At 60.4% G+C, this 56,125-nt stretch carries 42 protein-coding genes; 22 read left to right on the forward strand and 20 right to left on the reverse strand.

Annotated features, from left to right (window positions below):
- Positions 1 to 2,048 (forward strand): DNA polymerase I (gene polA / locus KDL09_RS15090; RefSeq protein WP_294386694.1); only part of this gene is annotated, 2,048 nt, incomplete at its 5' end.
- A 17-nt stretch (positions 2,049 to 2,065) separates the two neighbouring features.
- On the opposite strand, the gene KDL09_RS15095 is transcribed toward polA, so the two are convergent.
- The 7 genes from KDL09_RS15095 to cphA (KDL09_RS15125) form a co-directional block, all read right to left on the reverse strand.
- Positions 2,066 to 2,884 (reverse strand): hypothetical protein, encoded by an 819-nt coding sequence (locus KDL09_RS15095; RefSeq protein ID WP_294386695.1) that lies wholly within the window; start codon positions 2,882 to 2,884, stop codon positions 2,066 to 2,068.
- A gap of 114 nt (positions 2,885 to 2,998) precedes the next feature.
- Positions 2,999 to 3,985 (reverse strand): ABC transporter permease, encoded by a 987-nt coding sequence (locus KDL09_RS15100; protein ID WP_294386698.1) that lies wholly within the window; start codon positions 3,983 to 3,985, stop codon positions 2,999 to 3,001.
- The gene (locus tag KDL09_RS15105) at positions 3,978 to 4,898 is read right to left on the reverse strand and encodes an ABC transporter permease (RefSeq protein WP_294386701.1); all 921 of its coding nucleotides are present in this window, start codon (positions 4,896 to 4,898) and stop codon (positions 3,978 to 3,980) included. The genes KDL09_RS15100 and KDL09_RS15105 overlap by 8 nt, the downstream gene beginning before the upstream one ends.
- Before the next feature lie 21 nt (positions 4,899 to 4,919).
- Positions 4,920 to 5,777 (reverse strand): class I SAM-dependent methyltransferase, encoded by an 858-nt coding sequence (locus KDL09_RS15110; RefSeq protein ID WP_294386704.1) that lies wholly within the window; start codon positions 5,775 to 5,777, stop codon positions 4,920 to 4,922.
- Positions 5,778 to 5,851: 74 nt separating this feature from the next.
- Complete coding sequence (locus KDL09_RS15115) at positions 5,852 to 6,853, reverse strand: NAD(P)H-dependent glycerol-3-phosphate dehydrogenase (protein WP_294386707.1); 1,002 nt, start codon at positions 6,851 to 6,853, stop codon at positions 5,852 to 5,854.
- A complete protein-coding gene (gene plsY / locus KDL09_RS15120; protein ID WP_294386710.1) occupies positions 6,850 to 7,500 on the reverse strand; it encodes a glycerol-3-phosphate 1-O-acyltransferase PlsY in 651 nt (216 codons plus the stop codon). The genes KDL09_RS15115 and plsY overlap by 4 nt, the downstream gene beginning before the upstream one ends.
- Before the next feature lie 76 nt (positions 7,501 to 7,576).
- Positions 7,577 to 10,183: a cyanophycin synthetase gene (cphA, locus tag KDL09_RS15125; RefSeq protein ID WP_294386713.1), complete on the reverse strand. Its 2,607-nt coding sequence runs from the start codon at positions 10,181 to 10,183 to the stop codon at positions 7,577 to 7,579.
- A gap of 163 nt (positions 10,184 to 10,346) precedes the next feature.
- Here cphA (KDL09_RS15125) and KDL09_RS15130 point away from each other — a divergent pair, with 163 nt between their 5' ends.
- Genes KDL09_RS15130 through KDL09_RS15145 form a run of 4 tightly spaced genes read left to right on the forward strand, consistent with a single transcriptional unit; the run spans position 10,347 to position 15,155 of the window.
- Positions 10,347 to 12,527 (forward strand): ABC transporter ATP-binding protein, encoded by a 2,181-nt coding sequence (locus tag KDL09_RS15130; RefSeq protein ID WP_294386715.1) that lies wholly within the window; start codon positions 10,347 to 10,349, stop codon positions 12,525 to 12,527.
- Positions 12,524 to 12,976 carry a DUF1854 domain-containing protein gene (locus tag KDL09_RS15135; RefSeq protein ID WP_294386718.1) on the forward strand — a complete coding sequence of 151 codons (453 nt, stop codon included), beginning with the start codon at positions 12,524 to 12,526 and terminating at the stop codon, positions 12,974 to 12,976. The genes KDL09_RS15130 and KDL09_RS15135 overlap by 4 nt, the downstream gene beginning before the upstream one ends.
- Positions 12,976 to 14,133 carry a hypothetical protein gene (locus KDL09_RS15140; protein WP_294386720.1) on the forward strand — a complete coding sequence of 386 codons (1,158 nt, stop codon included), beginning with the start codon at positions 12,976 to 12,978 and terminating at the stop codon, positions 14,131 to 14,133. The genes KDL09_RS15135 and KDL09_RS15140 overlap by 1 nt, the downstream gene beginning before the upstream one ends.
- 20 nt (positions 14,134 to 14,153) lie before the next feature.
- Positions 14,154 to 15,155, forward strand: coding sequence for an acyltransferase (locus KDL09_RS15145; RefSeq protein WP_294386724.1), 1,002 nt, complete (start codon positions 14,154 to 14,156; stop codon positions 15,153 to 15,155).
- Here KDL09_RS15145 and KDL09_RS15150 read toward each other — a convergent pair.
- Positions 15,124 to 16,230: a hypothetical protein gene (locus KDL09_RS15150; RefSeq protein WP_294386727.1), complete on the reverse strand. Its 1,107-nt coding sequence runs from the start codon at positions 16,228 to 16,230 to the stop codon at positions 15,124 to 15,126. The two genes, KDL09_RS15145 and KDL09_RS15150, sit on opposite strands and share 32 nt — an antisense overlap.
- A 36-nt stretch (positions 16,231 to 16,266) precedes the next feature.
- A complete protein-coding gene (gene cphA, locus KDL09_RS15155) occupies positions 16,267 to 18,423 on the reverse strand; it encodes a cyanophycin synthetase (protein ID WP_294386731.1) in 2,157 nt (718 codons plus the stop codon).
- Positions 18,424 to 18,581: 158 nt separating this feature from the next.
- Between cphA (KDL09_RS15155) and KDL09_RS15160 the strand changes: the two genes are divergently transcribed.
- Genes KDL09_RS15160 through KDL09_RS15170 form a run of 3 tightly spaced genes read left to right on the forward strand, consistent with a single transcriptional unit; the run spans position 18,582 to position 21,176 of the window.
- On the forward strand, positions 18,582 to 19,406 hold the full coding sequence (locus KDL09_RS15160) for an MBL fold metallo-hydrolase (RefSeq protein ID WP_294386734.1): 825 nt from the start codon (positions 18,582 to 18,584) through the stop codon (positions 19,404 to 19,406).
- Positions 19,407 to 19,429: 23 nt separating this feature from the next.
- A complete protein-coding gene (locus KDL09_RS15165) occupies positions 19,430 to 20,314 on the forward strand; it encodes an NAD(P)-dependent oxidoreductase (RefSeq protein WP_294386737.1) in 885 nt (294 codons plus the stop codon).
- A 37-nt stretch (positions 20,315 to 20,351) separates the two neighbouring features.
- Positions 20,352 to 21,176, forward strand: a complete 825-nt coding sequence (locus KDL09_RS15170) for an MBL fold metallo-hydrolase (protein ID WP_294386742.1) — start codon at positions 20,352 to 20,354, stop codon at positions 21,174 to 21,176.
- Positions 21,177 to 21,189: 13 nt separating this feature from the next.
- On the opposite strand, the gene KDL09_RS15175 is transcribed toward KDL09_RS15170, so the two are convergent.
- From KDL09_RS15175 to KDL09_RS15195, 5 genes are all read right to left on the reverse strand, one after another.
- Positions 21,190 to 23,841: a carboxypeptidase regulatory-like domain-containing protein gene (locus tag KDL09_RS15175; protein WP_294386745.1), complete on the reverse strand. Its 2,652-nt coding sequence runs from the start codon at positions 23,839 to 23,841 to the stop codon at positions 21,190 to 21,192.
- 5 nt (positions 23,842 to 23,846) lie between these two features.
- On the reverse strand, positions 23,847 to 26,762 hold the full coding sequence (locus KDL09_RS15180; RefSeq protein ID WP_294386747.1) for a hypothetical protein: 2,916 nt from the start codon (positions 26,760 to 26,762) through the stop codon (positions 23,847 to 23,849).
- A 101-nt stretch (positions 26,763 to 26,863) separates the two neighbouring features.
- Entirely contained in the window at positions 26,864 to 28,255 is a 1,392-nt protein-coding gene (locus KDL09_RS15185) for a DUF1501 domain-containing protein (protein WP_294386752.1), read from the reverse strand.
- A 5-nt stretch (positions 28,256 to 28,260) separates the two neighbouring features.
- Positions 28,261 to 30,633 (reverse strand): PSD1 and planctomycete cytochrome C domain-containing protein, encoded by a 2,373-nt coding sequence (locus KDL09_RS15190; RefSeq protein WP_294386754.1) that lies wholly within the window; start codon positions 30,631 to 30,633, stop codon positions 28,261 to 28,263.
- Between the two features lie 44 nt (positions 30,634 to 30,677).
- Positions 30,678 to 31,931, reverse strand: a complete 1,254-nt coding sequence (locus tag KDL09_RS15195) for a polysaccharide pyruvyl transferase family protein (RefSeq protein ID WP_294386757.1) — start codon at positions 31,929 to 31,931, stop codon at positions 30,678 to 30,680.
- Between the two features lie 132 nt (positions 31,932 to 32,063).
- On the opposite strand from KDL09_RS15195, the gene KDL09_RS15200 reads away from it, so the two are divergent.
- Entirely contained in the window at positions 32,064 to 32,525 is a 462-nt protein-coding gene (locus tag KDL09_RS15200; protein WP_294386758.1) for a c-type cytochrome domain-containing protein, read from the forward strand.
- On the opposite strand, the gene KDL09_RS15205 is transcribed toward KDL09_RS15200, so the two are convergent.
- Genes KDL09_RS15205 through KDL09_RS15215 form a run of 3 tightly spaced genes read right to left on the reverse strand, consistent with a single transcriptional unit; the run spans position 32,526 to position 36,835 of the window.
- Entirely contained in the window at positions 32,526 to 33,968 is a 1,443-nt protein-coding gene (locus KDL09_RS15205; protein WP_294386760.1) for an amidohydrolase family protein, read from the reverse strand.
- Between the two features lie 38 nt (positions 33,969 to 34,006).
- Complete coding sequence (locus KDL09_RS15210; protein ID WP_294386762.1) at positions 34,007 to 35,377, reverse strand: DUF1501 domain-containing protein; 1,371 nt, start codon at positions 35,375 to 35,377, stop codon at positions 34,007 to 34,009.
- 60 nt (positions 35,378 to 35,437) lie between these two features.
- Positions 35,438 to 36,835, reverse strand: a complete 1,398-nt coding sequence (locus KDL09_RS15215; protein ID WP_294386764.1) for a DUF1501 domain-containing protein — start codon at positions 36,833 to 36,835, stop codon at positions 35,438 to 35,440.
- 197 nt (positions 36,836 to 37,032) lie between these two features.
- Here KDL09_RS15215 and KDL09_RS15220 point away from each other — a divergent pair, with 197 nt between their 5' ends.
- Positions 37,033 to 38,169 (forward strand): hypothetical protein, encoded by a 1,137-nt coding sequence (locus KDL09_RS15220; RefSeq protein ID WP_294386767.1) that lies wholly within the window; start codon positions 37,033 to 37,035, stop codon positions 38,167 to 38,169.
- A gap of 21 nt (positions 38,170 to 38,190) precedes the next feature.
- Here the strand turns inward: KDL09_RS15220 and folP are convergent, their stop codons facing one another.
- A complete protein-coding gene (gene folP, locus KDL09_RS15225) occupies positions 38,191 to 39,030 on the reverse strand; it encodes a dihydropteroate synthase (RefSeq protein ID WP_294386771.1) in 840 nt (279 codons plus the stop codon).
- A gap of 147 nt (positions 39,031 to 39,177) precedes the next feature.
- Here folP and KDL09_RS15230 point away from each other — a divergent pair, with 147 nt between their 5' ends.
- The 7 genes from KDL09_RS15230 (at position 39,178) to KDL09_RS15260 (ending at position 45,116) form a co-directional block, all read left to right on the forward strand.
- Positions 39,178 to 40,596 (forward strand): hypothetical protein, encoded by a 1,419-nt coding sequence (locus KDL09_RS15230; protein ID WP_294386774.1) that lies wholly within the window; start codon positions 39,178 to 39,180, stop codon positions 40,594 to 40,596.
- Positions 40,596 to 40,871, forward strand: coding sequence for an acylphosphatase (locus KDL09_RS15235; RefSeq protein WP_294386776.1), 276 nt, complete (start codon positions 40,596 to 40,598; stop codon positions 40,869 to 40,871). The genes KDL09_RS15230 and KDL09_RS15235 overlap by 1 nt, the downstream gene beginning before the upstream one ends.
- A gap of 10 nt (positions 40,872 to 40,881) precedes the next feature.
- On the forward strand, positions 40,882 to 41,745 hold the full coding sequence (locus tag KDL09_RS15240; RefSeq protein ID WP_294386779.1) for an ABC transporter ATP-binding protein: 864 nt from the start codon (positions 40,882 to 40,884) through the stop codon (positions 41,743 to 41,745).
- Entirely contained in the window at positions 41,742 to 42,668 is a 927-nt protein-coding gene (locus KDL09_RS15245) for an ABC transporter permease subunit (RefSeq protein WP_294386784.1), read from the forward strand. Before KDL09_RS15240 ends, KDL09_RS15245 begins: the two co-directional genes overlap by 4 nt.
- Before the next feature lie 23 nt (positions 42,669 to 42,691).
- Positions 42,692 to 43,456: a hypothetical protein gene (locus KDL09_RS15250; protein WP_294386788.1), complete on the forward strand. Its 765-nt coding sequence runs from the start codon at positions 42,692 to 42,694 to the stop codon at positions 43,454 to 43,456.
- Between the two features lie 66 nt (positions 43,457 to 43,522).
- The gene (locus KDL09_RS15255) at positions 43,523 to 44,140 is read left to right on the forward strand and encodes a redox-sensing transcriptional repressor Rex (protein WP_294386791.1); all 618 of its coding nucleotides are present in this window, start codon (positions 43,523 to 43,525) and stop codon (positions 44,138 to 44,140) included.
- 88 nt (positions 44,141 to 44,228) lie between these two features.
- Positions 44,229 to 45,116: a PQQ-binding-like beta-propeller repeat protein gene (locus KDL09_RS15260; protein ID WP_294386794.1), complete on the forward strand. Its 888-nt coding sequence runs from the start codon at positions 44,229 to 44,231 to the stop codon at positions 45,114 to 45,116.
- A 7-nt stretch (positions 45,117 to 45,123) separates the two neighbouring features.
- Here the strand turns inward: KDL09_RS15260 and proS are convergent, their stop codons facing one another.
- Positions 45,124 to 46,638, reverse strand: coding sequence for a proline--tRNA ligase (gene proS / locus KDL09_RS15265; protein ID WP_294386797.1), 1,515 nt, complete (start codon positions 46,636 to 46,638; stop codon positions 45,124 to 45,126).
- A 138-nt stretch (positions 46,639 to 46,776) separates the two neighbouring features.
- Between proS and KDL09_RS15270 the strand changes: the two genes are divergently transcribed.
- The 4 genes from KDL09_RS15270 to carA all read left to right on the forward strand — a co-directional run bounded on the left by KDL09_RS15270 (position 46,777) and on the right by carA (position 54,664).
- A complete protein-coding gene (locus tag KDL09_RS15270; RefSeq protein ID WP_294386798.1) occupies positions 46,777 to 47,949 on the forward strand; it encodes a PQQ-dependent sugar dehydrogenase in 1,173 nt (390 codons plus the stop codon).
- A 152-nt stretch (positions 47,950 to 48,101) separates the two neighbouring features.
- Positions 48,102 to 51,734, forward strand: coding sequence for a c-type cytochrome domain-containing protein (locus KDL09_RS15275; RefSeq protein ID WP_294386803.1), 3,633 nt, complete (start codon positions 48,102 to 48,104; stop codon positions 51,732 to 51,734).
- 121 nt (positions 51,735 to 51,855) lie between these two features.
- Positions 51,856 to 53,427 (forward strand): class I tRNA ligase family protein, encoded by a 1,572-nt coding sequence (locus KDL09_RS15280; protein WP_294386805.1) that lies wholly within the window; start codon positions 51,856 to 51,858, stop codon positions 53,425 to 53,427.
- A 70-nt stretch (positions 53,428 to 53,497) separates the two neighbouring features.
- Positions 53,498 to 54,664: a glutamine-hydrolyzing carbamoyl-phosphate synthase small subunit gene (gene carA / locus KDL09_RS15285; protein WP_294386807.1), complete on the forward strand. Its 1,167-nt coding sequence runs from the start codon at positions 53,498 to 53,500 to the stop codon at positions 54,662 to 54,664.
- A 65-nt stretch (positions 54,665 to 54,729) separates the two neighbouring features.
- On the opposite strand, the gene KDL09_RS15290 is transcribed toward carA, so the two are convergent.
- On the reverse strand, positions 54,730 to 55,527 hold the full coding sequence (locus KDL09_RS15290; protein ID WP_294386810.1) for a thymidylate synthase: 798 nt from the start codon (positions 55,525 to 55,527) through the stop codon (positions 54,730 to 54,732).
- Positions 55,528 to 55,605: 78 nt separating this feature from the next.
- Between KDL09_RS15290 and KDL09_RS15295 the strand changes: the two genes are divergently transcribed.
- Entirely contained in the window at positions 55,606 to 56,010 is a 405-nt protein-coding gene (locus KDL09_RS15295; protein WP_294386813.1) for a peptide chain release factor-like protein, read from the forward strand.
- Positions 56,011 to 56,125 lie beyond the last annotated feature (115 nt).

A 56,125-nucleotide genomic window follows, 5' to 3' on the forward strand; every position in this document is an offset into this window, starting at 1 on the left:
CCCAGGTCGCGGATCTGGTCATCCGGCCTCACAATGACGACGCGCTGAAAGCCTTCTTCACCGAGTTTGAGTTCAACGCGCTGGGCCGCCGCCTTTTCGGCGATGACTTCAAGGCTGGTCGAGGCCGCAAAGCGGAACAACAGACGGCCAGCCAGGCATCCGAGGCTCCGCCTGTGGCTGAAGACCTCTTCACGGCCCCCGTCGCGGCAAAACTCACAACCATCGCCGACACCCCTCACGTCTATCACCTCGTGCAGAGCGCCGAGGAGCGCCGGAACCTTATCGGCGAGCTTGGCAAGCTGAAATCCTTCTGCTTCGATTTGGAAACGACTGGGCTTGATCCGCGTGACACGCAGATCGTTGGCATCGCGCTCTCATGGCAGGCCCATGAGGGCTGGTTCGTTCACTTTCCACGGGAGAAGGCCGCCGCGAAGTCGGTGCTCGAAGAATTCCGAGACGTGTTCACCCGCGACGGCATCGAAAAGATCGGCCACAACCTCAAATTCGACCTCAGCGTGCTTCTCGCGCATGGCGTCGAGGTCGCAGGCCCTTACTTCGACACCATGATCGCGCACGCTCTGATCGAGCCTGAGCAGCGCCATGGCATGGACTTCCTCTCGGAGACCTACCTCCACTACACGCCGGTGCCGATTACCAGCCTCATTGGCACCGAAAAGGACGATCTGTTCAGCCAGGCCACCATGGCTGACGTTGCCGCCGAGGACGCCCGGAAGGTCGCCGACTACGCCGCCGAGGATGCTGATGTGACGTGGCAGCTCGCCACAAAGCTGCGCCCCGAACTGGCGCCTCACGGCCAGACGCGTGTGTTTAACACCGTCGAGTCACCGCTGCTTCCCGTGCTCACGAAGATGGAGAACTTCGGTGTGAAGATCGATGTGCAGGCGCTGCGCGAATATGGCATCGAACTGGAAAAGAAGGCGCAGGAGCTGCAGAAGCGTATCCACGAGGTCGCGGGCGGCCCCTTTAACCTCAACAGCCCGAAGCAGATGGGCGAGGTGCTGTTTGACCGCCTTAAGCTCCTCGACAAGCCGAAGAAGACCGCCACCGGCCAGTATCAGACAAACGAGCAGGTGCTCCAATCGCTCACCGGTCTTCATCCCATCGTGCAGGACATCCTCGACTACCGCGAGGTCACCAAGCTCAACAACACCTACGTTGAAGCGTTGCCGCATGCCGTTTCAAAAGTCACCGGTCGTGTCCACACCACGTTCCATCAGCTTATGGCCGCAACGGGTCGCATGGCTTCCAGCGATCCGAACCTGCAAAACATTCCCATCCGCTCCGACCTCGGTCGTGAGATCCGCAAGGCCTTCGTCCCCGGCTTCGACGACTGGGTGTTGATGAGCGCCGACTACTCGCAGATCGAACTCCGTGTCATGGCCGCCCTGAGCGGCGACAAGGCCATGATCGAGGCTTTCGCGCAGGGCATCGACATTCATCAGGCCACTGCGGCGCGCGTTTATGGCGTCGAACTCGACGGCGTGCTCCCCGAAATGCGCCGCACCGCCAAGATGGTCAACTTCGGCATCATCTACGGCATTTCCGCCTTCGGCTTGAGCCAGCGACTCGGCATTCCGCGCGGCGAGGCCGCCACAATCATCGAGAACTACTTCAAGCAGTTCCCCGGCATCAAACGCTTCATGGAAAAGATCGTCGAAGACGCCAAACAATGCGGCTACGTCGAAACTCTCACCGGCCGCCGTCGCAACATACGCGACCTCACCAGCGCCAACGCCACCGTCCGCGGCCAGGCCGAACGTGTCGCGATGAACACGCCGATCCAGGGCACCGCCGCCGACATGATCAAGCTCGCCATGATCCACGTCGACGCCGCGCTGACCAAAGCCGGTCTCAAGACGCGCATGCTGCTGCAGGTGCACGACGAACTCCTCTTCGAGATGCCCGAAAGCGAGGTCGAGCAGGCCCGTGCGATCATTCTCGATGCGATGAAGAATGCGCTCCCCTTAGAAGGCGTCCCGGTCGAAGTCGAGGCAGGCACCGGCACGAACTGGCTGCAGGCGCATTGATCTTCTCCTGCGCTGCATTACATCGCAGGCCGCGCAGTCATTGCCCCTCCGGCAAAATCAAGTGTCAGCCGCGCACCCAGATTGGACGCATGTTTCAGCAGTGCCGCCATGGCAGCAAGGATGCCCACATACTCATAGATTTCCTCGGCCACGGCGCACAGCTCGAATCGGAGCGAGTAAAACTTCAACCCATCATATTTCAAACCACCTGCGACATACTCAAGTTTCGAACTCAGGACTTCGAGACCCACGGCTCCCATCAAATACGCAACCGATGCCACAATGAGTCCGCGTTTGAGCCAGCTTGGCAACCGCCAGATAAATGGAAGGTAGATCACTCCCAAAACAACGCATACGATGACGGCAGGCAAGACCCAAGCATTCATCATGTAACCACCTTCGAGTCCCAACATCTCGCTCAAACGGCGGGAAGGCATGTTGTGGATGCTGGCCACCTCGTCCATGCCCATCAAGAACAGGATCAGGGAAATGCCACGCCAACCGGTCTTTTGCGCCGGGATGTCATAATTGCTGATGGCGAAAGCAATGACTGCCAGGATCTCCAACAACATTGAAGAATACCAAGTGGGGATATTGGCTTCGGCATCCACGTCAATGAACACAAATCCAGGAAGGTTGGCGGTGCCTTCCTTCAAAAATAAATGCGCGAGCGCTGTGAGCACCAAAAAAACCGCAGCAACGTAGCTCGCTCTTCGAACGATGCTGTCGGACAGCTTGGTTCTTGGTGACGACTGCTCATCCACGCTATCCGGCGGTCGTGTTGCCGAGATTTCGAGCGCATTTCCGGAGGCAATGGAGTCTATTGTTGTCTTCATATTGTAAACTCAATTATTACAATTGATAATATAATTCCCGTAACAACGTGTCAACACCATCTTTTACATTTTTTGGTGACCTAGGATCAGGCACAGCCTTTCAGTTGATTAACTTCACTCCCCGCTCTTCGGATCAAACGCATCGCGCAGGCCGTCGCCGAGGAAGTTGAGGGCGAGGAGGCTGGCGGACATGAGGAGCGCGGGAAAAACGAGGAGCCACCATTTGCTTTCGAGCGGGTTGATGACCTGCGCGCCGTCCTTCAGCAGCGAGCCCCAGCTTGCAGCAGGATCTTCGATGCCAAGACCGAGGAAGCTCAGGAAGGATTCGTCGAGAATGACGGCGGGAATCGTAAGCGTGAGGTAGGTGAGGATGACCGTGCTCAGGTTTGGCAGCAGATGACGGCGCAGCACGCCCCAGCTCCCCTGCCCCATCGCCTTGGACGCCGTGACGAAGGTCATCTCACGCAGCACGAGCACCTGCCCGCGCACGATGCGCGCCATGGTGAGCCATTCAACGAGACCAAGCGAGACGATCATCACCAGCACCTTCGAGTAAGCCTTCAAACTGCTCATGTTCTCCGCGGTCCCGGACCAGTTGTTCTTTTGCGCCAGCAGGCGCCAGCCGTCGATCCATCCCTTCACGTAGTCATCAAGCGCGGCGATGAGGATCATGATGAAGAGAATGCGCGGCACGGATTGCAGCACCTCGACCGTGCGCATCATGAAGCCGTCCACCCGGCCGCCCGCATAGCCGCTGATCATGCCGTAGAGCGTGCCGATGACAAGACTGATCAGCGCGCCGACGAGGCCGACTCCGAGCGAGACGCGTGCGCCGGAAAGCAGACGGTAGAGCATGTCCTGACCGTTCACGTCCGTGCCCAGAACATGCAGAGTGTGGTCCTCCGCCGAATGCTGCAGCGGCGGCACAAACGAGGCGCTGCTGGTAATCTTCAACTCGTCAGGCAAGAGCATCGGCACCACGATGGCGATGACCGACAAGCCGGTGAGGAACCCAAGCGCAATGATTGCTGCGCGGTTGCGCTTCAGGATCTGCCAGCCGTCCGGCCGGGCGATTCGTGCTGGAGCGGCGGCATCAGGCATAAAGGCGGATGCGTTTGTCCAGCAGCGTGTAGATCACGTCCACGGCGAGATTGAAGAGCACAAGCAGGGCGCAATAAACGATGACGGCGCCGCAGAGAACGAACACGTCACGGTTCTGAATCGAGTTCACAAAGATCATGCCGGCGCCTGAAATGTTGAAGACGCTCTCGACGATCATCGAACCGGTGAGCAGATGCGCCGCCAGCGGTCCGAGGAAGGTGATCACGGGCAGGATCGCCACTTTGGCCGCGTGTCGGGCCACGGCTTGTGTTTCAGTGAGCCCTTTCGCGCGAGCGGTGCGCAGGAAGTCGCTCTTCAACACATCCAGCAGGCTGTTGCGCATCAAACGCGCGACATAGGCCACGTAGGGCGCGGCAAGACAGAGCGCCGGAAGAATCATCTGGGACACCGTTCCCCAGCCGCCCACGGGCAGCCAGCCGAGCCACAAGGCAAAGATGGCGATCAAAAACGGCCCGCTGATGAACGACGGGATCGAAATGCTCAGCAGCGCACCAAACATGGCGGTGCGATCAATCCACGAGTCCTTGCGCATGGCCGCCAGACTTCCGAACAACACTCCCGCTCCGCTTGCGATGACAAAAGCCAGTGCTCCCAGCACAAAGGAGTTGGGCAGCTTCTGCCGCAGCAGTTCCGACACGCGCCAGTCCCGGTATTTGGTGGACACGCCGAGGTCGAACTGGGCGATGGCCGAGACGTAGGCGGTGTACTGCGTCCATGTGGAGCCGTCGAGATGATAGCGGGCCAGCTTTGCCTTCATCACCTGGTCACTCACCACCTTGTCGGTGTCAAAAGGCCCGCCGGGGGTGATCCGCGCGAGCACAAAGGTGATCGAGATCACACAAAAGATCACGATCACGCTGCTGAAGACGCGGCGGAGGAGGAACGGAAGCATTACGGCAAATGTCGAATGCGATCAGGCCAGCCACCAGCAAAAACTGCCGCTGGGCACGGGCAGCACATCTTTCGCACCCCGAAGCTGCATCTCTCCGTGCTCAAGTTTGCCGCTTTTCTGGCCAAATTGCTGCAGCAGCAGATGATGCAGCGAGATTGGTGTGAGTTCCGGCGTGTGGCAGGACAGCAGCACGCCGAGCGGCTGGGAGGACATCAGTTTGCCGAGCAGGGAGAGCAGCGGCGGAAGGTCATTTTCGATTTTGAAAACCTCGCCTTTCGCTCCGCGGCCATAACTCGGCGGATCGAGGATCAGCAGGTCGTACTGCCGCTCACGCCGCAGTTCGCGTTCGAGAAACTTCGTCACATCGTCCACGATCCAGCGTACCGGCTTCTCTTCGAGGCCGTTCAACGCCGCGTTCTTGCGCGCCCAATCGACCATGCCTTTCGAGGCATCGACATGGCAGACCTCCGCACCCGCGTGTGCAGCGGCCAGCGTGCTCCCGCCGGAGTAGGCGAAGAGGTTCAAGACCCGCGCGGGTCGATTGTGGAGGTTTGCATACGCCGCACAGGTTTCACGAATGCGCCGCCATTGGTCCCGCTGCTCGGGAAAGATGCCGAGGTGTCCGAAGTCGGTCGAACTGAGCTGAAACTTCGTGCCATCGACCTCGATGGTCCACGTTTCGGGCAGTTTGTCCCGTCCACGCCACTGATTGCCGCCGTCGCGGAAAAAAGTGGCGGTGACTTTCTGCCAGTCGGCCTTGGGACGCGTCTGCCGCCAGACCGCCTGCGCGCAGGGCCGTGAGAGCACGACGCTGCCAAAGCGTTCCAGCTTCTGAAATGAGCCGCTGTCGAGGAGTTCGTAACCGTTGGGGTCGGACATGAGATTTGACCCCGCTCATGGCCTCAAATCCGCCCTGAATCAACGGGCTTTAAACCTGCTCCGGTTGCCGACGATCAATCCGCTTCCGGTCTTGGGTCGCGCGAAAGCAGCGCTCGCATGCCGTCTTTGGCGGCCTTGCCCTCATAGAGAATGGCATGGATCTCATCAAGCAGCGGGGTGCGCACGCTTCGTTCTTTGGCGGCGCGATGCAGACTGGCGGTGTTGGGAACACCTTCGGCAACCATGCGTGTGCTCGCCACGATGTCATCGAGCGCCCTCCCTTGGCCGAGCATGACGCCGACACGGTGATTACGGCTGTGCTCGGAGTAACAGGTGGCCATCAGGTCGCCCACGCCACTGAGGCCGTAGCAGGTTTCGATCCTGCCGCCTTCAGCGACACCGAGGCGCACCATTTCAGCGAGCGCACGCGTCACCAGCGCCGCGATGGCGTTGTCGCCCAGCTTCAAGCCCAGCGCCATGCCGGCGGCGATGGCATAGGGGTTCTTCATCGCTCCGGCCCACTCGGCGCCGATGATGTCGTCAGTGGTGTAGGAACGGAAAAACGGCAGGGTAAAACACGACTGCACAGCCTTGGCGATGTCATCGTCCGCACAGGCCACGACGGCGGCGGTGGCGAGCTTGCTGGCAACCTCCTCGGCATGATTCGGACCGGTGAGCACCGCAAGCGGGATGCCCGGAAGCGATTCGCCGATCATTTCACTCATGCGACGGCCGGTTTCGAGTTCGATGCCTTTCGCGCAGGAGACCAGCACCCGGGCGCTGGAAGCTGCGTTGCTTTTTGCCACGAGTTCCGCCGTGCTGCGCATCGCCTTCGAAGGAACCACGAACACGAGCATGTCTGCCGGCTTCAATGCCGCAAGGTCGGACGTGACCTCAATGTTGTCAGGCAGCACTAGGTCAGGCAGGTAGCGCCCGTTGCGACGGGTGTCGCGAATCTGGGACATCAATTCGGGATCGCGGCCCCAGAACTGCACGTTCAAGCCCCGCAGCGACAGCACAAAGGCAATGGCGGTGCCCCAGCTTCCGGCACCAATGACTGTGGCGGACTGAATCATGACTGTGGCTTCTTTTTGGTGAACGCCTTGCTCTCCGTGCCCGCGATCAGGCGCTGAATGTTTGAGCGATGACGCACGAAGGCCAGGATCATCACGACAATGCCGAAACCGAGCATCACGAAATCCCAGCGTCCCTCACGATACATTTGAATCGCCATCGCCGAGGGCACACCGACCGCCGCAGCAAGCGAGCCAAGCGAAACATAGCGAAACGCGAAGAGAAAGGTGAGGAAGCCGATCCAGCCGCCAATCATTCCCGCCAAGGAGATGCCGGCCAGCACGCCGCAAGTCGTGGCGATGCCTTTGCCACCTTTGAATCCGAGCCAGAACGTGAACATGTGGCCGAGCACCGCCGCGAATCCGGTGAGCACCTTTCCGATGGTGACGACTTCGACATCCGTTCCGGTGTGCGCAATCCAGCCCGCAGCCAGCCATACAGGCAGCCAGCCTTTGAAAACATCGAGCATGAAAACGGGTATGCCGATTCCCTTCCCCAGCACGCGGATCGCATTCGTGGCACCGATGTTGCCGCTGCCGTGCTGGCGAATGTCAATGCCCTTCAACCGTCCCGCGAGGTAACCAAACGGCACGGAGCCGCAAAGGTAGCCGCAGGCGATGCTGAGGAGAGTGGCTGTGGTTGTGGTCATGGCAATACGCAGGCTCCTAGTAGCCGAAGGACAAGCGAGATGGCAAGCATTTCATCCCGGCTGCCGCATCCTGCCCCTATTTTGCCCCGTGCCTGTCTTTCAAATGCCGCACCGTTTCGTCCGCGGTGTCGGCCTGGATCATCACCAGATCCCCCGGCTTCGCGGATTCGAGCGCACGGTCAACGGCGTCGAGGTGGCCGAAGATCGACTCGACGCGTTTCGTCCGTGAAGCCCCCTGCAGCCCCGAGGCGAGCAGCTTCATTATCTCGCCGGATTCACGTCCCCGGACATAGTCGCCCTCATAGAGCCAGGCCTCGTCGAAGTCGCTGCCGAGCATGCGCCCCTGCTCGATGATGTCACTGTCCCGGCGATCACCCGCGGAGGTATAGACGACGATGCGGCGTTGATTGCTAAAATGCCGCAGGCCGTCAAGCAGAGCACGAAGCGCATCCACGTTGTGGCCGTAATCGACGATGACGGTAACACCGCTGAGGTCGAGGACATTGAAGCGCCCGGCATTGTGATCGAGGCCGGGGATGAACGTCCGCGCCCCCTGCCGGATGAGTTCGTCATCGATTTCCAAAGCCCATGCCGCGGCCACGGAAGCCAGCGTGTTTTCGATTTGAAAGCCGATCCTCCCGCCATGCGTGAGCGGAATCTCGGCCAGTGCCATGAAGGCTTGCTCACGCGACCCTTCAGCACGGATGATCCGTCCGTCGCGCACGAAAGCGGCCGTCCCATCCTGATTCCGATGCCGTGTGATCACCGCATTTTCACCGTCGAGGGCAAAGAAGATCGTCCGACGCGGGTAGGTGTCGGCCATTTTCACCACAAGCGGATCGGCGGCGTTTAGAACCGCCGTTCCGTTCGCCGACACGGCAGCGACGATGCACTGCTTTACCTCGGCGAGCTGCTCAGGCGCGTTGATTTCATTGATGCCCAGGTGGTCGCCGGCGCCGATGTTGGTGACGACGGCGACATCGCAGTGATCAAAGGCGAGCCCTTCGCGCAGGATTCCGCCACGAGCAGTTTCGAGCACGGCGGCGTCACACAATGGATAGGCGAGAATGCTTTTCGCGCTCTTCGGACCGCTGCAGTCACCGCAGTCGATCATGCGGCTGCCAACGAAGACGCCATCGGTACTGGTCATGCCGACGCACCAGCCATTCTGGCCAAGAAGGTGTGCGATGAAACGAGTGGTCGTTGTTTTGCCATTCACTCCCGTCACGGCCACGACCGGGATGCGTCCGTTGCAATGAGCTGGGAACATGGTGTCGATGACCGCCTTGCCAACGGGCCTCGGCTCGCCCTCCGAAGGATACAGATGCATGCGCAGCCCCGGACGGGCGTTCAGCTCGATGATGACACCGTTGCGCGGACTGAGCGGCTGCGTGATGTCAGGTGCGATCATGTCGATACCGCAGATGTCCAGGCCGACGGTTTGCGCGGCCTCGACCGCTGCAGCGCAAATGGTGGGATGCACTTCGGTCGTGCAATCCACCGCCGTGCCGCCGGTGCTGAGATTAGCATTGCGGCGGATCAGGATCATGCGGCCCTTCCCGGGAATCGAATCCGGAGTGACACCCTGCTCCGCCAGCACAGCCGTGGCGACCGCATCGATGCGGATCCGGCTCAGCGCGGCAGCGTGGTCAGCCGCGCGGCGTGGATCACGATTCTTTTCCGCGATCAGCTCGTGCACCGTTTGCACCCCGTCTCCGATCACGTGGGCGGGCTGGCGGCGCGAGGCGGCGACCAGTTCGCGACCGATCACCAGAACGCGGTAGTCCTCCCCTTCGGCAAACTGTTCGACAATGACGGAGTCGCTCTCCTCCTTCGCCGCCGCATAGGCGACATTGATCTGCTCGCGGGTGTAGAGATTGAGCGCGACGCCGCGGCCCTGATTGCCATCACGCGGCTTCACGACGACCGGCAGACCAATATCGTTGGCAGCCGCCCATGCGTCATCCGCCGACGTCACCGGCCTTCCTTGAGGAACTGGCAGACCGACCTCGTTCAACAGACGCCGGGTCAGGTCTTTGTCCTGAACGATGTCTTCGGCGATGGCGCTCGTCTGGCTGGTGGCTGCTGCGAGGATTCTTCTTTGTTTTGAGCCCCAGCCCAGTTGCACAAGACTGCCCTCAGTCAGGCGGCGCACAGGGATGGCGCGGACCTTTGCCGCGTCCACCATCGCCCGCGTGCTCGGCCCGAGACAGACGTCCTGGGCGAGTTCACGCAACAGGTTGATCTCTGCATTGACGTCCAGAGTCTGGCCCCACAAGGCAGAGTCGATCATCCGGCGTGCGAGTTGAAAGGCGGCCCGCGCCACGGTCTCGTCGTCAAACTGGATGATGATGCGCAGCACACCGGGTTGGGAGGTGTGCACTACTTTTCCGAAACTGACCTGCAAATCCGTGCGGCTCTGAAGATGCAGCGTGATGTGCTGGATCAGGCCGGCCAGCGTCTCCGGTGTCGGTGTGGTGTCCGCCTCGGCGAACTGTGCCTCCAAACCGGGAAGCCAGGAAAGCAGCCAGGATCGCCAGTTGCCCACGGGATTGGCGATCTCAGGAAATTCGACCCAGCATTCGAGGACGGTCTCCCGCGCCCAAAGGTTGGGCCCGCGTAAAGCGAGTGTTTTGCGGGCGACGGTCGATCGAAGGTCGCCGGATGGATCAGGGGGGGGCAAGCAGGGAGGTGGCGCGGAATAGTTCCCATCCCCGTTTCGGGTCAAGGAAAAGCTCGCCGGAAACGAGGGGATGTTGATGTTCTTACATCCCTGAAACCGGAAGGGCGCATGTTTGACAAGGGCGGCAACTGCCGGACTATCGGCAGCCAATTTCGGCCCCTGCTTGTCCCTTCCAGCCACCAGCGAGATTCATGAAGCCCTGATCCAGCGTGCCGAGACACACTTGGAAACAGGAGAGCGCATCGTTGCCCGGCTGGCGATCGATTTGGACGCCAGCCTGCACTTCCATGGTGGCCTGATCGTGCTCACCAATTCCCGGCTGCTGCACGTCGAGGCGACCTCATTTCACGCATGGCCGCTGGCCGAGGTGCAGGACCTGAAGCTGGAGGAAATGGGCGCCACGGCGGCGATTCATCTCGTTCAAAATGACTCGAGCACTTGGCACTGGCGGCTTACCTCGGGCCATCTTCGCGAGGTAGAGGCCTTTATCATTCGCTTCAAGGAACAGCGGGGCCTCGTGATCTCCGACGAGACTGGGGACGACGACGATGAAGAAATCTTCACGGCGGAAGAGTCCGCCGTTCCGCATTCACAGGGCCGGCCGCTCGTGCGGTTGTTTCGTTTTTCGAGCAAGTGGTACAAGCTTATGCTGCTGGGTTTTGTGCTCACGATCGCCAGCACTGCGACGAGCTTGATCAGCCCGTGGCTGACGATGTCGCTCGTTGATGACGTGCTGATCCCTCTGCAAAGCGCCACGCAGGAGGTGAAAGTCAGCCGCGTGTATCACTTCATGTTCATGCTCGGTGGCGCGGCGTTGCTCACATGGGTGCTGCAATGGGCCACGACTTACGTTATCTCGCGAGTGGCCGAGCATGTCACCAGCCACATGCGCCGGATGACGTTCGAGCACCTGCAGAAGCTCTCGCTGACCTATTTTGGCAAGAAGCGCACGGGTGACCTCATCTCACGCATCGGGTCTGACACGGACAACATCTCACTCTTCATCTCGGTCGATTTCATCGACTTCGCCTGCGACGTGATGACCATCCTGTTCACGGCGGTGATTCTCTTCACGATTCATCCGGTGCTCGCCCTCGCCGCGCTCGGACCGCTGCCCATCGTGGGCTGGCTGGTTCAATGGGTGCGCAGCCGTCTGCGCGGCGGTTTTGCCGCAGCAAGCCGCGCCTGGAGCGCCATGAACAGCGTGCTGTCGGACACGATTCCCGGCGTGCGGGTGGTGAAAGCCTTCGCCCAAGAGCAGCGCGAGATCGAGCGCTTCCGCGAGCAGGATCAGCAGATCTTTGACACGAATGACCGAGTGAACCGCACCTGGTCCTTCTTCGATCCGACCATCACGTTGCTGACGGACATCGGCCTGCTCATCGTCTGGGGTGTCGGCGCATACAGTGTCGCGCACAACAGCACGAGCGTGGGTGTGCTGACCGGTTTCGTGCTCTATGTCGGTCGATTTTATGGCAAGCTCGACGCCATGAGCCGCTTCGTGGCCTCCGCACAGCGCGCCGCATCCAGCGCGCATCGCATCTTCGACATCCTCGACGTGAAGCCCGACATGCCAATCACCACCGGCATGCGAAAAGTCGGCCGCCTGAGCGGCAAGATCGAGTTTCGCGACATCAAGTTCCGCCACGGCTCGCGTCAGATCATCCGCGGCATCGATTTGAAAATCGAACCCGGCGAGATGATCGGACTCGTGGGACCCAGCGGCGCTGGAAAGACCACACTTGTCAATCTCGCCTGCCGTTTCTTCGATGTGAGCGAGGGCGCGGTGCTCGTGGACGGTCACGACCTGCGTGACATCGACGTCGTCGACTACCGCCGCAATTTGGGCCTCGTTTTGCAGGAGCCCTATCTCTTCTTCGGCACCATCGCGGAAAACATCGCCTACGGCAGACCGGAAGCGACACGGGCGGAGGTCATCGCTGCTGCGAAGGCCGCGCGAGCCCACGACTTCATCATGAAGCTCCCGGACGCTTACGATTCGATGGTCGGCGAACGAGGACAGCAGCTTTCTGGCGGTGAGCGGCAACGCATCAGCATCGCGCGAGCGCTGCTCGTCGATCCGGCGATCCTGATCCTCGATGAAGCCACGTCGTCGGTGGACACGGAAACCGAACTCGAGATTCAGGCCGCGCTCGAACACCTGATCAAAGGCCGCACCACGATCGCGATCGCGCACCGTCTCGGTACTTTGCGGCGGGCAAACCGCCTGGTCGTCATCGAAAACGGCGTCATCAGCGAAACAGGCACGCATGAAGAACTCATGAACAGCAGCGGCACCTACGCCCGGCTGCATCAGGCGATGGTGGAGGTGAATCAGGCATGAAACTCGTTCCTCACGGCTCCGAACTCGCCCTGATCGACGCCGATGGCGTCCGTCATGAGAAGGTGCGTCCGCTGCGGTTGTTTCCGCTCACCGAGCCGCATCACTGGGTTTCCATTCTCAGCGAAACAGGCCAGGAACTCGCCTGCATCGAAGATCCGGCGACGCTGGAGGCCGATCAGCGGCAGTTGCTCGATGCCGCGCTGGCCAAACGCCATTTCGTTCCGGTGATCCGACGCATTCTGGCGATCAAACGCGCACCGGACGGCCACGACTGGCTCGTGGACACCGATCGCGGCGCCACGACCTTTCGCATCGAGACCGATGAGAGCATTCACCCACTTGGGCGCGGCCGTCTTGTCATCTTCGACAAGCTCGGCACCCGCTACCTGATTCCAAAGATCACGGATCTCGACCGACAAAGCAGGCGCCGACTCGAGCGCTACTACTGATGCATCGCCTGCTCTCCATCGACGTGTATCGCGGCATCGTCATGTTCCTCGTGGGCATGCGATTGATGGAACTCGACGAAGTCGCGCTGAAGTTCCCCGACAGCGCCATCTGGCAGTTCATCGGCTTTCACTCCGGACACGTGCCGTGGGTGGGATGCTCGCTCAACGACCTGATCAATCCGTCCTTCACGTTCCTCACCGGCACGTCGCTGGTCTTGTCCATTTCGTCGCGCATCATGAAAGGCCAGTCGAAGGTTGCCATGACGCTGCATGCACTTTGGCGCTCGGTGGCCCTCATCTTTCTCGGCATCTTCATTCGCAGTCTCGGTCGTGACACGACGAACTGGACCTTCGACGAAACGCTCACTCAGATGGGCCTCGGCTACATGGTGGTGTTCGCCCTGGCCTTCTGCGGCACCAAAACGCGCTTGTTCTGGTGTGGCGCGTTTCTAGTCGCCCACTGGCTCATCTTCGCGCTGCATCCCGTTTTGCCACCTCATGCCGATCCGGACGCCTTCAACGTGCCGGAGGGCTGGAACCACGATGTCGGCGGCTTCTTTGCCCACTGGAATCACAACCGCAATGCGGGCTGGTCTTTCGACCTGTGGCTGCTCAACGAATTTCCGCGCGTCAGACCCTATGTTGGTTATTTGGGCGGCTACACGACGCTGAACGTGCTTTCGACGATCCCGACGATGATTCTCGGTCTGATGGCCGGCACTTGGCTCAAACAAACAACGCAGCCCACCCGCCGTCTGGTCATCGCAGGCACGTCCTTGATTGCCATCAGTCTGGGAATCCACTTCGGAGGCATCTGCCCCATCATCAAACACCTGTGGACGCCGTCATGGGCGCTGTTCAGCGGCGGATGTGTCTTCCTGACCTTGGCGACGCTGCACTACCTCGTGGACATGCGTCAATGGCGAAGCTGGACCTTTCCCTTTGTGGTGATGGGCATGAACTCGCTTACGTTTTATCTCATGCGGCACACGTTAGAAGTCCCGCTCGCCAAAGGACTCAAGCAGCACCTCGGAAAAGGTGTCTTCCAGATTCTCGGCCGTCCCATGCAGCCCGTGCTCATCGGTGCATGCAGTCTGACGATCCTTTGGCTCATTGTGTTCTGGATGCATCGCCGGAAGCTCTATTTGAAGCTGTAATGAGCTCGGCGTTCCATCGCATGCCACTCATCGATGCTCTGCGGGCACTCGCAGCGTTGTCGGTGTTGCTGACGCACTTTGTCTCCTATTTTCCGATGTCGGACACGGTTTGGGATGTCTTTCCAGCCACCTTCGAATGGATTTGCGACCATGGCGGCATGGCGGTTCAGGTGTTTCTGGTCATCGGTGGCTTCCTTGCCACGCGAGCGATGTCGCCTCAAGGCCAGGCGCTGCGCGTGTCGCCGCTGCCGTTGATCTGGAAGCGCTACGTCCGTCTTGTGGTGCCTTACATGGCTGCTGTCACCCTGTCTGTGCTGGCGGTTTGGGTTGTCGATCCGGTGCTGGACCATGAAGCCATTCCTGCACGCGCGACATTCACGCAATGGCTGGCGCACCTCTTCCTGCTGCAAAATGTCATGGGTTTTGAATCCCTCTCGGCGGGCGTGTGGTATGTCGCCATCGACTTTCAACTCTTCTCTGGGATTGCGCTTCTTCTTTGGATCGGGCGCGTCCGTTTTGCGGCGCCGATCCTCGTGCTGACGCTCGCCGCGGCTTCGATGTTCTGGTTCAATCGGGATGACGACTGGGACAACTGGGCGCTCTACTTCTTCGGGTCTTATGGCCTCGGCGCGGCAGCTTGGTGGGCTTCGAATCGCGAACAACGACCCATCTGGATCGCCGTCATTGCCTTGGTGACCACAACCGCGTTGTTCGTCGAGTTTCGCGAACGCCTGTCCATCGCACTCGTGGTCTGCCTGATGCTCGCGATCGGCCGCCGAGTCGGATTTCTTGAACGCTGGCCCGACTTTCGACCGCTGGCCTTTCTCGGCCGGATTTCCTACTCGCTCTTTTTGGTGCACTTCCCGGTCCTGCTGCTGGCCAATGGCCTGTATGCTGCGCTGGGACTGTCATCACCTCTTTCTGCGATGATTGGACTGCTGCTGGCATTCATCACCAGCATCGCGTTTGCAGCGTGGTTTCACCGCTGGTTCACGCCAAAGGCTCATCGAGTCCCTGGATGATGTCGCAGTGGGCGGCTGTCACAAACTTGGGCGTTTCACGCGTGGCATCCATGCAGCCACCACCGGCATACACGTCCAGCGGATCGCGCATGCGGTGCATTCGCTCGTAAACCTGCGCGCAGGCTTCCGGGTCGGCCAAAGTCTCCGCCACCAGCGCTTCGACCTTGGTTTCATCCATCTGCATTTCGCCCTGGGCATCGCGGAACGTCGAGTGCCGCCAGTGATAGATCTCGATGCACTTGCTGAGCACGGTGAACGGCGCGTCACGCTTCCAAAAGTTCGAAAACAAGCCGCCGCCAAGATACTCGACCCACGATCCCTCATAACCCGTGGCATCTTCGGAGGGTTCGTCCGGATTGCGAAACCACACACGATCTCCGGGCACGTAGTAGTGCATGGGCAGCGGTTCCTCCACCGTGCCGAGTTCATTCATGAAGACCTCGTGGAAGCGGCCCGACTGAATCGCTTTCCGTTCCCACTGCTTCTGCAGGCGCCGCAACAATTCGGGGTGACATTCACGCGCCTCTTCTGCAATCGAGAGCAGGATCACATACTCTGATGCCCGATAGCACGAGAAGGAATACAACTGACCGCCGGGCTCCGGTTGGCAGGCCTTGCGAAGCGATTCAATGAGCGAACTGCCCGGCACAAGCACGAAACCGGTGTCCTCCGAGTAACTCCACTCGCTCGGCCGCTCGATAGCGGAGGTGTGAAAGTTCAGGAGCGTGCGAGCAGCGTTGCGCGCAATGTTCCGGCGAATGTTCACGGACGACTGCAGTTCCTCAGCACTCGGAAAATCGAGCAGCACGGGGCTGTTCAGCAGTGTGAGCCAGATCTCGCGGAGGAGGTCGTCGTTGTTGTTCTGGCCGTCGAGTTTGAGTTTGGCGGCGAGGTCGATCGTGTCGAATTCCGGCATCAAATCCCGCATCTCAGCCGAAACGCCGAGATGAACGAATCCATCATCCGATTCGGTGACAACGATGTGCTCGTCGATCTCCAAACGCTTCCATTCAGCGCGCAGAAGCGGCATGTTTGAGCCTGTTGGGATGCGAATGAGCTGGTTCTGGAGATGCATGAGAAAACCCAAACGTGATGCCGCTGAGCATATTGCTCAATCGTCGCTGCGCAGTCCCTCCACGATCGCCGCATCTGCCACGCCACAGACCCAGGCGGTGGCGACCGCGGCGAGAACGCTTTCGAGATGAAACGCGAAATGCCCGGTGACCGGAAGCGAGACGTCGTCCAGCGCGCACAAGCGGCGCTCCGTTTCGCCTTCCGCCAGATGAATGACCTCGTCCTTCACCCACACCGCCCGTCCACCGCTCGAGCGATGGGCCGCCAGCGTGGCATTCCCAGGGTCGCGGGAGAAAAAGACCACGCTGCCTTTGCTATACTCCGCCATGCCCGCGACGAGCGGATCGTCGGCGTTCAGCACCGCTGTGCCGCCCGGAAGCACCACATCCACGACACAGCGTTTCACCTTGGTCATCTGTTCGAGCGTGTCGATGTAGCCGAGTCCGAGGTGCTCCGTGCCGACGTTGAGCACCACGCCGATCTGGCAGCGATCATAGCCGACGCCTTCGAGGATGATGGACTCCGCGCTCGTCTCGCAAATCGCAATCTCCGTCCACGGGTGCAGCAGCACGCCCTGAGTGCCGAAAAGCCGGTCTCCCTGCTTCGATTCGGCATGACGCTCGCCGAATTGCAGACCGTCGCTGTGGCTGACACCAAGAAACTTGCCGGTCGATTTGAGCAGGTGCGCCACCAGCTTCGTGGCCGTCGTTTTGCCGTGCGTGCCGGTGATTCCGATGACCGGGATGCGCCCGTCTTCGCCCTCTGGAAAGAGCATGTCGACGATCGCCTCACCCACGGGACGCCCCTGTCCCACAGCAGGCTTCAAATGGATATTCAGGCCCGGACTCGCATTAATCTCCACGAGTGCACCACCCTGCTCTTCCAGCGGCCGGCCAATGTCGCGACAAACCACGTCGATGCCGCAGATGTCGAGCCCCGCCGTCTTTGCGGCCACCACGACATGCTCGCGAATGCTCGGATGCACTTCGTCGGTCACATCGACCGATGGATTCGCAAAGCGCCACACCAGCACGCGTTCGCCCTCGCGGGGGATCGTGGTCAAATCATGGCCCTGCTTTTGCAAATCGACGATCATCGTCGGATCAATGTCATCGACGGTGTTGATGATGGACCAGGGCGTCTCGTCACGAGTGCCACGGCGCGGATCGCTGTTGAGTTGCGATTCGATCAAGTCACGCACGTTCATCTTGCCATTGCCGACCACGCACGCGGGCTCGCCACGGTTCGCCGCGATCATCTTGGAACCGACCACGAGCAGGCGATGGTCCACACCAGGAATGAAGCGCTCGACCATGACGCCGCTGCCTTCGTTGAGCGCCTGCTTGTAGGATTCGGTCACCTGCTCGCGCGTCGAGAGATCGATGAACACACCACGACCGTGGTTGCCGTCCGTCGGTTTCACCACCACAGGCAGTCCCACATCTCCAGCCGCCTCCCACGCGTCATCCGCATCCGTCACGACACGTCCTTGCGGCACCGGCACACCGGACTGCTTCAAAATGGTGCGCGTGAGATCCTTGTCCTGCGCGATGTATTCCGCGATCGCGCCCGTGCGATCCGTCTCCGCCGTCCAAATGCGGCGCTGCTTCACGCCCTGACCAAGCTGAATCAGGCTCCGGCCCTCCTGCAGCCGCCGCCAGGGAATGCCGCGCTCCTTGGCCGCATCCACGATCGCTTTCGTGCTCGGGCCGAGCGCGTTGTTGTCCACCACGTCCTGCAAACGCGTCACTTCGGAGGCAACGTCAAATTCTCCACCCGTGTAAGCCGCCAGCAGCAACTCCCGCGCCGTGCGCAGACACTCCTGCACCACAACTTCGTCGAGATAACGCACGATGACCTTGTAGAGGCCCTCCACGCAGGTTTCACGCGCCTTGCCGAAACCGAGCGGATGCCCCGCCATCGTCTGCAACTCGAGCGTCACGTGTTCCAGGATATGCGCCGGATAAGTGCCGCGATCCAGACGCTGAAAAAAGCCGCCGCGCTCGCCCACACTGCAACGATGCTCGATCATCCCGGGGAGCCATGATTTGAGACGCTCATTAAATCCGGGCACCTCGTCCGATCCCGTGTCCTTCAAGCTCCCCAGATCCACCCAGGCCTCCATGACGGGATAGTTCGCCCAGATGTTGGGTCCTCGCAGGAGGTGAATTTCGCGGATGTCGAGGTCTGGCATGCGGCCGCGATGTTACGTATCCGACGCACACAGGCAAGGACTCCCAGCAGGGATCGTCGACTGAAACGACGGTCAAAACAACGAACCGCCACACGCGCCCAAACATCGCGGACCACTTAAGTCTTGCCATCGACGCCAGAACGCATTCAATCGGCCCCATGTCGATTCCCCTCGAAGACTTTTTCAATGATGTCATCGCCAAGTCCATGCGCGGACTTGGCCTCAGCGATGCGGATCTCGCCGTCAAAGCCCACGTCAGCGAAGAGAACATCGCCGAGGCCAAAGCAGGCAAGGTGGATGACCGTGTGCTGCGCAAAATCGCCCCGCATCTTCAGCTCAGCGGCTATTCCCTCGCGGCCATGGCGCATAACGAGTGGCGGCCGCTGCTTGTCACGGTGCCCGGCCTGGAGCAGTTCAACACGACCTACCACGACATGACGGTGAACGCCTACCTGGTGTGGGATCCGGAGACAAAAAACGCCGTCGCATTCGACACCGGAGCGGACGCCTCGCCGATGATCGACTTCATTCAGGAGAAGCAGCTCAACCTCAGTCTCATTTTCCTTACCCATACCCATCCCGATCATATTCTCGATCTGGCCCGACTTTCCGCCGATGGCGCAGTCACCGCCTTTGTGCATGAGCAGGAACCCTGCGCTGGCGCCAGAACCTTCAAGCTTGGAGAAACCGATTCATGGGAGACTGGAGGACTTCGCATCGAACCCCGCAGCACGTGGGGCCACTCGAAGGGCGGCATCAGCTATGTCATCAGCGGCCTAAAACGTCCTGTTGTCATCGTTGGGGACGCCTTGTTCGCCTCCAGCATGGGCGGCGGCATGGTATCGTATGCCGACGCGCTCGCGACGAACCGCAAAGAAATCTTCACCCTGCCTAACAACACCGTGATCTGCCCTGGTCATGGCCCGATGACAACCGTTGGCGAAGAAAAGGCGCACAATCCGTTTTATCCAGAGTTTAAATAAGATCATCCAACCCAATCCCAATCATGTCTCAAACAGTTGCATTCGTCGGAGTCGGCAAAATGGGGGCCAACATGGCCCGCCGTCTCAAAGAAGTCGGCTACAGCGTCACCGCCGTGCTCGATGTCAACACACAGGCCGCCGCCGATCTGGCCGCCGAACTCGGCTGCAAAGCCTGCACCAAGCTCGCCGACGTCACCGCGGCTGCCGATGTAATTTTCACCGTCGTCACGAATGACGGAGCCATGCGCACAATCTTCTTTGGCGAAGATGACAACCTGCTGACCAACGCCGCCGACAAAATCTTCATCAACTGCGCCACGCTCTCTCCAGCGATTCATCGTGAAGTGTATGCCGCCGCAGAAAAGGCCGGCGCGCACAGCCTTGAAGCCTGCATGGCCTCCAGCATCAGTCACGCACGCGAAGGCAAGCTCTACCTCATGCTCGCCGGTGACGAAGCCATCTACAAGCAGGTGCAACCGATGATCGAACAGATGAGCGTGAACCGCCGGTTCATTGGCAGCGCCGGACGCGCGGCGGAGGTGAAAGCTCTTGTGAACATGGTGATGAACATCAATACCGCCGGCCTTGCTGAAGGTCTGGGGCTGGCTGAGGCGCTGGGTCATGATTTGAACATGATTCGCGAGGTCTTCAGCCAGACTGGAGCCAACTCCCGTGTGCTCGAAACCGACAGTGCCGACATGGTCGCCCGCGAGCACGACTGCTGGTTCTCCGCCGAGCATGCCGCCAAGGACAGCGGCATCGCCGCCGACGTGGCAAAGACCGTCGGTCTGAACCTGCCGCTCAACGACGCCACCAAAGCCCAATACGACAAGATGGTTTCGCTCGGACTCGGCAGCCTCGACAAGAGCGGCGTCGCGGAACTGACCTTCAAAGGACGGCACGCCTGACCCATTCGCGGTCAGAGCACCCTGAGTCGCCCCCATCATGCTGATTCCTCTCGAAGATCAATTCAATGACGTGCTCGCCAAGGCCCAGCGCGGTCTCATGCTCAGCGATTCCCGCCTTGCCGCCCAGTCGGGACTGACCGCCGACGAGATCGTGGGCGCACGTGCGGGAGATGCGGACTTCGGTCTGCTTCTCAAGCTGGCGCCAAATCTCAACCTGCATGGCCCCTCGCTTCTCACGATGGCACAGAACGCCTGGCGTCCGCTCGAAGTCAAACTGCCCGGACTTGCCCAGTTCAACACGCCATGGAACGACATGACGGTCAACGCCTACCTCGTGTGGGACGAGCAGACAAAAAACGCCGTGGCCTTCGACACGGGAGCCGATGCGACGCCGATGATCGAGTTCATCGAAAAGAACGGCCTCAACCTGAGCCTGATCTTCATCACCCACACTCATCCGGATCATATCATGGATCTGACAAAGCTGTCCGCCAACGGCGCCGTGGACACGTTCGTCAACGAAAGCGAATCCTGTGAGGGAGCGAAGACCTTCCGAATCGAGGACACCGAGTGCTGGGAAAGCGGCGGCCTGAGAATCGAGCCACGCAGCACGTGGGGGCATACCAAAGGAGGTGTCACGTATGTCGTCAGTGGTCTTGAGCGTCCCGTCGCCATGGTCGGTGATGCACTGTTCGCCTCCAGCATGGGCGGTGGCATGGTTTCGTATGCGAATGCACTCGCAACCAACCGCAAAGAGATATTGACCCTGCCCAATGACACCGTGATCTGCCCTGGCCACGGTCCGCTCACGACTGTAGGCGAAGAGAAGGCGCGCAATCCGTTTTATCCGGAGTTCAAGTGATCCGCCGGCCGCCTCACTGCGGTGTACCGCCGATCTTCAGCACTTCGAGCTTCTTGCCCACCTTGTGACGTTGAAGTTCACGTCCGCCGGTGGTGGCCTTGATGATGAGCAACTGTCCGATTCGGGCGGGTATCATCGCCTCGTCCCCTGACTGCATCGATCGCACAAACTGTTCGTTCTCCGCGCCGGGCGAGATGCCGAAGATTCGCACTGCACCGGTATGATTGTTCGTCACCACCACTTCCGCCGGGTCTCCTGTGTTGGGCGGAGGTCTGGCAGCCGTGGCCGAGGCGGGAAGCGGAGTTTTAACGGTCGGCATCGGGGCATCAGAGGGGGTGTTGGACGGCAACACTGGCATCACACGCGGACTATTCGTCTGCGCAGGCATCGCACGATTACCGACAGGCATCTTCACACGGAAGGGCTGTTCGACGATTTGCACAGGCGTGGCCGTCACTGGCAGACGCTTCGGATCTTTCGCGGCTCCGCAATCGAATCCATCGAGAATCATCTTCCGATGCTCTTCCAGATCCGGTTGGTGGTACGGTTTCACCATGCGGCAGGCATCCCCGAGCTGTTCGAGTTCGGGTGTGGTGAAACGGTCGGGATCGAACGGCCTCATCCGATCCGCTTCGAGTTTGTCAAACTCGCGCACCTTGGCCTCCCGTTGTCCCATTTTGGTCCGGTGGCTCGCGACTGCAGTACCGGCCTCGCGCTGGTACTGGTTCTGAAGATTCGCGGCCTTTGCCGCCAGTTGCGCGTCCTGATTCTGAAGAAACCCGATCTTCTGGCGGATCTGCCCGATCTCAATCTGGTGCTGCTGAATCTCCGCAAAGATCTGGGTCGCTTCGTTCGGATTCAGCGCAGCCTCCCGCTGATCCTCGGCCATGCAGTTGGTGATCTCCTGCAGGCGTGCGTTCAAAGGCTGAATTTGCACCCCAAGGAGCTGCCGCTGCTGCATGAAACCGGCGGCGTTGATGCGAAGCTGTTCCGAACTGGCAATCACGGCATCGAGTCGCTGCAATTCCGCATCGATGGCCGCGACGTCCTTTTGAATGGCATCCTGGCGTTGCTCCATTGCCGCGATGTCAGCGTTGCGCTTCTCGATGGCCTCCGTGAGCAGACGACCGCGCTCCTTCTCTTCCACGGCTTTCGCTTTGGCATATTCTTCAGCCACGTGATCACGCGCGTCCACCAGTGCGGTCCGAAGCTCGCCTTTGAGTCCGGACAAAAGTTCGCTCTCGAGGACGGCGGCTTCACCGGCGCCCACGAGATCCTGCCAGGGCCCTTTGGCCATGCCCAGAACGACACCGCAGATGTAGGCGGTCTCCTGCGCAGCATCACCGGCCGCACGCGTGGCATAGTGATTGGCCACCAGTGATCGTGTGCTGCGGACGGCCTGCTCCGGCTGATGCATGACGAGATTCATGTAAAGATACATCCCGCAGGCGAGATCCCAGACCTCGCTCTCCGTCTTCTTGCCGATGGCTGCGGCGAGGCTCTCCTGGGCTCCTTTGTAATCTTCCGCGCTGATCTGGGTGAGGGCGCGAACATAATTGACACCACAGTCACCCGAAGAGTCCGCTTTCAATGCCCGCTGGTAGGCACGCTCCGCAGCCGCTTTGGCCTGTGTTGACTTGCCCCAGCCGTCGCTTGCCATGGCACGCAGGTAGCCGTGCAGCAGCTCGTTGCAGGGCTGGAGCTCAAAGATGACATCGCCGTCCTTCTCGCACTTCACGGTCAGCGGACCGGTGAACGGCTCGCACTCCGGCGCGTCGATGGCGACGGTGTAGTCGCCTTCTCCGAGCAGCTTCGCGAGATATTCCCCCCTGACATCGGTCACGAAAGGCTGATTGAGCGGTATCGGCTGTTTGGACTTCGGCTGCAACACAAGCTTCGCATTGGCGACAGGAAGACGTGCGTCATTGGAACGGTCCTTGCCGCTGCTGATGCGTTTCACCACGAGGATGGCGAGATCGCACTTGTCGCGCCTCGGCGGCGGAGGCCCGAGCAGGAAATCCTGCACGTACTCGAGCGTGTCCGTGGGAACGGTGAAGCCGCGGCCTTTGTCCTCCGGTTCGACGCCTGCCGCTGTCACTCTGTATTGATAGTCACCGGGTGCCACGTCGCGGATGATGTAGTAGCCGGAATCTTGGGCCGTGGTGCTCGCGGTCAGCTTTCCGGCGGACAAAAGCTCCACCTTCGCACCGGGCAGCACCCCCGCCAGTTTCCCCTCGGCATCCAGACGAAAGACGCGACCATGCACGATCGGTTTGCGTGTCTCCACCACCACCGGAGGCGCAGGTGCCGGGCCGGGATCTTTTGCACCGTCCTTCCAAAGCAGAAAATCATGCACGTAATCGCGCCCGGCGTCCGTGACGCTGAATCCGCGCTTCTCATCCTCCGTCCTGTATCCAGCCGCAGTGACACGATAGCGGTAATCACCTGCGTCGAGGCCCGTCAGTTCATAGAGCCCGTCGCTGTTGCTCGTGGCACTCGAAATCGTGGCTCCACTTTCGTTTTGCAGTTCGACCTTCGCACCGGACACGATGGCGGCCAGGGCGCCGTTTTGATCCAATCCGAAGACACGGCCATGAATGATGCCTTCCCCTGCACGGAGCGCCGTGCCTGCCGCCAGGGTGAGAATGAGGAGGATCGTTTTCATGACGGTCATTCAGGGATGATGCGAACACCGAACACGCCCACCGCCGTTCTTGGATCCGTGCTCTGCAGATCGAGATAAACATTCACCGTGACGTAAACGAAGTTTGTGGCCATCTGGGCGGCCAGTGCGGCCGCATTGACAACATCGAGCCCCGGATTGGTTCCCACAGGGGAGGTCGCGCCCGCGCCCGCTCCCACTCCAACGGTGGTCAGCAACGTGTAGGCAGGATCGACTGTATAGACTCCCGCAGGCGTGAGGAGTGCCGCAGGCGCAGTGCTGAGCTGCTGCAGCCGCAGCGGCATGTCCACCAGCAGCATGGGGCTGGTCTTGGTGATCTGAGGGAGTCCAGCCCCACTCGTCTGAACAGTAAAGAACGGCTGCACCGGCCCCTCGTTCTGTTTGTTGCCGTTGGTCAGGAAAAGTCCGGGCGTGAGCGGTCCCGAGCTGATCTCCGCTCTCGCCGCAGCCACATCACACAACGCGGCAGGATCCGTCCCGCCGGTGAAGCCCACATGCGCCACCACTCGCAAGGTCCGGGTGGCAGTCGCCGGCACAGCCACTAATCCCTCAAATCGCAGCCGGACAAGCTCGGGAAAAGGAGGGAACGGAGGCGGTGGAGGTGCGGGCGGGAGCACGGGAGGAGGGGCCACCAAGGTTCCGCTGCGCGGACGCGCCGCCGTGTTGAACGCTGCGAGTTGAACGGCCGCAGGAGCCGGGAAGCCCGCCTCATGGCTGTCGAAATTGAGGGGCACATGGGCTGGCGTCGGAATGTTCAAGCCCCAGGCGCTGCTGCTTGTGGCGGGATCAGTGAAGGTAAGCGCGTTCCACGCACTGTCCGGAAGCGGCAGGGGCGGCGGCGGCGGCGGCGGCGCACCGGGAGGAAGAAACGTGCGGTCTGAAACTTGAAAGCTGGGTGCGGCTGACTGGGGCCTCGGATCCAGCCCCCCCCCAGGAGGAGCCGCAGCACCACGCTTCAGCCCCACATTGGCCACGGAGACTCCGGCAGGAAAAAGCGGCAAAATGGAGCCTATGGTCGCCGTCACAATGGTCCGCACGCCGCCACTCACATTCAAACCAGAGACCACAGGAATCACGTAAGCATATGGAAGATCCGTGGGCAGGATCGGCGCCACCGAAATCGGCTGCACCATGGGCCATGCGAAGCTGCTGGCACCCGCAGGCGTCACCATGATCTCCGACGCCAGCGGTGTAAAGACCAGTGCCTGTGCACCCGGCTTGTGCGGCAGCACGGCGAACAATTGGATGAGCCAGGTGTTGATCTGGGACGTGTTGCCGTTGGCGGCCCACGTGACTGTCACCCGGTCACCGGCCCGCACGATGCCGCCGGGAGGCACGATGCGTACAGCGCTGGCCGTGGGCACCTTCGGAGCGATCAACGGACGCAGCAGGTTCGCCAGAGTATTCAAAAAGGGCAGAATGCCCCCCTTCCCCCGCACGGGAAGGCCACCGCCCAGCGTGCGACGGTTTGGAGGCAGCAGGGGCGGCAGCGTCTTTTTCGGTCCCACCACCAGTTTGGGCGGTGGTTCCGGCACAATGCCCGCCGCGGGAATGACACCCTTCATGCCCGCGGTCCACAGCGGCACCTCACCCTGCTCAGGCGGCGTTTTGACCAGACCGCCCGCCTCGTCGTAATGCGCCACGGGAGTCAGCCAGAACGAAGGCAGCGCCTTCTTGTCATCCGCCTGTTTGTCACTGTCATAAACCGCCCCGTCATCAGCCTCGACGAGCACGCGTTCGAGTTGTGCACGATCTGGAACCTTGTTCGCCGGCTCGCCGCTGCCGATGACTCCGATCCCCGGCTTGCTCAGCGCCTCCTTGGTCAGCGGATTCAGCGCCAGTTCGAATCCCGCCAGTTCAAAAATCTGCGGCTTCGTCTCATCTGCCAGCGGATCCTCCTCGGACGAGAGCAGGTATTTGCGCGGCCCTGCCTGCAGATAGAGCGGATTGCGCGTTCCGGGCCGGTCACCATTTCCACTGGTCAGCGTGACCTTCAGATTCTGCACCTGGTCACCAACCATGGGAGCAGGCATGAACTTCTCATCAGACTCCTCAAACCAAGGCGCCGCTCCCATCACACGTCCGCTCAAGGCACGCACCAGCGCATGCTCGGTCTTGAGTTGCGCCTTCTCCTCGTCACTCAGCGTCGTCTTGCCCACCTTCTCCTCATACTCCGGGAGAATTTTCATCAGGCTCTCACGGCTCGACTCAAGCTTCTTCTGTGCGTGAACATCCACGAGGCCGTTTGCGGCAAAGAGTTTTCCATTCACCTCAATGCGGTATCCGGCCAGAACCCAGTCCGTGCGGCCTTGGGAGGCAAATCCGACGCTCTGCAGGTCGCCGCACTTCACGCCATTCAGAAGCTGCTGTGAGGTGCGCAGTTCATCAAAGCCCACATCCCCCCCTTTGGCTGAAAACTCGAACGTCGCCATCTTGCCCGGCTGAATGTCGGTCACCATTTCATTGAGCGACGATTTGTACGGAAACGCCGCGAACGAAGGCTCCCGCTTCCCCCTTCCAAGCGGATACAGGCGGAGCGGAAAGCCAAGACCGAGATGCACGTCCACCGGCTCGCTCAAAGCCGCCCCTTCGGTTCCCACGCCAAGTGTGATCTTGATCGACTCCACGGCCTCATTGGGTGGCAGCGTTCCCATCTCAAACGGCGTGCGCGGAAGACCCTCGTGCTTAATCGGCTCGGGAACCTTTTCAGCTTGTTCCTGAATCACCTCGGGTGTCGCTGTGGCAGGTGTTTTTACCTTTTCCAACAAGGACGGATCCACCTTCGTGACATACAAGGCGCCTGCCCCGATTGCGCCTCCCATCAAAATACCCATGAAAAGCTTGCCCCATCCGGAGGATGTCTTGGCAGAAAGGGATGAATCGTCAGGAGAACCGTCGCGCATGGCTTGATCGAGATTGGAGGTCCGACTGCATCCACGCAGACTGGCCCGCGTTGAATCGAAGGCATACTACCGCCCCGTTTCACGAGGGCGCAATGCCAAACTTAGGCGAGTATCCCTTTGGCCACTTCGCCACCTACGTTCGTGAGGCGGAAATTCCTACCCCCGTAGTTGTAGGTGAGCTTGGTGTGATCAAGGCCAAGCAGATGCAGGATCGTCGCGTGCCAGTCGTGGATGTGCATCGGATCCAGTTCAGCCTTGTGCCCCACCTCATCCGTCGCGCCATAGGTGAGTCCGCCTTTCACGCCGCCACCGGCCATCCAGATCGAGTAGCCACGATGATTGTGATCGCGCCCGTCACCGCTCTGCGCATACGGCGTGCGTCCAAACTCGCCCGCCCACACGACGAGCGTGTCCTTGAGCATGCCGCGTGATTTCAAATCGGTGAGCAAAGCCGCGATCGGCTGGTCAGTGGACGCACAGTTCGTGGCCAGCAGTTCGCGCAGGCGGTTGTGATGATCCCAGTTGCCCGGTGAAGCGATTTCAATGAAGCGCACACCTGCCTCGGCCATGCGACGCGCGAGCAGACACTGCCGTGCGAACTGATCCTTGCCTTGGCCGATGCCGTAGAGCTTCAGGGTATGCTCCGGCTCGTCGCGCAGGTCGAGCACATCGGGAATCTCGCTCTGCATGCGAAAGGCGAGCTCAAACGACTCGATCGCACCTTCGATCTCCGGATTCACGCCATCGCGCTCCATCTTGCGCTCGTTCAATCCGCGAATGAGGTCGATCTGCGCACGCTGCAGGTCACGCGACACCGCAGGCACGATGTTTTTCATCGGTGGCCCCGGAGCCACGTCCTTCTTCAACAACGCCGCATAAAGCTCCGGCAACTGTGACCCGCCGATGCGCGTGCCCTGGCAGATCGCCGGCAGAAACGCGCTGCCGTAGTTTTGCGCACCCCCGTTGTCCGCAGGCGGATTCAGCGTGATGAAACCGGGCAGGTTTTCGTTCTCCGTGCCAAGACCGTAAAGCGTCCACGCGCCAATCGATGGTCGCACAAACTGAAAGCTGCCGGTGTGCATCTGCCCGAAAGCCTGCGCGTGATTCGGCAGGTCGGTGTTCATCGAGTTAATGATGCACAGGTCATCCGCATGCTGCGCAAGCTTTGGATACAACGTCGTCATCCACTGCCCCGATTTTCCAAACTGCTTCATTGGATGCACCGGCCCGAACAGCTTCGCGCCCATTGAATCGCGTCCCAAACTCGCCGTCTGGCCGTCACGTTTGATCAGCTCCGGCTTGTAATCAAACAGGTCCACATGCGAAGGGCCGCCGCGCATCGTGAGAAAGATCACGCGCTTCGCCCGTGCCGGGAAATGCGGCTGCTTTGCAGCCAGCCCGCTCCTTGCATGAGCCAATGCCGAGAATGCGAGCCAGCCGATGCCCGACGACGTCGTCGTGAGCATTTCGCGTCGTGAAAAGATCGTGTTCATGGCGTTTAGTCGGCAAAACGAAACTCCGCACTGCACAGCAACGACTGGCAGAACGCGGTGAGCCGTTGGAATTCTTCGGCAGAACCGGATTGAAGAAACTTCTCCGCCAGCGCGACCTCTTTCGCATCCGGCGGACGATTGAAGCAAAGCTCAAATGCGCGTCGCACACGATCCGGCGAAGTTTGTATCCGTTTCGCCAGTGCCGAAGCCTGCTCCTGCACAAACGGTCCGTTGAGCAGATAGAGCGCCTGCAGCGGCACATTGGTCACATCGCGATCGCCGGTGACGAGATTCGGATTCGCCACATCAAACTGCTCGAGGACGTCCGGCAGATGATCACGGATCACCGGCAGATAAACCGAGCGACGTTGCGAACCATCAAGATCCGGTGGCAACTTCGTGTTGAAGCCCATCAGGGAAACTGACTGCCCGTCCAGTTCCGCGACCAGTGATCCAGGCCGGCGCGAGGTGTCGAGCAAACCGGATACCGCGAGCATCGAGTCACGAATCACCTCCGCATCAAGACGACGTTTGTTCGCATGGGAGAGCAAGCGGTTGTCAGGATCGGCATCGGTGTGTCCCTGACTGCTCTGCCGATATGTCTTCGACATCACGATCTCTTTGATCAGCTTCTTCACCGACCAGCCGCCGTCCCTGAATCGAATCGCGAGATAGTCGAGCAGCTCCGGATGACTTGGCCGTTCACCGCTGAAACCGAAATTGTCCACCGTGCGCACGATTCCAGAGCCGATCAGATGGTGCCACACACGGTTGGCCATCACACGCGCGGTGAGCGGATGTTCGCGGCTCGTGAGCCACTTCGCCAGCTCCAACCGGCCGCTCTGCTCCTTTGGAACCGTCTGCTTCATCTCAAACACTTGCGGAAAGCCACGCTGCACTGCCTTCACCGGATGCGCGAGTTCGCCGCGATCGTAGAGCTGCGAATCTAGGATGCGTTTCGCATCACGCACACCCATGCAGAGCGGCAATGCTCGACCTCTTTCATCCACGCGTTCGAGTTCACCCTCAATGCCGCCGCGCCTCCAATAGTTGCCGATGGACTGGGTGAGCATCTTGTAATACTCGCCACTGATGTCGCGGCCTTCGAGCTTCGCCTTGATCGCATACTCCTTTTGATCCTTCTCAGACTGGGCGATCTTGACCAGGTCAGCCTTGAGCTTCTTCACACGCTCGGCGGTGATCGACTTGTTCGGGATCACCTGCCCCGGCAGATCTGGCAGACGCATGAGATGGCCTTGGTTGTTGTTCTCGGAGTCGATCCAGTTACCGTAGAAGGTCTGCGTGCTTTTGAAGATGCCCGCGAGGCCGTAGTAGTCCTCCATGCTGAACGGATCGGTCTTGTGATCGTGACAGCGAGCGCAGGCAATGGAGCTTCCTATGACCGCCCGCGTCACCGCATCGAGCTGTTCATCAGCCACGTCCGCAGCAAACTGCGCCTTGTTCTGCTCATTCAAACCCTTCGGGCCGATGGCGAGAAGGCCGGTCGCGATAAGCAACCGCGCACGCTCCGCGTCATCCTTCGCCGGCAGCAGGTCACCGGCGATCTGCTCGGTGATGAATCGGTCAAACGGAACATCCGCGTTCACTGCATCGATCACATAGTCACGATAACGCCATGCATGAGGGAAGGCCAGATTCGACTCGCGCCCGTTCGACTCCGCGAAGCGCGCCACATCCAGCCAGTGCCGTCCCCAGCGTTCGCCGAAGCGCGGGCTTTCCAGCAACTCGTCCACCAACTTCTCATAGTCCGAATCGTCTGACAGTTCCGACATGTCCGTCGGCGGCAGGCCGGTAAGATCGAAATACAGCCGTCTCAACAGCACCACGCGATCCGCGGGCGGCGCAGGCTTCAAACCTGCCTCGGTCAGCTTTTCACGAATGAATCCATCAATGCCGCCCGCAGCCTCCTTCGGCATCACAGGCCGCTGGTAGCTCCAGAACTTCCTTCCCTCCTCGAGGTCCACCGGCGGGCGCTCCGCCACCTTCGCCGCAGACTCACGTGGATCAGCCGCGCCCGTCTTGATCCACTGCTCAAAGTCTTTGATGACCGAATCCGGCAGCTTCGGCTTTTTCGGCGGCATTTCGAGATCGGGATCGCTGTGCTGGATCGCGGTGAGCAGCAGACTCTTCGCCAGATCGCCCGGAACCACCGCCGGACCGGTGTCACCACCCGTTTGTATCGCCACTTTCGTGTCCAGCGTCAGCCCGCCCTTCGACTTGCCCGACTCAACCGAATGACACTCGTAGCAGTGCTTCGCGAGGACGGGACGAATCTTCGCCTCGAAAAACGCGACACCGTCGTCCCCGTTCGCGTGAACGGAGATGAAAAGCACCAGGAGCAGGCGCGTCGGTTTCATGGGTGGAGCTTAGAACGACCCGCCCGCCTGTGTCATTACAGATCTCAGCCCGGCAGGTTCTGCCTGACCACCTGCATGCTGGCGGCAAACCTGCCCATGACGAAGTCACGTGCCTTTTCGGCCTTCGCCTTCGATCCTGCGCGGTCCTTCGCCATCGCGAGCACCGTGTCGGCCACGCGGGCAAGTTCATCGTCCTTGTCCAAGTCGAAGAGCCACTCGTTCAGGCCGATGTCGCGCCACATGAAGCCTTTGCTCGTCTGCTCGGCCCAGCGGCAGACGATGGCCGGGATGCCGTTGCCGATGCACATGATCGGGCTGTGCATTTCATGACCGAACAGACCCGCGCTGCGGCGATAGGTGCTGATCGCCTCGTCGGTGAGCCAGTAGTTCTCGCGCCATACGACGCGCGCCTTCACATCGTCCGGCAGCTTGTCGTAGAGCATCTCCTTGTTCACCGCCATCTGCGTTTTGTCCTCGGGGCAGAGCAGGATTTTCAAATCGGTCTGCTGGATCACCTTCATGATCGCATCGCGCAGCGGTTTGCAGTCGTGCTCCTTCATCGCCTCGTTGCGCGCGAACTTCTTCTCATCCTTCTCCGCCTTCTTCTCAGGAAGCGTCCAATACGGCGTGTAGCGCAGACGGGGAATGCAGCAAAGGAATTTGCCCTCTTCCAGATCGTGCGCCTTCAAAAACGCCTCCGCCTTCGCATCGTCCTTCAAATCGACTGCGAACGCACCATCGGGTCCGTATTCCATCAGAGGACACGTGCAGCCCTTGCTCTTCGCGAGTTCGAGCGACACTGAATCGCGGAAATAGACAAATTTCGCACCGTTGAACACGTCGATCGTCGACAAGATGGACTTGTCCGATGAGGGCTTCGTTGAGGTCGATCCCTGCTCGGAGAAAGTGATTCCATAGACACCATAGGGCTTGCCGGTCGCCTGGCTCCATTTGATCACGTCCTTCTGCGCCACCAGTGACGGACCCGATCCATGCAGCAGGAAGTCGCATTCCTCGAAGGCCTTCTTCACTTCTTCACCACGGATGATCTTAACCTTCGGAAAGCGTGCGTTCAGCATCTCCTCGACTCCATTGTCCACCTTGCTCGGCCACAAGCGCACCTCCACGTCCGGCAGATGCTTTTCCAACAACGCCAGCACGCCCGGCGTGTGCGCGATGTCACCGATGTTCACCGTCTGCCATGAGGAACGCAGCACCAGCCGCTTCGGCTTTTCCGCGGCGATGGTGGAGATGAAGGGCAGGACGGAGGCGGATTGGATGAAGTGACGGCGATTCATGAGTGGAATGCAAAATGCGACAGATCGTGGGGAAAACACAAGTCCGAACCTGCGTGCTTTTGGACAGGCTTGCTCAAAAAATGCCGCAACACCCGTATTGCACGACCGACGATTCCACGTTCTCATAGCATCATGAACATTCGTCGCCTCTCCTGCCTGCTCAGCGTCCTCGTTCTTGCCGCCTGCTCCACGCCACCGGATTCAGAGACAAAGCCGATGGGTGAGAATGTGTTAAGCAAGGAGGAGATCAAAGCCGCGAAGACCGGTCCGGTGGATTTCGTCGCGCATGTGAAGCCGGTGCTGGAGGCGAAATGTGTCATGTGCCACAACCGCAAGGCGCTGCCGGGTCACATGAGTCTGGAAAGCCGACCCGAGGTGCTGCGCACGAAGACGCTGGGCACCTACATCGTGCCAGGACATCCAGAGACGAGCCTGCTGGTCGCCAACACCGCTTCAACTCACCAGAACGTCAGCGTGATGCCCGCCGTGGGCGAGCGGTTGACGAAGGAGGAATACGCGATCCTACGGAAATGGGTCAAGGAAGGCGCGAACTGGCCTTCCGGCGGCGCCGGCACGCTGAAGATCATCCGTTGATCAATGGGCCCGCACCGGCCTCCCCGGACGCGCTTCCTTCAGCAGTTCCCCATCGCGAACGACAAAGCCACCGCCGACAATCACATGCGGAATGCCTGCGGACGATGTCGTGGGCGCTTCAAACGTGGCGCGGTCGATCACCTTCGCCGGATCGAAGACCGTGATGTCCGCGTCGGCACCGACGGCCAGTCGGCCTTTCCGTTTCATCATCGGAACATGTGCTTCGAGACGCTTCGCAGGCAAAATCGTCATCTTCGCCAGTGCCTCCATGAGCGGCAGCAGCTTCTTCTCGCGGCTGTAGCGGCCAAGCACGCGCGCAAAGGTTCCCGCGCCACGCGGATGACCTTTGCCATCGACAAATGGCACACCGTCACTCGCAATCATCACACCCGGATGCGCGATGGCCATCTCGACGTTCGCATCCTTCATCATATACATGATCACCCAGCCGCCCTGCTTGCGATAGCGTTCAAAACTCTCCTGTGTGAGCCGCTCTCCCGTCGCCGTCCACATGATGTCGCCGTAGGTGATGCGCAGATTGTCCTGCCAGCCCGGATTGAACATCGCCGACTCCAGCAGCGTAGAAGCGGCGGTGTAGGGATAGACTTCCGTCGTGAGATCCATGCCCGCCGCGCGGTTTTGATCGATCAGCTTCAGCACATCCGGCATATCGCCAATCGCGCTGCTGCCGATGTGCACGATGTGCAGTGATGCGCCGGTCTTTTTCGCCGCGTCAATGGCCTCGCGCACCGGTGCGATCCCAAAGGCACGCGTGTGGACGAATGCAGGCACTTTCTGCTCCGCCGCGATGCGAAACAGGGACTCTATCTCCTCCGTGGTGGCCGCGGGTGTGTAATTGATGCCGAAGCCAATGCCCAGCGCTCCATCGTCGAGCCCCGCACGAATCGCAGCGCTCATGCTCTTCATTTCCGCCTTGCCCGCTGGCTTGTTCGCGCCGGCAGGATTCGGCCCCAGCAACGCGAGCTTCGCCTTTCCGCTGGCCCACTGGCCGGTTTTGAGCTGCGGATGAAATGCTGAGAAGCGCGCCGAGATGTGCCCGACCGTCGCGCCATAATGAATCGGCGCAGTTCCCTCCATCGACGCATACCACTCCGCCACCGGATACACGCCGCCTTCCAGTTCCAGCGCCGTGGTCACGCCATCCTGCGCCTTGATCTGCAAGTCTGAAGTGGTCTGCCCGTGCGCATGCAGATCGATGAATCCTGGCGACACGATGAGCCCGCCCACATCGACCACACGGTCACCGGTGAGCGGTGTTTCGGAAATCGCCACCACTTTGCCGTCTTTGACTCCAACGTGACGAACTGCGTCGAGATTCGTCGCCGGGTCCATCACGCGGCCATAGGCGAGCACGAGATCAAACTCCGCAGCCAAGCAGCGGACCGCTCCCAATGCGGTGAGTAGCAGCAGTGCACGCATCATGGTAGTGGACATAACGGCAGACAGTCTTCCCGAATTGATCAGCCCAACAGTTCCCGGATGACCTGCCCACCTTCGACCACGATGGGTCGCGGGCGTCCTTGTGGATCGATCCAGTGAGTGTCCTGCTTGATGCCAAGATGATCAAACACCGTCGCAGCCAGATCACCGGGTGCGACTCGCCTCGTCTCGATGTCACCGCCGCGCTTGTCAGTGCTGCCGATGACCTGCCCATGATGCATACCGCCACCGGCAACGACCATCGACATTACACGCGGCCAGTGACCGCGTCCGCCTGTCTTGCCGATCACCGGGTCACGACCAAATTCACCCATCATCAAGATGAGAGTGCTGTCGAGCAGGCCGCGATCTTCCAGATCGGTGACAATGGCGTGCAGCGTGCGATCCACGCTCGGCAGCAGCGGTGTGAGGCCTTTTTTAATGCCGCCCCATTTCACTTCATCGCCGTGATGGTCGAAGTAGCCCCACGCACCGCTGACCGTGACAAAGGTCGAGCCCGCCTCAACGAGCCGACGTGCGAGAAGCGCCTTTTCCCCGAGGCTGTCGCGGCCATAACGGTCACGCATGGCGGGAGCTTCTTCATCCAGATTGAAGGCGCGTTGTGCGCGGCCCGTCATGAGCACTTCATAAGCCTTCTGCGTGTAGCGGTCGGTTGCAGCGATCTGTTCATTGCCATCGACGCTGCGCTTCCAGTCATCCATCAGCGAGGCCAGCGCACGACGGTCGCCAAGTCGCTCGATCGTCAGGCCTTCGGAGAGCTTGAGCCGCCCTGACAGATCCTTGCCACTGACAGGTTCAAAATCGCCGCCCATGTGTCCAGCTCCCCACACATCAGACACCAGGGAGTCGGCCAGCGCGACGTAGCCTGGAATGCCCGGCGCATTTGCGCCGCGAAACTTCGCCGCAATCGAACCCATTGAAGGCCAGCCGCCTCCGTCGCGACCGTCGTTGGTGCGTTTGGCGAGCGGATTGCAGGCCTGCATCGTGATCGGCGTGTGATTGCTGGCACTGCAATCGACGGAGCGGATCAGCGTAAGCCTGTCCATGATCTTCGCGGTCAGCGGGAGATGCTCGCAGACGTGAATGCCGGGCACCTTTGTAGCGATTTGACCGAACGGTCCGCGAATCTCGCTCGGCGCATCGGGTTTCGGGTCCCACATGTCGATCTGGCTAGGACCTCCGGAGAGCCAGAACAAGATCACGTTCGTCTTGCTCGTCGCCTGCCCTGCCGCGGCCGCCAGCGCCTGTTGTTGCAACAACGACGGCATCGAAACGCCCGCCAGGCCTGCAAGTCCGGTTTGAAGAAATCCGCGACGCGTGGAGCCCAAGCGCAGCAGGTCGCCGCGAGCGGGACTAAAACTTCCGGTGATCGATGAAGTTGTGGGATTCATGCGTGGCGAGGAATGGCTGCGAAACCTACGCCGCCACATCGTCTGACTTGCCGGAACATCTCAAATGATCTCCGCGATCGGTTGGCCGAGATCGACGAGATACTGCGGTCTGCCGGTCGTGTCGGTCAGCGTGGTGCCGCGCGCGTCGATGCCGAGGTGCTGATACAGCGTGGCGATGACGTCCTGATAATGCACCGGACGCTCGGCGGCCTCCGCAGCCTGTTTGTCCGTCGCACCGATGACCTGACCGGTCTTCAAGGAACCGCCCGCCATGATGCCCATGGCCACCTTCGGCCAGTGATCACGCCCGGCCTTGCTGTTAATCTTCGGCGTGCGGCCAAACTCACCCCACACGATGATCATCACGTCCTGCAGCATACCGCGTTCGTCGAGATCAGTCACCAGCGTGTGCAGCGCGTGATCGACCAGCGGGCCGAGGTAGCGCATGGCGGAGAAATTGCGCGAGTGCGTGTCGAAATCGCTGATGGAGATGCTCACGCAGCGCACGCCGGCCTCGACCAATCGCCGCGCGAGCAGGAACTTCTGCGCACACTTCGGGCTCTCCATCGAATTGGCGACGTCCGCAGGCCGCACAATGCGCGGCGTGTAGCGTTCGAGGACTTTCGGATCCTCCCGGCCCAGATCCATCGCCGCGGCGAATCTTCCCGAAGTTAGAATGCCGAGCGAAAGCTGCGTGAACTCGTCCAGCGCGTGCATGGATCCGCTCGAATCGATGTCCCGGCGGATGGTGTCTAGATCGCGCAGCAAAGAAACTCGGTCTTCAAGACGACCGACCGTCAGCCCCTTGGTCAGCGCGAGACTTTGACTGTGACCCTGACCACGACGCGCTAGTTCAGCCTTCATGCCCTCCTCCAACTGGCGCTCGAAAACCTGCGAAATGTCCGGACGAAACGGCGAGCACACGGCACCAAGAAAGCCCGGGCGCGCGCTGTTTCGCACGAGAGCACGCCCCTGCATGAGATCAACAAAGGCAGGCGCAGAGTCCTTCGAGGTGCTCAGCAACTTGCTCACCACACATCCCATCGCGGGACGGCCACCGATGAAGGCAAGGTCCTTTTCCTCAAAGCCTGACTGGCATTGAAACGCGTTGTGTGCGCCCGCCGCGCCCACGAGCGAGCGCAGGAAGACATATTTGTCCGCATTCGCCGCCAGTCGCGGAAGCAGTTCGGTCAGATGCAGCCCGGGAATCTTGGTCGGCAGAGATTTGAACTCGCCACGGATCTCACTCGGCGCGTCCGGCTTCGGGTCTATGAGATCCATCTGAGGCGGGCCACCGTCGAGATGGATGTTGATCACGGCCTTTGTCGAAGAACGAATGCCTGCGGCCGACTCGGCACGCAACAAATCGGCCAAGCCGAGCGAACCGATGCCCATCACGCCAGCTTTGAGGAAGCTGCGGCGGCGCCTGCCTGAAGGGCTGGTCGAAATGGTCAACATGGGCGCGAGCAACTACGTCATCGAGCCACGCCTGCTTTCCCATCCAGCCCTACTTTGCCAGATACATCCCCATGAAGTCCTTTGTCCTGCGAAGGATCTCTTTTGCTTCGAACAGGAACATCTTGGATCACCATTTCCAATCGCAGGCATTCGGATTTCGTCTTGGCCTGCCGCGTCCTGCATGCTCTACATGCCGCATGCCTGACAACCGCGCCCTCATTTCGAATCCCGCCGACCTGAAGCCCTCCACCGCCTGGAATGAGACGGTCTGGGCCTACACGAGCGAAGAGGAACTCGTCGATCACGCGACGAAGGCGCGTCTGTGCGTCGCCACGCTGCTGCCGTTCAAGGACAAGCAGCCCGACTGGGACGGCTTCAATAAGAGCGTGCGCTGGATGCAGCAATGCGCGGCGCATTACGGCGTCGAGGTCGTGTTCGTGCTCAATGCGGACACGGGCTACATCTTTGATTTGAGCAACGAACTCTACGCCGAGGTGCTGAAGCGCTTCCGCGCGGAGTTTCCAGATCAGCGCTTTATCGCCGGCGTCACCGCACGCGGTGCGGAGAACGACACCGCGTTCAAAGCGGAGCGCTACTGGCCGCTGCTCGACATAGCGCAGGAGCACGACAACTGCGAGATGATGATCATGACCAGCAAGCTGCTCAACACGCTAGAAAACGAACCTCGACGCGACGCGTACTTCCAGATCGCCGAGCATTTGATCCGTCCGGGCATCGCGCACGCGCTGGAGCCGTCCTTCGTGCCGTGGGCCACGCCGTTTGATCCATGGCTGTTCCATGAGATCGCGCTGCATCCGAAGTATGTCGGCGGCAAGGTGAGCACGCTCGACGAGCCGCATTTCCACTACTGGGCGGCGATGTGCAAAGGACTCAAGCTGCCCTTCTCTCCGCACAGCGGCGACGACTACGGCATCGCCACAGCGATCAAACTCGGCCTGCCATTGCTCATCGGCGCGGGCGTCAGCGCCTGCCCGCTCATCTGTGCAGCGAAGGACATGTGGCTGCTCGACAGCGTGGCCGACAAGAAATTCAAGACCGGCACCGGCCGCTTCGACACACGCGTGTACAAGCTCTTTGAAGCCTTCCAATCCTTCGAAGACCTCGTTTTCCGACTCGACGAACGCATGAGCGCTTCGCCCTACAAACACAGCACCGCGCACGTGCTGCATCAACTTGGCCTCATCGACGCGCCGGAGTCGCATCCGGATTGCAAGGACGTTCGCGGTGCCGATGAAGCCCAGCGCATGGAAGAAGCCATGCGCCGTCCGAAACGCGTGGCGAAGAAGTTGGGGATTCCGCATTTCGGAGCGTGAAGCTGGCGACGCGCTTCACGTTTAAGCACCATTCAAAATAGCCTCCATCATCCGCAGCGCCTGCACGTTTGGCTTCACGTCATGGACGCGGACGATGCGGGCGCCGTGTTCGCGGGCGTGGGCGGTGAGGGCGATGGTGGGCCAGTAGCGGTCGTCCATCTCGTCGGAGTGAAGGACTTTACTGATCATCGACTTGCGCGAGACACCGATGAGGAGCGGACGCAAAGTGGCAAACTGCGAGAGCTCTCGCATGAGGGCAAGATTGTGATCCAAGGTCTTGCCGAAGCCAAAACCAGGATCGAGCACGACGCGTTCGAGGTCGATGCCCTCGTTTTCAAGCAGACGCAGACGACTTTCGAAATAGCTGCGCACCACGGCAACGACATCGTCGTAGTGCGGGTTTGCCTGCATGGTTTGCGGCGTGCCGGTCATGTGCATGACGACGAGCCCGGCGTTCGTCTCGGCGGCGAGACGCGGCATGGCGGCATCGGCACGCAGGCCGGTAACATCGTTGATGATGTCGGCCCCGGCATCGAGCGCGGCACGGGCGACGGCGGCTTTCATCGTGTCGATGGAGATGAGCGCCTTCGTTTGCGAACGCACGGCGCGGATCACGGGCAGCACGCGGCGGAGTTCTTCGGCCTCTTCGACGGGTTCGGCGCCTGGGCGGGTGGATTCACCGCCGATGTCGAGGATGTCTGCGCCTTCCGCAATCAAGGTGAAGGCATGTTCGACAGCACGGCCGGGGTCGTTGAAGCGGCCGCCGTCGGAGAAGCTGTCAGGCGTGACATTGACGATGCCCATGATAAGGCCGCGATCCGTGAGATCGATATCGTGGTTGCCGAAACGCCAGCGAAGCATAGGTGGTGCGGGCACTTCGCCCCGCTGACGCTCATGTTGAGTGGCGATGAAGAACCAGCCAAGCGAAAAAGTTCGCGGAAGAATGGCGGGCAAGATTGCCCGCGCTGTTTTTCGCTTCATGTTCGGATGATGAAAGCCAACCCCGCCGTGCTTCTGATCGTTCTTCTCGCCCTCGGAGGCGGGACGGCTTGGTTTTTGGCGGGGTTGAAGCCTGAAAAGCAGGCGACATCCGGAGCAGAGCCCATCAATGTGACAAACGGCACGGTGGAGGATTTGCAGAAGCAGATCGTGCTCCTGCAGGGACAGATCGAGTATCTTCAGGGGCAGAATGATGTGCTGAAGGACGAGAATGCGGAGTTGCTGCAAAAGCTCGGATCGATCGGGATGAAGAACGCTCCGCCTGTGGTCCTGCCGGACGATGGCGTGGCCCCGGATTTTGTGGGCATGGGGCTTGAGATGATGAAGATGCGCAAGCTTCACGCACTGCCTTTGGTGACGACTTCGGTAAGCCAGGAGGAGGTGGAGATGGCCATCCTCGCGTGGCTGAAACGTCAGCAGCCGAACGACGAGGGGAAAAAACTCGCCCGCGGACTTGCGGCCCTCGGCTGGATCCCTGAGGCAATCGATCCGCTGCCGCTCCGCGCGGCACTGCTGGCACGCCAGCTCGGCGGCTGGTACGACGAGGAATCGGAGACGATGTTCACCGTCGATCCCTCCACGGCAACCGGCCCTTCAGTGACAGACAACGAACCGCTGGGCATCGCCTTCGGCCAGTTGCTGCGCGAGTACGGCGGCATCTTGTATCAGCCGCAGCATGGACCGATGACGACTGACATGCGAATCGCGCGTGATTCGTTGATCTCCGGTGATGCGGCGCTCACGCGCTTTCTGCACTCGCTGCAAAACCCCGCCTCGGCGCCTAAGGAGGATCTGCCATCTGAAGATCCGGATCATCCGCTCAATCAGGTGCCGATGCCCGCGTTTCTGCGTGAGCTGGCGCTGTTTCCCTTCAGCCGCGGGTTTGATTTCGCGCAGACGTTGCACAGCGCGGGAAATTTCGAGCAACTCAACGCCGCCTACAGCCGACCACCGATCAGCACGGCGGAGGTGATTGAACCCGAGGTGTATCTCGATCCTGAGCGGCCTGCGCCGGTCGAGATCCAGCTCGATGACGTGAAGCTCAGCGGCGTGCTGCCGTTTCTCGACGACCGTCTCGGCAAATTCGCCTGCGTGACCGCGCTACGCACTTACAACGAAGATGAAGACGCGGCACTCGGCGCGCGTGGCCTTGTTGCGGACCGCCTGCTGGCGTGGGCGGCGGACGGCGGAGCCAAAAGCGACCATGCCGCATGGCAGGCGCTCTTCATGGACAAGTCCTCCGCCGATGCCTTTTTCAAGGCGATGCTGAATGCATTGAAGCAACGCTACCAGACTAAGGGGGAAGCCGAATTCACCGCGCAGGGCCGTTTCGTGAGCCTGCTGCGCAATCGAGGCGACGCCGGCGTGGTGTTGATCGAAGCGGCCAATGAAGAAGTCAGGACCGCCTTGAAACTTTTGATGAAGTAATGACAGCCAAACATGTTTTTTATACCGGCCACGTCCAAGGCGTGGGATTTCGATACAGCACGAAGCGCATCGCCTCGGGCTTTGATGTAACCGGCTGGGTCAAAAATCTGCCTGACGGCCGCGTGGAGATGATGGCGCAATCGTTTGAAGCCGACGAGCTCGAAGCTTTTCTCGAGGACATTCAGCAGAGCAGCCTGGGATCACACATCAAGGAACGCGAGGTCAAGGCTGTCGCCGCACAGCCAGGCTTGCGCGGATTCAACATCGCACATTGATTATTCCGCCATGTCCGACACGCCCGCAGTCTCCGTCAACCATCTGACCAAGGTCTTCAAAGGCGGCCTTGGCAAAGGAGCGTTTCGCGCGGTGCATGATTTGTCCATCGAAGTGAAGGCTGGCGAGGTGTACGGGCTCATCGGCCCCAACGGCTCCGGCAAATCGACCACGATGAAGGTCATTCTGGGCCTGCTGAAGCCGACGGAAGGCGACACCAGCATCTTCGGCGTGCCGAGCACGGAGGTAGCCAGCCGTCACAGCGTGGGGTTTCTGCCGGAGAACCCGTATTTCTACAAGCACCTGACCGGACGCGAGACGCTGCACTTCTATGGCAGCCTGTGCGGCATGCGCGGCGAGAAGCTGAAATCACGCGCCTCGGAGATGCTGGCGCTGACCGGCCTTGAAGACGCCGCGGCACGGCGGGTGGGCGGTTATTCCAAAGGCATGCTGCAGCGGCTCGGACTCGCGCAGGCATTGATTCACGAGCCCCGGCTGCTCGTTTTGGATGAGCCCACGGCAGGAGTGGACCCATCAGGCTCGCGCATCATCCGTGACCTGATCATCGAGTTCCGCTCGCGCGGCATAACGGTGCTGGTGACCTCGCACCTTCTGGAGCAGATGCAGGAGGTCTGTGACCGCGTGGGCATCATGGCGCGCGGTCGCATGGTGCGTGAAGGACGGCTGGAGGACCTGATCGCCGTAGAGAATCAAACCGAGATGGTGCTGGAGAACGCCTCCCCCGCCCTGCTGGCGAAGATCCATGAACTGGTGAAGTCCGAAGGCGGAGACACGCGCCTGCTGCGCAGCGGTCATCCACGCACGACTTTGGAGCGGCTGTTCATTGAAGCGACCAACGAAGCGAAAAAGCCATGACCCAAGACTCCCCCAGCTCTGCCGCCGCCTCCGCGGCCCCGGTGCGCTTCTCTCCCAGACGCGTATGGACCCTGGCCTATGCGACGATGACACAGCTGATGCGAATGAAGATCCTGCCGTTCCTGCTGGTCTTCTGCGCATTGGTGGCATTGATAGGGGTTGGAGGCTCCTCGGTGGTCAACCCCGAGCAGCAGCTTAGCAGCTTCAAGAGCATGTCCTTGGGAGTCCTGCAGATTTTCAGCATCGTGTTTGGCATCGTCGCCACGGCCCTGCTGCTGCCGAAGGATCTGGAAGACCGCACGCTCTACACCATCCTTTCCAAGCCGGTGCCACGCTTTGACTACGTACTGGGCAAGCTGCTTGGCGTGCTGATGCTTATCGCCTCCGGCCTGGTCATCATTGATGCAGTGCTGAGCCTCATTCTTTGGACACAGCAGTCAGGACTTTATGACGCCTATCTGTTCCAGCTGCATCAAACCAAGCAGGACACTCCTGAAGCCATCGCACAGGTTCGCGAGATCGTGGCCCGGCAGGGCCTCACGTGGAATCTGCACTGGGCGGTGTGGGCCATCTTTTTGAAGGCCTCTGTCGTGACCACCGTTGCCCTGCTGCTCTCCTGTCTCGCGAGCTCGACGCTGTTCACCATAGTGATCACCTTTTGCGTCACGATCATCGGCCACGGAGAAGCGCTGATCCGCGAATTCGTGTTTCAGCCGCATCTGGGGAGCACAACGAAACGAATCGCCACACTGGTGCTGGCCGCCATCTGCCCCGACCTCGCCCAGTTTGACATCGTGGACAGCGTGGCCAACGGCGAAATCGTGCCTTGGGCGGCCGTGTATGACATGACCGGCATCGCGGCGCTCTACATGACGGTTTATCTGTTCATCACCCATCTGGTATTTGTGGAGAAGGAGCTATGAAGCGAAAACTCCAGGCCGCCGCCGTGATGCTGATCTTTGGTGGGCTCAAACTGCCGCTGGAGCAGCACGTGACGCATGATCTACGCGCGATGCGCCTGGTGGATGAACCGCTGCACATGGGCGTGGAAGGGAACATGGGACAGATGGGTCTTGCAGCCACATTCGGCGGATTACGCGGGTTGATCGCCACCATTTTTCAGCTGCGCGCCCATGTGGAATTCACACGGGTGAACTGGGCAGAAGTGGACAAATACTATGGGTTTGTGACACAGCTCCAGCCAAGAGTCGCCCGCTACTGGGAGGAGGCCTCCTGGCACATGGCCTACAATGCGGCCTCTTATTACTTGTACAACGAGGAGTTGAAACCCGCGCTGCGCGGAAAGCTTTTCCACGACTATGTACAGCGCGGCAACGACATACTGAAAGAAGGGCTTCGGCTCATGCCTGACAACCCGCGCCTCTGGCAAAAGCTGGGAGACCTGCACTGGAACCGCAGCAAGGATTACAAGGCGTCAGGAGACGCCTACCTTCAGTCATTTAAACATGGCGGTCTCAATTTCACCGAACGCTTCGCCGCCTATGCCTACGCTCAATCTAACGATCCTGAGTCATGGAAGAAGGGCTACGCCATTCTGAAACGTCTCTATGACGAGAACAAAGCCACGCCTGGCCTGATCGAGTTTCTGAAGCTGCTGGAGAAGAACCTCCACATCGCTCCGGATATGCGCATTCCCGATCCAGACCCGGCAAAACAGGCTCCCAAGCCCCCGACAGGGCCGCAAAGGTGAAAGGGCTAAAGGGTTGGCACAATTGACATCCACTCTATCCGGGTGAAATTTCACATGCTCCAACCAATGCCAGCCAAAATAGACATTCCACGCAAGTCGATCTACCGCCTCTCGATCTACCAGCGCTGCCTGCAGCGTCTGCGCGAGAACCAGGTGGACACCGTGTCCTCTGCCGCTCTGGCGAAGGCCGCCGGGGTGAAATCCACCCAATTGCGCAAAGATCTGGCCTATTTCGGACAGCTGGGCACCCGCGGTCTGGGATACAATGTGGACGCCCTGAGCGGCACGATCGGTGAGGTTCTAGGCCAAAACAAACTGCAGCCGGTCATTCTAGTCGGAGTCGGGAACCTAGGTTCGGCGCTCCTGCGCTACGGCGGATTCCGCAAGGAAGGCTTTGAAGTCGCTGCAGCCTTCGATCTGGCGCCGCGGAAGATCCCGCAGGTCAGCGTGCCTGTGCTTGCCATGACCGACATGGCGGAGTTCATCCGCCGTAATCATGTGAAGATGGCCATCCTCTCTGTGCCGGCCAACAGCGCCCAGACCGTGGTCAATGACATGGTGCGCGACGGCATCCAGGCCATCCTGAACTTTTCGCCCACCGTGCTCGACGTGCCGGAGCATGTCGTCGTGAACAGCGTCGATCTGGCGGTGGAGCTGGAGAATCTGAGCTACTTCATCCGTTGAACCACGGCGCACGCCGTCGGGAACAATGACTTGAAGCAAACGCGATGCCGCTTGCGTTGATGTCGGACCCATTCCACCGCACATCGACATGACCCGTCTCTTTGCCCTTCTGCTTGCATTCACACTGTCCGCCAACGCAGCACATCCGTTCCTATGCTGCGATTACGGTGGGGGAAAAGTCTGCGTCGTCTCTGCCGAGGGCAAAATTGAGTGGCAGTGGGACTGCAAAAGCCCGCAGGACTGCTGGAAACTGCCGAACGGAAACTACCTCTTCTGTTTTGTCAGCGGCGCTCTGGAGGTGACCCCGGACAAGAAGATTGTCTGGGAATACAAGGCCCCGATGGATGTCAAAGTCGAGGTTCATGCATGCCAGCCGCTGCCGGATGGCAATGTGATGATCGTCGAGTGCGGCACCAGCCGGATCATCGAGGTCGATCGCACCGGAAAGATCGCCAAGGAGATCAAATTGACCGCCGCGCCAGAGATCAAGCTGCACAACCAGTTCCGCGGCACCCGCAAGCTCGCCAATGGTCACTACCTCGTCTGCTTCAAGGGCGAAGGGAAAATCGTCGAACTCGATGGCGACGGCAAAGTGCTGCGCGAAATCAAAGTGCCCGGCGATCCGCATGAAGTCGTGCCACTGCCGGACGGCCATCTGCTCGTCACCTGCGGCGATGGACACAAGGTCATCGAGTTCGACGCCGAAGCCAAAAGCGTGTGGGAGCTCAACGAGAACGACCTGCCCGGAAACACGCTGCGTCTCATGGCCGGCTGCCAGCGCCTGCCCAACGGCAACACCATCTTCTGTGTCTATCTCGGCCACGGTCACCTCGGCGAACAGCCGCAGGTGATCGAAGTCACCCGAGACAAGAAAGTCGTCTGGGAGGTCGCCGACCACACCCAGTTCAAGACGATCAATCAGATCATGCTGCTGGACGTGCCCGGCGATGTGACGAAGGGCGAAATTCTGCGCTGAAGCGGAATCAATAGCTGCGCGCGAACACCACTCGACGTGAGCTCGGTTTGCCGGTGAGGAAGCACTTGCCCTCCTCGGCATACTGGTCCCCCAGCGGAATGCAGCGGATGGTGACTTTAAGCTCCTTGCTGAGAGTCTCCTCATCATCGCTGCTGCCAGCCCAGTGCATGAGGGCGAAACCGCCTTCCGAGTTCTCGGCAAAGAAGGCTTTGAACTCATCCATGGTTTCAAGCTTCTTCATGTTCGAGTCGCGCAACGCCGTGGCACGGGCGAGCAACGCGTCCTGGATCTCCTCCAAACGCTCGACCACGGACCGGATGAGGTCTTCCTTCGGCACAAATTCCTTCGCCTTCGGGCCCTGGTCACGGCGGCAAACCGCCACGCTGCGGCTGGTGATGTCACGCGGTCCCATTTCAAGCCGCATCGGCACGCCTTTCTTGATCCACTCCCAGTTTTTCGCACCGCCCTGAAGATCACGCTTGTCCACATGCACACGAAGCGGCTCGCCCGCATAAGTCTGCGCACGCAGCGTTTTTGCCAGCGCCTCGCAGGCGGCAATGACCTCATCCCGCGTCTCGGGCTTCGGCGTGACGGGCAGAATGACGATCTGATTCGGAGCCACACGTGGCGGAATGATGACGCCGTCATCGTCCCCGTGCGCCATGATCAGCGTGCCGATCATGCGCGTGCTGACGCCCCAGCTCGTGGTGTACGCGAACTGGCGCGTGTTGTCCCGTCCAAGGAACTGGATGTTCGCCGCCTTCGAAAAGTTCTGGCCGAGGTAATGAGACGTGCCGGCCTGAATGGCTTTCTTGTCCTGCACCATCGCCTCGACCGTGAAGGTCTGCACCGCACCCGGAAAGCGCTCGCGTTCGGTCTTCTCTCCGGGAATCACGGGAATGGCCAGATGATCACGGAGGAACTCCTCATACACTTTGTGCATCGTGCGAGTTTCCGTGATGGCCTCCTCCTCGGTTTCGTGCGCGGTGTGTCCTTCCTGCCAGAGGAACTCGGCAGTGCGCAGGAACAGACGCGGACGCATCTCCCAGCGCATCACGTTGCACCACTGGTTGATCAGCAGCGGCAGATCACGATAGCTCTCCACCCAGCGGGCAAAGGCGGCTCCGATGATCGTCTCCGAAGTCGGACGAATCACAAACGGCTCTGCCAGTTCGCCGGTGGGGATCATCTTCGTGGTGCCGTCTTCCTGCTTTTGAGCTTCGAGACGGTGATGCGTGACCACGGCACACTCGGTGGCAAAACCTTCCGCGTGCTGCGCCTCCTTTTCGAGGTAGCTCAGCGGGATCAGCAGCGGAAAGTAGGCGTTCACATGGCCGGTCTCCTTGAACTTCGCATCGAGCTGGCGCTGGATGTTTTCCCAGAGGCCGTAGCCCCAGGGCTTGATCACCATGCAGCCGCGCACTTCGGAGTTTTCCGCCATGTCGGCGGCACGAACGACCTGCTGGTACCATTCGGGGAAATCTTTTTCGCGGGTGGGAGTGATGGCGGTGGCGTTGCTCATGGACGGTGATGGGGGAGCGCAGAGTAGAGGCAAACAGCAACCGGTCAAATCCGCCGCGATTCATTCGCCTCGGAAAACCACATTTCTGCATTGCCCTGCAAGAGTCGTCCGGCTTACGCTTTCTACCTCACTCTCATTATGCGCCCGCTCCTTTGCCTCGCCCTCATCGCCACCGCCGCCTTCGCGGCAGACACCCACAAGCTGACCCGTGTTTATGAAAAAATCACCACCGAGCGGCCTATCGCCGTGGTGATTCCCGACGACGGCAGTGGTCGCGAGTTTCTCGCGCTTCAGCGCGGGCAGATCCTCATCCTGCCGAAAGACGAACAGGGCACTGAGGCCAAAACCTTCCTCGATCTCTCCCCACGCGGCATGGAAGCGAAGGACGGTCTGTTTGAAGAAGGGCTCAACGGCCTCGCCTTCCATCCGAAGTTCAAGGACAACGGTCTCTTCTACCTCTGCTACACGATGCAGATGCCGAAGCGCCTTGTCGTCTCCGAGATGAAGGCCAATGGCGACAAGGCCGACGAGAAAACCGAGCGTACCCTGATCGAAGTTCCGTTGGTGAACTGGAACCACCACGGGGGCAACATTGTCTTCGGCCCTGATGGCTATCTCTACATCGGCGTCGGCGACAACTCGAAGCGCAACGGCGAACTCAAGATGTCCCAGCTCAACGCCACGCTCTATGGCAAAATCCTCCGCATCGATGTCAACGGCCGCGAGTATCACAACGCCTACGGCATTCCTGCCGACAATCCGTATGCGAGCGGTGTGAACGCCCTCCCACAGATCTACGCCAATGGCATCCGCAATCCCTGGGGCCTGAGCTTTGACGCCAAAGGCCACCTCTGGTGCGCCGACGTCGGCCAGGACATCTGGGAAGAGATCAACTGGATCACCAACGGCGGCAACTACGGCTGGCAGTTCCGCGAAGGCCCGGCCCCCTTCCCTCTCAACACCGACACGCCCCCTGCCGATGCGAAGTTCATCGAGCCGATTCATTCCTACAATCACGCCGAGGGCCTCAGCATCACCGGTGGCATCGTTTACACTGGCAAATCGCTGCCCGAACTCCAAGGCGCGTATGTTTACGGCGACTTCGTGATCGGCAAAATCTGGGCGCTCAAGACCGACGACAGCGGCAAAAAACTCTCCAACGACCTCCTCTACACCAGCCCGCAGACGCCGGCTGACAACCCGAAGAAGAAACCCACCGTTCTCGTCAAGCCCACCGCCTTCTGCGCCAACGCCGCAGGCGAACTCCTCGTGCTCGACTGGAACGGTGCGATCTACAAGGTGGGCAAGTAACCGCTTTTTTGCCGTCAGACTGGTTTTGCGTCAATGAGTCATGGGTCGAGGCACCCTTTGACCATATCTTGGCGTTCCTGACCATTCTTTGACCTCCATCACTCCCTCGAAAGTCTGCGCCCACATCCGGCGTAGTCCCGCATTATCCCCCTATGCAGTCTAAAACCACCCTCTCGCTGACCTGCGCGGCTCTCGCCGCAGTGTCCCTTCATGCCCAGGACGCTGGCGAAAAGATCACCTATCAAGACCACATTCGCCCGCTGCTGGAGAACAAATGCTTTTCCTGCCATAACCCCGACAAGAAAAAGGGCGACCTCGACCTGACCAGTTTCGGCGCGCTCATGAACGGCGGCGGCGGTGGTGCGGTGGTCGATGCAGGAAACGCGGACAGCAGCCGGCTTTGGACGACTTGCGCGAAGAAGGAAGAACCCTTCATGCCGCCCGAAGGCGCTCCTCTCAGCACCAAGGATCTTGATCTCCTCGCCGCATGGATCAAGGGCGGCATCCTCGACACCAAGTCATCCATTGCCAAAAAGTCGGACAAACCCAAGGTCGACATGGCCGTCGCGGTCACCGGCGGCAAGCCTGACGGTCCGATCGCGAAGCCCGAGCACGTGCTGCTCGAACCCGTCATCGTCACTCAGCATACAACGGCCATCACGGCCATGGCCGCCAGCCCTTGGACGTCACTGATGGCGCTCGCAGCACCGAAGCAGATCCTGCTTTATGACACTGACACCAAGCAGCTCGTAGGCATCTTCCCCTACGAGGAAGGTTACGCCCGCAGCCTGCGCTTCAGCCGCAACGGCTCCCTGCTTATCATGGGCGGCGGTCGTGCCGGAAAAAATGGCCACGCGATCGTATGGGATGTGAAGACCGGCCGGCGCATCACCGAAGTCGGCAAGGAGTTCGATCAGGTCATGTCCGCCGACATCAGTCCGGATCACAAGATGATCGTCATCGGCAGCCCGTCGAAGAAGGTCAAAGTGTATGACACTGCCACAAGCGAAGAGCTGTATACGATCAGCAAGCACACCGAATGGGTCATGAGCACCGCGTTCAGCCCGGATGGTGTCCTGCTCGCCACCACCGACCGCAACGGCAACGTCAATGTCTGGGAGGCTGCCAACGGCGGCGAGTTCTACATCCTCGGCCAGCACAAGGGTTCCTGTGTCGATCTTGCCTGGCGCGCTGACTCAAACATCCTCGCCTCCTGCTCGATGGACGGCACGATCACCACGTGGGAGATGAATGAAGGCAAGCAGGTTAAAAACTGGGCAGCGCACGGCGGCGGTGTGCAGTCGGTCTCCTTCACACCTGATGGCAAAATCGTGTCCTCCGGTAACGACGGCCTCGTCCGAGTCTGGGACGTTAACGGCAACAAGCTTGCCGAGGCGCCTAGCCAGGGTGATCTCGTGACCAAGGTCATCGCCCTGTTCGACTCTAAATCCGCCATCTCGGCCAACTGGCGCGGTGAGATCAAGATGTGGCAGCTCGGCGCTCCGCAGCTTGTCGAATCAGGCCAGCTCACCAGCAACCCGTCCCAAATCGCCCAACGCATCGTCCAGGCCGAACAGCGCATGGCCGAACTCACCGGGAAACTGCCTTCGCTGCAGGAAGCCGTCAAAAAGGCAGAGGCCGATACCAAGGGGCGTGAAGAGGCACTCGCCAAAGTGCGCGCCGAAGTCGCCGAGAACGACCGCCGCAGCAAGGCCTACCCGGGCGAAATCGCCAATGAGGAAAAAGCGCTGGCCGCCCTCAAAGCCGCCCGCACCAAAGCCGATCAGGACAAGGCCGCCCGCAACGCTGCGATCAAAGCCTTTGGCGAAAAATCTGCCAAGATCGCCGTGCAGGAAAAAGAACTCGCGCCGGTCGCCGCAGAAGCCGCCAAGCTTCCCGCCGCAGACAAAGCCGTCGCCGATGCCACTGCCGCGCTCGAAGGTGCCAAGAAAGAACTCGCAGCCAAAGCTGGCGACGCAGCCCTCACCGCCAAGGTCAAGGATCTCGAAGGCAAACTCGCCGCCGCAAAAGCAGCCCAGCAAAAAATCGCCCCCAGCAAGGCCAAGGCCGCCCAGCTCGCGGACGCGATCGCCAAAGCGAAAGCTGCACTCGGTGCCGCGCCTGCGCCGGTCGCTGACCTTGACAAGCTAATCGCCGAAACCGACGCCAAGATCAAAGCGGCCACCGCAAGCATCGCCGCGAAGAAGGCCGAGCTCCCGAAACTGCCAGCGCTCGTCAAAGCCGGTCCGGATCGCATCAAGAGCGCCGAGAGCAATGTCGCCACCGGCAAGAACAACCTCGCAGCTGCTCAATTCGCCGCCAAATCCGCCAACGACGAGATCGGTGTCCTTCAAAAGGTCCCTACTGAACTCAAGGCGGCACAGTTCAACACCGGCGTGCTCGCCGAAAAAGAGAAACTCGCCAAGCTCGAGACTGATTTCAGCGACTTCACCGAAGCCAAAAAAGATGCGGAAGCCGCCAAAGTTGCCGCCGCCAAGCGCATTGAAGACAGCAAGAAAGCCATCGCTGAATCCACCGCCGCGCAGCCCGGGCTCGAGGCTGCTTTGAAGAAACTTCAAGGCGAGGCCGCTGCGCTCGAAACCTCCACCAAGCCAACTCGCGACGCCGATGCCGCCGCCAAGGCCAAGGTCGATGAGCAGAAGAAAATCATCGCCACCAAGGAAGCGGAAATCGCCGCAGCAGCCAGGGCCAAGGATGACGCCATTGCCGCCGCCAAAAAGGCAGCGGAAGACATTGCCAAGGTGATCGACGCCAGGAAAAAGAGCATCGCCGAAGTCAACGCCAAGCTCGCCGCACCTGAAAAAGCAGCCAAGGCCAAGCAGGATGCGCTGGCAGCAAAAGACACCGCACTCGCCGCCGCCAAGAAGGCGGTTGCTGATGCCACCGCAGATGCCGGTGCCAAAACCGCCGCTTTGAAGAAGGCTGAAGCCGCCGTGACTCCCGCCAACACCGCCGTTCAAGCCGCGGAGAAAGCCCTCAACGACACGAAGGCAAAAATCGCACCTGCCCAAGCAGCCGCAGCCGCCGCGAAAAAAGAACTCGAAGCCAAAGCCGGTGACGCCGCCCTTGTTGCCAAAGTCGCAGCAGCGGACAAGGCGGTCGCCGATGCCACCACGGCTCAGGCGAATGCTCAAAAGGACCTCGACGCCAAGCGGGCTGCCAAAAATTCCGCTGTACAGGCCTTTGAGGCTGCCAAGAGTGCCGCCGGCGCCGCAACCGCCTTGGTGGCCAAGACGACAGCCACCGCCAAGCAGACGGAACAGCAGCAGGCTGCCGCGAAAAACGAATTCGCCGCAGCTGACAAGGTCGCCGCCCCTCTGCGTGGCCAACGTGACAGCATCGCCAAAGAAATCGAAGCCCAAAGTAAGGCCCTCGCTGACAAGCAGGCCGCACCAGCCGCCATCGAAAAGGATTATGCAGCCAAAATCGCGCCGTTGAATGCCGCAATCGCCGCCGCCAAAACCGCCCTTCCGCCGCTTGAGCAGGCCTACGCCGCAGCTCACGGCAAACTGGACGCCGAACAAAAGGTTCTCGATGCCAAGAAGGCTGAAGTCGCCAAGGCGAACACCGACTTCGAAGGCGCGAAGAAGAAGAAATCCGATGCCGAAGCGAGCATCGCCGCCGCCACGAAGGAAATTCCCGAGAAGGACAAGATCATTGCCGAGGCCACCGCCGAACTCGCCAAGCTCCAGCCACAGCTCGAGCCCATGCGCACGAAAGTGAAGCAGATGACCGAGCAGTATCTGACGATGCTGCCGGAGTGACCCACGTTTCCCTCGAATTCATCAAATCCACGAATGGGGGCCAGTGGCCCCCATTTTTTGTTCCATTCCTTCACCTTGCCCCTGCGCCAATCCGCGACATGATTCGCGCCCCATTATCACCGTGAAGCCCTACTACATCACCACCGCCATCGATTACACCAACGCGCCTCCGCACATCGGACACGCTTATGAAAAGGTGCTGGCGGACGTGATGGCACGGTTTCAGCGGCTGAACGGACGCGAGGTTTATTTTCTCACCGGGGTGGATCAGCACGGCCAGAAAGTGCAGAAGAGTGCGGAAAAGGCCGGACAGACGCCACAGGAGTTTGTCGATGGCATTACGCAGCATTTCACCGCGCTCTGGGAGAAGCTGAACGTGCGCTTCGACGGCTGGGCCGCGACGACGGACATCAAGCACAAGCGCGTCGTCCAGGCGATGCTGCAAAAGCTTCACGACTGCGGCCAGCTCTACAAAAAGAGCTACGCGGGCTTCTACTCCGTGCGCCAGGAGCAGTTCCTAACTGACAAGGAGCGCGGCCCAGACGGCCAGTTCGGCGAAGAGTGGGGCGAGGTCGTGGAGTTGCAGGAGGAGAACTGGTACTTCCGCCTCAGCGACCACGTCGAGTGGCTGAAGAATTACATCCGCGGCAATCCCGATTTCATCTATCCGCCACATCGCGCGAACGATGTGCTCAATTCACTCGAAGGCAATGCGCAGGACCTGTGCATTTCACGTCCGCTCGAACGCCTGAGCTGGGGCATTCCCCTGCCCTTCGACGAAAAGTTCGTCAACTACGTCTGGTTCGACGCGCTGACGAACTACATCAGTTTCGCCGGTTACATGGCGGACGAGGTCGGCAACGAAGGCCTGCCTCAATTTGAAAAAATCTGGCCCGCGGATGCCGAAGTCATCGGCAAGGACATCCTCGTGCCCGCACATGCCGTTTACTGGCCGATCATGCTTCATGCGCTCGGTTTTCCCGACGATCAGATCCCGAAACTCATCGTCCACGGCTGGTGGAATGTGAAGGGCGCAAAGATGAGCAAGAGCCTCGGCAACGTCATTGATCCGAACGTGCTCTCCGGCACCTTCACCCCCGACGGCCTGCGCTATTACCTCATGCGCGACATCGCCACCGGATACGACGCCGATTTCAGCGACGAGCGCATCATCATGAGCTACAACAAGGAACTCGCCGGTGGCCTGGGCAACTTGCTCAATCGCTCGATCAACATGGCGCAGAAGTATCGCAACGGCGTGCTCACGCCCGGCGACTACGACGACGAGATCAACCAGGCGCTTCGCCAGACCGTCACCGACGCCACACCACTCTACATCGAGAAGATGAACGGCTGGGACATCCACGAAGGCATCGCCGCCGCGTGGAAAATCGTCACGCATGCGAATGCCTTCGTGGACAGCACGAAACCGTTCTCGCTCGCCAAAGATCCCGCGCAGGCCGCCCGCCTCGACAGCGTGCTCTACCACCTCGCGGAGGCCCTCACGCATGTTTCCGTGCTGCTCAATCCCATCATGCCGGCCGCGATGGCCGCAGCCCGCTCACAGATCAGCTGGGAGCTGCCGGAAGGCTTCCTGGTCCAAGATTTGAAGTGGGGACTGCTGCAAAGCGGCCACCAGCTCGGCGCACCGATGCCCCTGTTTCCGCGCCTGGAAATCGTGGAGGAAAAATGAGGCTCGGAATCGCGTCGAGATCATTCCTTGCACCCTCCGCGCTTCTGGCTATGACCAGCGCCGCAACTTGATGAAGAAAGCCCTCCTCGCCCTCGAAGACGGCCGGGTGTTTGAAGGCACGGCGTTCGGCGCCGAAGCCACCCACACCGGCGAAATCTGCTTTAACACCTCCATGAGCGGTTATCAGGAGGTTCTCACCGATCCCTCCTACCGCGGTCAGATCGTGACCATGACGTATCCGATGATCGGGAACTACGGGGTGAACCCGCTCGACACGGAGAGCGACCAGCCGCATGTGCGCGGATTCGTCATCGAAGAACTCTGCGACGTGCCCAGCAACTGGCGCAGCACCCAGAGCCTCGACGCCTACCTCAAGGAATGGAATATCCCCGGCATTCAGGGAATCGACACCCGTGCCCTGACCACCCACCTGCGCACCCGTGGCGCGATGCGTGCTGTCATCACCACCACCGCGAACGCCGAGGAGGCCGTGAAACTCGCCTCCGCCAGTCCGACGATGGAAGGCAGCGACTACGTCAAGGAAGTCAGCACGAAGGCCCCCTACCTCTGGGATCCCGAAGGCACCGAAAGTGGCGACTGGGACATTCCGAGCCCATCCCAAAATCGCGAGCCCGGCGCTGACGGCGTCGTGCGCCATCCTCTTCCTGAGGCGAAGCACCACATCGTAGCCTACGACTTCGGAGTGAAACGCAACATTCTGCGCCGTCTGCGGCAGCAAGGCTTCCGCGTCGACGTCGTTCCTGCGTCTACCAGCGCCAAGGGGGTGCTCGACAAGAATCCTGACGGCATCTTTCTCTCCAATGGCCCCGGCGATCCGGCGGCGCTCGATTACATCCATCAGGAGGTGAAGCAGCTCATCGGCAAGAAGCCCATCTTCGCCATCTGCCTTGGACATCAGATTCTCGGCCACGCCTACGGCGGCAAGACCTTCAAGCTCAAGTTCGGTCATCGTGGTGGCAACCAGCCCGTCAAGGACCTGCGCAACGGAAAGGTGTCCATCACCAGCCAGAACCACGGGTTCGCCATCGATCCCTCGTCACTGCCCAGCAATGTCGAAGTCACGCACATCAACCTCAACGACGGGACCGTCGAAGGCATGCGGCACCGCGAAGCCCCCGTGCTCAGCGTTCAATACCATCCCGAAGCCGCCCCCGGCCCGCATGACGCGAAGTACTTCTTCGCCGAATTTGCGCGGATGATTGAGACCGGACGTTGATCATGGAGGGCAATGCTCCGGCGTTGCCGTCTTGAAATGGGCAAAAACGGAGATTTGCCCTCCCATCACACCGCGATCTCGGCCTTGATCGCCGGATGCGGGTCGTAGCCTTCGAGAGTGAAGTCCTCGAAGCGGAAGCCGTCGATGTCTTTGATGGCGGGATTGATTTTCATCACCGGCCAAGGGCGCGGCTCGCGGGTGAGCTGGAGTTTCGCCTGCTCGAGGTGGTTCGCGTAGAGATGCAGATCGCCGAAGGTGTGGACGAATTCGCCGGGCTGAAGGTCGCAGACCTGCGCGACCATCATGGTGAGCAGCGCATAGCTGGCGATGTTGAACGGCACGCCGAGGAAGAGATCGGCGCTGCGTTGATAGAGCTGGCAACTGAGCTTCCCTTGATCGACGAAGAACTGAAACAGGCAATGGCAGGGCGGGAGCGCCATCTTTTCGATGTTCGGCACATTCCACGCGCTGACGATGTGACGGCGCGAATACGGATTCGTTTTGAGGCCGTGAATGAGGCGGGCAATCTGGTCCACCGGCTCCGCGCCGGGCGCGCCCTGCCAGCGGCGCCATTGCGCGCCATAAACCGGGCCGAGATCGCCATTCTCGTCCGCCCATTCGTCCCAGATGGTCACCTTGTTCTCCTGCAGATACTTTACGTTCGTGTCACCTTTCAGGAACCACAGCAGTTCGTGGATGATCGAGCGCAGGTGCAGCTTCTTCGTCGTCACGAGAGGAAACAGGGTGCTGACGTCGTAGCGGCTTTGCTCGCCAAATACGGAGTACGCGCCGGTGCCCGTGCGGTCCTCACGGTAGCTTCCGTGTTCGAGCACTTTGCGCAGCAGGCGGTGGTATTCTTCCATCGCGCAGTCATAGCGGGCCGCGCGCCGGATGCAAACGCGGCGGTTGCGGCAGCGCTCCCCTGCCCCGATGCTCCGCGCATGGCCGACCTGCCTGAAGACAACGCCCTGCGCACCCGCATGCAGAAACTCCGCATTACCGAGGAGGATCTGGAGGAGTCGTTCATTCGCGGCTCTGGCGCCGGCGGCCAGAAGATCAACAAAACCAGCTCCACCGTAGTACTGCGGCACATCCCGAGCGGCATCGAGGTGCGCTGCCAGCGCGAGCGCTCGCAATCGCAGAACCGCCTGATCGCCCGCCACGAGCTTTGCGACCGCCTTGAGGCCATTTTTCAAAAGGTGAAGCTCGATGCCCAAAACGAGCGCGAGAAGAAACGTCGCCAGACCCGCGACCGGCCGCGCGGCCTGAAACGTCGCTACGTGGCGGGAAAACGCCACCGCGCCGGCATCAAGCAGGGACGCGGCAAGGTGGCGGGCGACGAGTAACGGCGAACTTTCTTGCCAGCGGGCGCTCTCGCGGCATGATCCGCGCTCCCATGAAAGCGCTCGTCCTCACCGCCCCCTCCGAGTTCAACTACGACATCAACTTTCCCGATCCCAC

The organism is Prosthecobacter sp. (assembly GCF_020439865.1).
Taxonomy (GTDB): domain Bacteria; phylum Verrucomicrobiota; class Verrucomicrobiia; order Verrucomicrobiales; family Verrucomicrobiaceae; genus Prosthecobacter.

Excerpts from the sequence above, each read along its gene's own strand:
- KDL09_RS15095 (WP_294386695.1), bottom strand. The coding sequence starts at position 2,884 with ATGAAGACAACAATAGACTCCATTGCCTCCGGAAATGCGCTCGAAATC.
- KDL09_RS15100 (WP_294386698.1), bottom strand. The coding sequence starts at position 3,985 with ATGCCTGATGCCGCCGCTCCAGCACGAATCGCCCGGCCGGACGGCTGG.
- KDL09_RS15105 (WP_294386701.1), bottom strand. The coding sequence starts at position 4,898 with ATGCTTCCGTTCCTCCTCCGCCGCGTCTTCAGCAGCGTGATCGTGATC.
- KDL09_RS15110 (WP_294386704.1), bottom strand. The coding sequence starts at position 5,777 with ATGTCCGACCCCAACGGTTACGAACTCCTCGACAGCGGCTCATTTCAG.
- KDL09_RS15115 (WP_294386707.1), bottom strand. The coding sequence starts at position 6,853 with ATGATTCAGTCCGCCACAGTCATTGGTGCCGGAAGCTGGGGCACCGCC.
- plsY (WP_294386710.1), bottom strand. The coding sequence starts at position 7,500 with ATGACCACAACCACAGCCACTCTCCTCAGCATCGCCTGCGGCTACCTT.
- KDL09_RS15135 (WP_294386718.1), top strand. The coding sequence starts at position 12,524 with ATGAAACTCGTTCCTCACGGCTCCGAACTCGCCCTGATCGACGCCGAT.
- KDL09_RS15140 (WP_294386720.1), top strand. The coding sequence starts at position 12,976 with ATGCATCGCCTGCTCTCCATCGACGTGTATCGCGGCATCGTCATGTTC.
- KDL09_RS15145 (WP_294386724.1), top strand. The coding sequence starts at position 14,154 with ATGCCACTCATCGATGCTCTGCGGGCACTCGCAGCGTTGTCGGTGTTG.
- KDL09_RS15150 (WP_294386727.1), bottom strand. The coding sequence starts at position 16,230 with ATGCATCTCCAGAACCAGCTCATTCGCATCCCAACAGGCTCAAACATG.
- cphA (WP_294386731.1), bottom strand. The coding sequence starts at position 18,423 with ATGCCAGACCTCGACATCCGCGAAATTCACCTCCTGCGAGGACCCAAC.
- KDL09_RS15160 (WP_294386734.1), top strand. The coding sequence starts at position 18,582 with ATGTCGATTCCCCTCGAAGACTTTTTCAATGATGTCATCGCCAAGTCC.
- KDL09_RS15165 (WP_294386737.1), top strand. The coding sequence starts at position 19,430 with ATGTCTCAAACAGTTGCATTCGTCGGAGTCGGCAAAATGGGGGCCAAC.
- KDL09_RS15170 (WP_294386742.1), top strand. The coding sequence starts at position 20,352 with ATGCTGATTCCTCTCGAAGATCAATTCAATGACGTGCTCGCCAAGGCC.
- KDL09_RS15175 (WP_294386745.1), bottom strand. The coding sequence starts at position 23,841 with ATGAAAACGATCCTCCTCATTCTCACCCTGGCGGCAGGCACGGCGCTC.
- KDL09_RS15180 (WP_294386747.1), bottom strand. The coding sequence starts at position 26,762 with ATGCGCGACGGTTCTCCTGACGATTCATCCCTTTCTGCCAAGACATCC.
- KDL09_RS15185 (WP_294386752.1), bottom strand. The coding sequence starts at position 28,255 with ATGAACACGATCTTTTCACGACGCGAAATGCTCACGACGACGTCGTCG.
- KDL09_RS15190 (WP_294386754.1), bottom strand. The coding sequence starts at position 30,633 with ATGAAACCGACGCGCCTGCTCCTGGTGCTTTTCATCTCCGTTCACGCG.
- KDL09_RS15195 (WP_294386757.1), bottom strand. The coding sequence starts at position 31,931 with ATGAATCGCCGTCACTTCATCCAATCCGCCTCCGTCCTGCCCTTCATC.
- KDL09_RS15200 (WP_294386758.1), top strand. The coding sequence starts at position 32,064 with ATGAACATTCGTCGCCTCTCCTGCCTGCTCAGCGTCCTCGTTCTTGCC.
- KDL09_RS15205 (WP_294386760.1), bottom strand. The coding sequence starts at position 33,968 with ATGATGCGTGCACTGCTGCTACTCACCGCATTGGGAGCGGTCCGCTGC.
- KDL09_RS15210 (WP_294386762.1), bottom strand. The coding sequence starts at position 35,377 with ATGAATCCCACAACTTCATCGATCACCGGAAGTTTTAGTCCCGCTCGC.
- KDL09_RS15215 (WP_294386764.1), bottom strand. The coding sequence starts at position 36,835 with ATGTTGACCATTTCGACCAGCCCTTCAGGCAGGCGCCGCCGCAGCTTC.
- KDL09_RS15220 (WP_294386767.1), top strand. The coding sequence starts at position 37,033 with ATGCCTGACAACCGCGCCCTCATTTCGAATCCCGCCGACCTGAAGCCC.
- folP (WP_294386771.1), bottom strand. The coding sequence starts at position 39,030 with ATGCTTCGCTGGCGTTTCGGCAACCACGATATCGATCTCACGGATCGC.
- KDL09_RS15235 (WP_294386776.1), top strand. The coding sequence starts at position 40,596 with ATGACAGCCAAACATGTTTTTTATACCGGCCACGTCCAAGGCGTGGGA.
- KDL09_RS15240 (WP_294386779.1), top strand. The coding sequence starts at position 40,882 with ATGTCCGACACGCCCGCAGTCTCCGTCAACCATCTGACCAAGGTCTTC.
- KDL09_RS15245 (WP_294386784.1), top strand. The coding sequence starts at position 41,742 with ATGACCCAAGACTCCCCCAGCTCTGCCGCCGCCTCCGCGGCCCCGGTG.
- KDL09_RS15255 (WP_294386791.1), top strand. The coding sequence starts at position 43,523 with ATGCCAGCCAAAATAGACATTCCACGCAAGTCGATCTACCGCCTCTCG.
- KDL09_RS15260 (WP_294386794.1), top strand. The coding sequence starts at position 44,229 with ATGACCCGTCTCTTTGCCCTTCTGCTTGCATTCACACTGTCCGCCAAC.
- proS (WP_294386797.1), bottom strand. The coding sequence starts at position 46,638 with ATGAGCAACGCCACCGCCATCACTCCCACCCGCGAAAAAGATTTCCCC.
- KDL09_RS15270 (WP_294386798.1), top strand. The coding sequence starts at position 46,777 with ATGCGCCCGCTCCTTTGCCTCGCCCTCATCGCCACCGCCGCCTTCGCG.
- KDL09_RS15275 (WP_294386803.1), top strand. The coding sequence starts at position 48,102 with ATGCAGTCTAAAACCACCCTCTCGCTGACCTGCGCGGCTCTCGCCGCA.
- carA (WP_294386807.1), top strand. The coding sequence starts at position 53,498 with ATGAAGAAAGCCCTCCTCGCCCTCGAAGACGGCCGGGTGTTTGAAGGC.
- KDL09_RS15290 (WP_294386810.1), bottom strand. The coding sequence starts at position 55,527 with ATGGAAGAATACCACCGCCTGCTGCGCAAAGTGCTCGAACACGGAAGC.
- KDL09_RS15295 (WP_294386813.1), top strand. The coding sequence starts at position 55,606 with ATGGCCGACCTGCCTGAAGACAACGCCCTGCGCACCCGCATGCAGAAA.